Annotated in this window: 51 protein-coding genes (2 of these 51 running past the window's edge); 22 read left to right on the forward strand and 29 right to left on the reverse strand. The window is 57.3% G+C overall.

Annotation, left to right across the window (positions count from 1 at the left end; translation table 11 throughout):
* From FIU93_RS21730 to FIU93_RS21750, 5 genes are all read right to left on the reverse strand, one after another.
* On the reverse strand, positions 1–55 hold the 5' end (the start) of the coding sequence (locus tag FIU93_RS21730) for an ABC transporter ATP-binding protein (RefSeq protein ID WP_022999384.1). Its footprint begins 725 nt before the window's first position; 55 of the gene's 780 nt are visible here — the first part of the coding sequence; its start codon is at positions 53–55; its stop codon lies beyond the left edge, outside the window.
* Positions 52–807, reverse strand: a complete 756-nt coding sequence (locus FIU93_RS21735) for an ABC transporter ATP-binding protein (RefSeq protein ID WP_022999385.1) — start codon at positions 805–807, stop codon at positions 52–54. The genes FIU93_RS21730 and FIU93_RS21735 overlap by 4 nt, the downstream gene beginning before the upstream one ends.
* Positions 808–818: 11 nt before the next feature.
* Positions 819–1,886 carry a branched-chain amino acid ABC transporter permease gene (locus tag FIU93_RS21740; RefSeq protein WP_286133757.1) on the reverse strand — a complete coding sequence of 356 codons (1,068 nt, stop codon included), beginning with the start codon at positions 1,884–1,886 and terminating at the stop codon, positions 819–821.
* A gap of 73 nt (positions 1,887–1,959) precedes the next feature.
* Positions 1,960–2,988, reverse strand: a complete 1,029-nt coding sequence (locus FIU93_RS21745; protein WP_022999387.1) for a branched-chain amino acid ABC transporter permease — start codon at positions 2,986–2,988, stop codon at positions 1,960–1,962.
* Positions 2,989–3,077: 89 nt separating this feature from the next.
* On the reverse strand, positions 3,078–4,424 hold the full coding sequence (locus FIU93_RS21750; protein ID WP_031268785.1) for a substrate-binding protein: 1,347 nt from the start codon (positions 4,422–4,424) through the stop codon (positions 3,078–3,080).
* 484 nt (positions 4,425–4,908) lie between these two features.
* Here FIU93_RS21750 and FIU93_RS21755 point away from each other — a divergent pair, with 484 nt between their 5' ends.
* The 5 genes from FIU93_RS21755 (at position 4,909) to FIU93_RS21775 (ending at position 10,803) form a co-directional block, all read left to right on the forward strand.
* A complete protein-coding gene (locus FIU93_RS21755; RefSeq protein WP_022999389.1) occupies positions 4,909–5,517 on the forward strand; it encodes a pyridoxamine 5'-phosphate oxidase family protein in 609 nt (202 codons plus the stop codon).
* A gap of 225 nt (positions 5,518–5,742) precedes the next feature.
* Entirely contained in the window at positions 5,743–7,785 is a 2,043-nt protein-coding gene (locus FIU93_RS21760; RefSeq protein WP_152506727.1) for a M3 family metallopeptidase, read from the forward strand.
* A gap of 63 nt (positions 7,786–7,848) precedes the next feature.
* A complete protein-coding gene (locus tag FIU93_RS21765) occupies positions 7,849–8,244 on the forward strand; it encodes a DUF423 domain-containing protein (RefSeq protein ID WP_209010196.1) in 396 nt (131 codons plus the stop codon).
* Positions 8,245–8,302: 58 nt separating this feature from the next.
* A complete protein-coding gene (locus FIU93_RS21770; RefSeq protein ID WP_152506728.1) occupies positions 8,303–9,733 on the forward strand; it encodes a cytochrome P450 in 1,431 nt (476 codons plus the stop codon).
* Positions 9,730–10,803 (forward strand): lysophospholipid acyltransferase family protein, encoded by a 1,074-nt coding sequence (locus FIU93_RS21775; protein ID WP_152506729.1) that lies wholly within the window; start codon positions 9,730–9,732, stop codon positions 10,801–10,803. The genes FIU93_RS21770 and FIU93_RS21775 overlap by 4 nt, the downstream gene beginning before the upstream one ends.
* A 1-nt stretch (position 10,804) precedes the next feature.
* Here the strand turns inward: FIU93_RS21775 and fghA are convergent, their stop codons facing one another.
* Together fghA and FIU93_RS21785 are read right to left on the reverse strand one after the other, a co-directional pair.
* Positions 10,805–11,632, reverse strand: a complete 828-nt coding sequence (fghA, locus tag FIU93_RS21780) for an S-formylglutathione hydrolase (RefSeq protein ID WP_152506730.1) — start codon at positions 11,630–11,632, stop codon at positions 10,805–10,807.
* A 151-nt stretch (positions 11,633–11,783) separates the two neighbouring features.
* A complete protein-coding gene (locus FIU93_RS21785; protein WP_055653967.1) occupies positions 11,784–12,896 on the reverse strand; it encodes an S-(hydroxymethyl)glutathione dehydrogenase/class III alcohol dehydrogenase in 1,113 nt (370 codons plus the stop codon).
* Positions 12,897–13,288: 392 nt separating this feature from the next.
* On the opposite strand from FIU93_RS21785, the gene FIU93_RS21790 reads away from it, so the two are divergent.
* The 6 genes from FIU93_RS21790 to FIU93_RS21815 all read left to right on the forward strand — a co-directional run bounded on the left by FIU93_RS21790 (position 13,289) and on the right by FIU93_RS21815 (position 20,659).
* Positions 13,289–14,542: a sarcosine oxidase subunit beta family protein gene (locus FIU93_RS21790; RefSeq protein ID WP_031268788.1), complete on the forward strand. Its 1,254-nt coding sequence runs from the start codon at positions 13,289–13,291 to the stop codon at positions 14,540–14,542.
* A 14-nt stretch (positions 14,543–14,556) separates the two neighbouring features.
* Positions 14,557–14,862, forward strand: coding sequence for a sarcosine oxidase subunit delta (locus FIU93_RS21795; protein ID WP_152506731.1), 306 nt, complete (start codon positions 14,557–14,559; stop codon positions 14,860–14,862).
* The gene (locus FIU93_RS21800) at positions 14,859–17,861 is read left to right on the forward strand and encodes a sarcosine oxidase subunit alpha family protein (protein WP_152506732.1); all 3,003 of its coding nucleotides are present in this window, start codon (positions 14,859–14,861) and stop codon (positions 17,859–17,861) included. The genes FIU93_RS21795 and FIU93_RS21800 overlap by 4 nt, the downstream gene beginning before the upstream one ends.
* Entirely contained in the window at positions 17,854–18,429 is a 576-nt protein-coding gene (locus FIU93_RS21805) for a sarcosine oxidase subunit gamma family protein (RefSeq protein WP_152506733.1), read from the forward strand. The genes FIU93_RS21800 and FIU93_RS21805 overlap by 8 nt, the downstream gene beginning before the upstream one ends.
* Before the next feature lie 79 nt (positions 18,430–18,508).
* The gene (locus FIU93_RS21810) at positions 18,509–19,870 is read left to right on the forward strand and encodes an HD-GYP domain-containing protein (protein WP_152506734.1); all 1,362 of its coding nucleotides are present in this window, start codon (positions 18,509–18,511) and stop codon (positions 19,868–19,870) included.
* 72 nt (positions 19,871–19,942) lie between these two features.
* Positions 19,943–20,659 (forward strand): endonuclease/exonuclease/phosphatase family protein, encoded by a 717-nt coding sequence (locus FIU93_RS21815; RefSeq protein ID WP_055653958.1) that lies wholly within the window; start codon positions 19,943–19,945, stop codon positions 20,657–20,659.
* Positions 20,660–20,671: 12 nt separating this feature from the next.
* Here FIU93_RS21815 and FIU93_RS21820 read toward each other — a convergent pair whose 3' ends face one another.
* The 12 genes from FIU93_RS21820 to FIU93_RS21875 all read right to left on the reverse strand — a co-directional run bounded on the left by FIU93_RS21820 (position 20,672) and on the right by FIU93_RS21875 (position 33,723).
* Entirely contained in the window at positions 20,672–22,162 is a 1,491-nt protein-coding gene (locus FIU93_RS21820; protein ID WP_152506735.1) for an inorganic phosphate transporter, read from the reverse strand.
* A 120-nt stretch (positions 22,163–22,282) separates the two neighbouring features.
* Positions 22,283–22,768: an NUDIX hydrolase gene (locus tag FIU93_RS21825; RefSeq protein WP_152506736.1), complete on the reverse strand. Its 486-nt coding sequence runs from the start codon at positions 22,766–22,768 to the stop codon at positions 22,283–22,285.
* 121 nt (positions 22,769–22,889) lie between these two features.
* Positions 22,890–24,398, reverse strand: coding sequence for an inorganic phosphate transporter (locus FIU93_RS21830; protein ID WP_055653955.1), 1,509 nt, complete (start codon positions 24,396–24,398; stop codon positions 22,890–22,892).
* Between the two features lie 32 nt (positions 24,399–24,430).
* The gene (locus tag FIU93_RS21835) at positions 24,431–24,916 is read right to left on the reverse strand and encodes an NUDIX hydrolase (protein WP_022999405.1); all 486 of its coding nucleotides are present in this window, start codon (positions 24,914–24,916) and stop codon (positions 24,431–24,433) included.
* 113 nt (positions 24,917–25,029) lie between these two features.
* Complete coding sequence (locus FIU93_RS21840; RefSeq protein WP_209010197.1) at positions 25,030–25,830, reverse strand: nitrilase-related carbon-nitrogen hydrolase; 801 nt, start codon at positions 25,828–25,830, stop codon at positions 25,030–25,032.
* Positions 25,831–26,037: 207 nt separating this feature from the next.
* Positions 26,038–26,229: a hypothetical protein gene (locus FIU93_RS21845; protein ID WP_022999407.1), complete on the reverse strand. Its 192-nt coding sequence runs from the start codon at positions 26,227–26,229 to the stop codon at positions 26,038–26,040.
* 85 nt (positions 26,230–26,314) lie between these two features.
* On the reverse strand, positions 26,315–28,132 hold the full coding sequence (gene recJ / locus FIU93_RS21850) for a single-stranded-DNA-specific exonuclease RecJ (protein ID WP_152506737.1): 1,818 nt from the start codon (positions 28,130–28,132) through the stop codon (positions 26,315–26,317).
* Between the two features lie 10 nt (positions 28,133–28,142).
* On the reverse strand, positions 28,143–29,138 hold the full coding sequence (glpX, locus tag FIU93_RS21855) for a class II fructose-bisphosphatase (RefSeq protein ID WP_022999409.1): 996 nt from the start codon (positions 29,136–29,138) through the stop codon (positions 28,143–28,145).
* 51 nt (positions 29,139–29,189) lie between these two features.
* On the reverse strand, positions 29,190–30,512 hold the full coding sequence (locus FIU93_RS21860) for a homoserine dehydrogenase (RefSeq protein WP_022999410.1): 1,323 nt from the start codon (positions 30,510–30,512) through the stop codon (positions 29,190–29,192).
* Between the two features lie 22 nt (positions 30,513–30,534).
* On the reverse strand, positions 30,535–31,752 hold the full coding sequence (locus FIU93_RS21865) for an LL-diaminopimelate aminotransferase (RefSeq protein WP_022999411.1): 1,218 nt from the start codon (positions 31,750–31,752) through the stop codon (positions 30,535–30,537).
* Between the two features lie 342 nt (positions 31,753–32,094).
* Positions 32,095–33,330, reverse strand: a complete 1,236-nt coding sequence (locus tag FIU93_RS21870) for a GGDEF domain-containing protein (RefSeq protein WP_062488910.1) — start codon at positions 33,328–33,330, stop codon at positions 32,095–32,097.
* Positions 33,331–33,471: 141 nt separating this feature from the next.
* Positions 33,472–33,723, reverse strand: a complete 252-nt coding sequence (locus tag FIU93_RS21875) for a hypothetical protein (RefSeq protein WP_152506738.1) — start codon at positions 33,721–33,723, stop codon at positions 33,472–33,474.
* Between the two features lie 233 nt (positions 33,724–33,956).
* On the opposite strand from FIU93_RS21875, the gene phaC reads away from it, so the two are divergent.
* Both phaC and FIU93_RS21885 read left to right on the forward strand, forming a co-directional pair.
* Positions 33,957–35,762: a class I poly(R)-hydroxyalkanoic acid synthase gene (gene phaC, locus FIU93_RS21880; protein WP_022999414.1), complete on the forward strand. Its 1,806-nt coding sequence runs from the start codon at positions 33,957–33,959 to the stop codon at positions 35,760–35,762.
* A gap of 117 nt (positions 35,763–35,879) precedes the next feature.
* Positions 35,880–36,461 carry a hypothetical protein gene (locus tag FIU93_RS21885; RefSeq protein WP_152506739.1) on the forward strand — a complete coding sequence of 194 codons (582 nt, stop codon included), beginning with the start codon at positions 35,880–35,882 and terminating at the stop codon, positions 36,459–36,461.
* A 29-nt stretch (positions 36,462–36,490) separates the two neighbouring features.
* On the opposite strand, the gene FIU93_RS21890 is transcribed toward FIU93_RS21885, so the two are convergent.
* Positions 36,491–38,812, reverse strand: coding sequence for an EAL domain-containing protein (locus tag FIU93_RS21890; protein WP_152506740.1), 2,322 nt, complete (start codon positions 38,810–38,812; stop codon positions 36,491–36,493).
* Positions 38,813–39,139: 327 nt separating this feature from the next.
* On the opposite strand from FIU93_RS21890, the gene FIU93_RS21895 reads away from it, so the two are divergent.
* On the forward strand, positions 39,140–39,745 hold the full coding sequence (locus tag FIU93_RS21895) for a DUF6653 family protein (protein WP_152506741.1): 606 nt from the start codon (positions 39,140–39,142) through the stop codon (positions 39,743–39,745).
* 35 nt (positions 39,746–39,780) lie between these two features.
* Here the strand turns inward: FIU93_RS21895 and FIU93_RS21900 are convergent, their stop codons facing one another.
* Positions 39,781–40,425, reverse strand: a complete 645-nt coding sequence (locus tag FIU93_RS21900) for a hypothetical protein (RefSeq protein WP_152506742.1) — start codon at positions 40,423–40,425, stop codon at positions 39,781–39,783.
* A gap of 18 nt (positions 40,426–40,443) precedes the next feature.
* Positions 40,444–41,406, reverse strand: coding sequence for an agmatinase (gene speB, locus FIU93_RS21905; protein ID WP_152506743.1), 963 nt, complete (start codon positions 41,404–41,406; stop codon positions 40,444–40,446).
* A 286-nt stretch (positions 41,407–41,692) separates the two neighbouring features.
* Here speB and FIU93_RS21910 point away from each other — a divergent pair, with 286 nt between their 5' ends.
* The 3 genes from FIU93_RS21910 (at position 41,693) to guaD (ending at position 44,407) form a co-directional block, all read left to right on the forward strand.
* Entirely contained in the window at positions 41,693–42,640 is a 948-nt protein-coding gene (locus FIU93_RS21910; protein ID WP_022999420.1) for a cation diffusion facilitator family transporter, read from the forward strand.
* Between the two features lie 103 nt (positions 42,641–42,743).
* Entirely contained in the window at positions 42,744–42,929 is a 186-nt protein-coding gene (locus FIU93_RS21915; protein WP_152506744.1) for a hypothetical protein, read from the forward strand.
* A 182-nt stretch (positions 42,930–43,111) separates the two neighbouring features.
* A complete protein-coding gene (guaD, locus tag FIU93_RS21920; RefSeq protein ID WP_152507666.1) occupies positions 43,112–44,407 on the forward strand; it encodes a guanine deaminase in 1,296 nt (431 codons plus the stop codon).
* A 44-nt stretch (positions 44,408–44,451) separates the two neighbouring features.
* Here the strand turns inward: guaD and FIU93_RS21925 are convergent, their stop codons facing one another.
* The gene (locus tag FIU93_RS21925) at positions 44,452–45,675 is read right to left on the reverse strand and encodes an MFS transporter (RefSeq protein ID WP_152506745.1); all 1,224 of its coding nucleotides are present in this window, start codon (positions 45,673–45,675) and stop codon (positions 44,452–44,454) included.
* Between the two features lie 70 nt (positions 45,676–45,745).
* Between FIU93_RS21925 and FIU93_RS21930 the strand changes: the two genes are divergently transcribed.
* A complete protein-coding gene (locus tag FIU93_RS21930) occupies positions 45,746–46,192 on the forward strand; it encodes a helix-turn-helix domain-containing protein (protein ID WP_051990147.1) in 447 nt (148 codons plus the stop codon).
* Between the two features lie 8 nt (positions 46,193–46,200).
* Here the strand turns inward: FIU93_RS21930 and FIU93_RS21935 are convergent, their stop codons facing one another.
* The 3 genes from FIU93_RS21935 to rplM all read right to left on the reverse strand — a co-directional run bounded on the left by FIU93_RS21935 (position 46,201) and on the right by rplM (position 48,698).
* Complete coding sequence (locus tag FIU93_RS21935; protein WP_209010198.1) at positions 46,201–47,616, reverse strand: MATE family efflux transporter; 1,416 nt, start codon at positions 47,614–47,616, stop codon at positions 46,201–46,203.
* 135 nt (positions 47,617–47,751) lie between these two features.
* Positions 47,752–48,228 (reverse strand): 30S ribosomal protein S9, encoded by a 477-nt coding sequence (gene rpsI / locus FIU93_RS21940; protein ID WP_022999426.1) that lies wholly within the window; start codon positions 48,226–48,228, stop codon positions 47,752–47,754.
* A gap of 2 nt (positions 48,229–48,230) precedes the next feature.
* Positions 48,231–48,698, reverse strand: a complete 468-nt coding sequence (rplM, locus tag FIU93_RS21945) for a 50S ribosomal protein L13 (RefSeq protein WP_006935155.1) — start codon at positions 48,696–48,698, stop codon at positions 48,231–48,233.
* Between the two features lie 326 nt (positions 48,699–49,024).
* On the opposite strand from rplM, the gene FIU93_RS21950 reads away from it, so the two are divergent.
* Positions 49,025–50,233, forward strand: coding sequence for a GGDEF domain-containing protein (locus FIU93_RS21950; RefSeq protein WP_173017378.1), 1,209 nt, complete (start codon positions 49,025–49,027; stop codon positions 50,231–50,233).
* 26 nt (positions 50,234–50,259) lie between these two features.
* Here FIU93_RS21950 and FIU93_RS21955 read toward each other — a convergent pair whose 3' ends face one another.
* Positions 50,260–50,685: a PaaI family thioesterase gene (locus tag FIU93_RS21955; protein ID WP_173017379.1), complete on the reverse strand. Its 426-nt coding sequence runs from the start codon at positions 50,683–50,685 to the stop codon at positions 50,260–50,262.
* Between the two features lie 155 nt (positions 50,686–50,840).
* Between FIU93_RS21955 and FIU93_RS21960 the strand changes: the two genes are divergently transcribed.
* Positions 50,841–51,839 carry a hypothetical protein gene (locus FIU93_RS21960; protein ID WP_152506747.1) on the forward strand — a complete coding sequence of 333 codons (999 nt, stop codon included), beginning with the start codon at positions 50,841–50,843 and terminating at the stop codon, positions 51,837–51,839.
* A 40-nt stretch (positions 51,840–51,879) separates the two neighbouring features.
* Here FIU93_RS21960 and FIU93_RS21965 read toward each other — a convergent pair whose 3' ends face one another.
* The gene (locus FIU93_RS21965) at positions 51,880–53,223 is read right to left on the reverse strand and encodes a ferredoxin reductase family protein (protein ID WP_152506748.1); all 1,344 of its coding nucleotides are present in this window, start codon (positions 53,221–53,223) and stop codon (positions 51,880–51,882) included.
* Positions 53,224–53,453: 230 nt separating this feature from the next.
* Positions 53,454–54,482 carry a betaine--homocysteine S-methyltransferase gene (gene bmt / locus FIU93_RS21970; protein WP_152506749.1) on the reverse strand — a complete coding sequence of 343 codons (1,029 nt, stop codon included), beginning with the start codon at positions 54,480–54,482 and terminating at the stop codon, positions 53,454–53,456.
* 348 nt (positions 54,483–54,830) lie between these two features.
* Here bmt and FIU93_RS21975 point away from each other — a divergent pair, with 348 nt between their 5' ends.
* Positions 54,831–56,369, forward strand: coding sequence for a trimethylamine methyltransferase family protein (locus FIU93_RS21975; RefSeq protein ID WP_022999432.1), 1,539 nt, complete (start codon positions 54,831–54,833; stop codon positions 56,367–56,369).
* Between the two features lie 369 nt (positions 56,370–56,738).
* Positions 56,739–57,671, forward strand: the 5' portion of a protein-coding gene (locus FIU93_RS21980; protein ID WP_209010199.1) for a type I polyketide synthase. The gene runs 6,675 nt beyond the window's last position; the window shows 933 of its 7,608 coding nt (coding positions 1–933); the start codon lies at positions 56,739–56,741; its stop codon lies off the right edge, out of view.

Here is a 57,671-nt window from a genome sequence, read left to right on the forward strand (position 1 = left end):
GCGGCGGGACGCCGGGAGCGGACCGGCCGCTGAACTGATCGTCAAGTAGGGTCACAGATGCGCTCCTCCGAGATAAGCTTCCTGTACGCGCGGGTCGCCCTTTATCTCTTCGGGCTTGCCTTCCGCGATGATCGTTCCCTGTGCGAGCACGGTGACCTTGTCGGCAAGCGAGAACACGACATGCATGTCATGTTCGATGACCACCTTGGTGATACCGCGTCCGGCAATCCGTTTCAGAAGATCGATCGTGTTGTTGGTATCGGCGCGGGACATGCCCGCGGTCGGTTCATCGAGAAGCAGCAGCTTCGGATCCTGCGAGAGGCACATGGCCAGCTCGAGCCGGCGCTTGTCACCACGTGACAGGGAACCGGAAATAACGTCTTTTTTCTCCGCAAGGCCGACGTCTTCCAGCATGTGAAGTGCCTTGTCCTGGATTTCCGCATCCCTATCGAGCCGCTTGAACGGACGCAGTGAGAACTGTCCGTCGCGCTTTGCCATGGTGGGGATAATGACGTTTTCCAGCAGGGTGAGTTCTGCGAAAATTTCAGGGGTCTGGAACACCCGAGAAACGCCGACCTGATTGATCTCGTAGGGCTTCATGCCTGTGAGCGAGATATCACCGAACTTCACCGTGCCGGTATCCGGGATCAACCGGCCGATCATGCAGTTCAGGAAGGTCGACTTACCCGCTCCGTTAGGCCCGATGATCGCGTGAACAGTGCCCTGCTCCACCGAGAAGTTGACATTGTTGAGGGCTCTCAGACCGCCGAACGACTTGTTGACGCCCTCTACACGTAGGATTTCCATATTCTTGTTCCTTACTCTGCAGGGGCAGTTGCACGGTTCGGTTCGGACTTGCCGGATGACCGCTTGAACAGCTTACCGATCCGGGACACGCCTTCCATGATGCCACCAGGCAGGAAGATAACGATCAGCATGAAGAGAACACCGAGCGTAAGATGCCAGCCTTCACCGACGAACAGGCCGGCAACGGAGATGACGGGGCCTTCGATAAAGTCCGGAAGGAAACCGAAAATCTCATGCAGGGTCTGCTCGTTGAAGGCAGAGAAGATGTTCTCGAAATACTTGATCAGAGCCGCACCGAAGATCGGGCCGAGCAAGGTGCCTGCGCCGCCGAGAATGGTCATGAGAACGACCTCTCCCGATGCAGTCCATTGCATGCGCTCAGCACCTGCCAGCGGATCGGTGATGCACATCAAAGCACCGGCCAGACCTGCGTACATGCCCGAGATCACGAACGCCGCCAGTGTGTAGGGACGCGGATTGAGGCCGGTATAGGTCATACGGTTCTGGTTGGTCTTGACGGCGCGCAACATGATGCCGAAAGGCGACCGGAAGATCCGCTGTGCAACGAAGAAGCCGATCAGAAGGATGACCGCACAGAAGTAGAACCCGCCCCACCCGGTCATTTCAATGCCGAACAGGTTCGCGATCAGCGGGCCTTCCTGACCACCATTGCCATCGAACAGACGCGGGTCGCTGCGCAGAACACGCAAGCCGGTCTCCCCGTTGGTGATTGGCGTCAGAACCGAATAGGCCAGGTTATAGGACATCTGAGCGAAAGCGAGCGTCAGGATCGAGAAATAGATGCCCGACCGGCGCAGCGACACATAGCCGATGGCAAGTGCGAAGATGCCGGAGGCGATGATTGCCATGATCGCGGCGGGGATCGGGTTCATGCCAAGCAGCTTGAACGTCCAGACTGCGGTGTAGGAACCGACACCCAGAAACGCGGCATGGCCGAATGACAGGTATCCAGTCAGACCGAACAGAATGTTGAAACCGGTCGCAAAGAGACCAAAGATTGCAAACTTCTGCAGAAGGTCGGGATAACCGGCACCAATCGGCTCAAGCCAGATCGGCATCGTAAGCACCGCGACAGCAAAGATCGCAAAGAAGATGTAGTCGCGTGCAGGAGATGTTTTTGTAGACATTTTTTTAGTTCTCCATGACGCCCTTGCGGCCCATCAGCCCGCGCGGACGCACGAGAAGGATGACCACAGCAACGAGATAGATGATGATCTGGTCGATGCCTGGAAGAATGGCCTTGATTTCATTCATCGATGCGAAGGACTGCAGGATGCCGAGCAGGAAACCTGCCGCAACGGCTCCAGGCAGCGACCCCATGCCGCCAACAACGACCACGACGAAGCTGAGCACGAGGAAGTCCATGCCCATGTGATAGTCGGGTGGCAGGATCGGCGTGTACATGACCCCGGCAAGACCGGCGACCACTGCGGCGATCGCGAAAACGATGGTGAAACGGCGCTCGATGTTGATGCCCAGCAGCCCGACCGTATGACGGTCTGCCATGCCGGCCCGAACAACCATGCCGAAGGTGGTGAATTGCAGGAAGGCGAAGACGGCTGCGATGATGGCGCCTGCGAAGGCAAGGTAGACCATGCGCCAGTACGGATAGACGATCACGCCAGGATCCAAGCCGAGGGCAGCTCCGATGTCGGCTGCTCCGCGTACGGCATCTGGCGCGGTTTGCGGGATCGGGTTGGCGCCGAAGATCGACTTGATGATTTCCTGAAGAACGATGGCGAGGCCGAAGGTGACGAGGATCTGATCGGCGTGCGCCCGGTTGTAGAAGTGCTTGATCAGGCCGCGTTCCATGATGAAACCGAAAAGCAGCATGACCGGAATGGCAAGCAGGATGGAAACCGGCACCGAATAGTTGAGCACCCAGTGACCGAAGTCTCCGAGGTATGCCTCGATGTAGGGTGTCCGGATTTCGAGGGGAGTTCCCCACGCCGTCGTCTTGGTCGGATCCGTCGTCACGATCTCCAGGCTGAGAAGCTTGTTGAACGACACCGCGCAGAACGCACCCAGCATGAACAAGGCACCATGCGCGAAGTTGACGACCCCAAGGGTCCCGAAAATCAGGGTCAGTCCCAAGGCGATCAGCGCGTAAGCTCCGCCCTTGTCCAACCCGTTCAGCAGTTGAAGAATAATCACATCCATGGTCTTGCCGCTATTTGCTGCGTCACTTGCGTCCTGATAAGCAGCAGCCGCCGGCGGAGATCCTCCGGCGGCTGCCGACGTTCAAGAGCTTATGCGCCGTTGTTGCACGCGCCGAGTTCGCCACCCAGCATGTCTGCCGGGTATTCGACCTGCGAACGCGGAGTGACTTCCACCACTTCGAGAAGGTCGAACTGGGAGCTCGGGTTTTCTTTACCCTTCACGACCAGAACGTCCTTGAAGCACTGGTGGTCATCTGCACGATAGAGGGTCGGACCATTGCCCATGCCGTCGAACTCGAAGCCTTCGAGAGCTGCGGCGATCGCGCAAGGATCGAACGTGCCTGCCCGCTGTGCAGCATCGGCATAAAGCAGGGTCTGGACGTAGCAGGTGTGCGCAGCCTGGCTCGGCGGGAAGCCGTATTCCTGACCGAAGGACTTGACGAAAGCCTTGGAGCCTTCGTCCTGCAGCGACCAGTGCCAGTTGGTGGAGCCGAAGATACCCTTCACGTTTTCACCGGCACCCTGTGCCATCAGACGAGAATACAGCGGAACCACGATCACGAAGTCCTTGCCGTTGACCTGCTTGTCGCGCAGACCGAACTGAACAGCCTGGGTCAGGGAGTTCACCATGTCCTTGCCATAGTGGTTCAGAACAAGAACGTCAGCACCGGAGTTCAGAACCGGCGTGATGTACTGCGAGAAGTCACCAGCGCCAAGCGGCGTACGAACAGCAGCTGTTGTCTCCCAGCCCATGCCTTCGGTGTACTTCTTGATGGATTCTTCCTGAGACCAGCCCCAGGTGTAGTCGGCGGTAAGGTGATAGGCCTTGCGATCGGTGCCGTAGTTGTTCTTCAGAACCGGAGCCAGCGCAGCGCCGGACATTTCGGTGTTGAAGAAGTGACGGAAACCGTTCTTGCGCTTGTCCTTGCCGGTGGTGTCGTTGGAGTGGGTCAGACCCGCCATGAAGATGACGCCGGCTTCCTGGCAGAGCGACTGCACGGCGATCGCCACACCGGAGGACGAACCACCGGTAATCATGATAGCGCCGTCTTTTTCGATCATGCGCTTTGCGGATGCACGGGCTGCATCAGACTTGGTCTGCGTGTCACCGGTCACGAAGGCGACCTTCTTGCCGTTGACGCCGTTGCCCTTGAGTTCCTTCGACGAGAAGGTGTTCAACAGACCGCCGTCGCCTTCACCGTTCAGGTGCTTGACGGCAAGCTGATAGGCGCGCAGTTCGTCTGCCCCTTCGTCGGCATATGCGCCGGTCTGCGGAACGTTGAAGCCCAGAACGACTTCAGCGCCTGTCGGTTCGTTGAGATAACCGGCAGACCATGCGCGGCTGGTGAAAATGGTCGGCGTTGCCAATGCGGCACCGCCCAATGCGCCAGCGCGCAAAATGGAACGACGATTGAGGGGTTTACGAATTAAGCTCATACTTTCCTCCCAGAAAGGCGTCGCGTACCCACCTCGGGCACGCCTGCAATAGCTGTACAGCTGCAAGCAATTCCGGCTTGTTCCCCGTCCGGGATCCCGGCTCCTCCGCACCAAAACTGCAAGCTGCAACGACTGTAAAAAAATCATCTGCAAAACAGCAATACGACTATCGGATCGCTCACCCTCACCAACTCATTATACTTTCGAAGTAATCACGGCTAATCTTCGAATTTTCTCGCGATTTTTATTGCATTGCGTCATTTTGTTTCTTTTTGATTTTCAGCCACTTACTTCTCACGCATACCGCAACGCGAAATTACCTTGACGTAAAGGTTCAAAAATCCGGGATTTCAAAACGTTAGACCAAAGTGCAAGATCGGACGGAGCTCAAAGGACGTCCGCGGCGAAATTGACGGAGACGGATACGGGCGGATAAGCTGCGGCTCTCGCCTTCGTCCCCGTACACCCGCCCGGAATCATTTCAATGAGCATCCTCACTTCCCTTGAGGACCTTCACGCACACTACGGTACTGCCGGAGAAGCGTCCTTGATCAAGGAAATCGATCATCTGAGCCCTGCGTATCGCAGGATTGTCGAGGCTTCCAACTTCTGCACACTTGCAACCTGTGGACCAGAAGGGCTCGACTGCTCTCCGCGCGGCGACGACGGCATGGTTGTCAGGATACAGGATGACCAGACGCTGCTGATGCCCGACCGGCGGGGCAACAACAGGATCGACTCGCTGCGCAATATTGTTCGCGACCCGCGTGTCTCGCTCATGTTCATGATTCCCGGCTGGAACAACGTTCTGAGGATCAACGGCAAGGCAGTACTTTCCGTCGAGCAGGACCTTATTGCCAGCTTCGAGAAAGAAGGCCATTTGCCTCGTTCGGTGATCGTGGTCACGATCGGCTCGGTCTACTTCCAGTGTGCACGCGCCATCATGCGTGCCGGCCTCTGGGAAACCGAGAACAGGACCGGCAAGGGCGACTTGCCGTCACCAGGTGAAATCATGAAGGAAATCAAGGCAAGTTTCGATGGTGAAACCTATGACCGCGAATGGCCGGAGCGTGCCAAGACTTCGATGTGGTAAGCGGTCTCCAAGGGATGCCAATGACATCGAACGACCGATACAAGACATCATGAGGCAAGCGATTGCCGTTGCCTTCCTTACCCACCAAACAGTAACACCGGTTGCCATATCGCGTTCTGCGGCCTGACCGGCTTCAAGGCGCTATTTAGCCGCAGAGTGCTTGGAACCGATCCCAATCTGCGCCATATGTCGCTGACATCCTTCAAGATACCTTCCGAGGCACAAATGACCGTCAATCCGCTTCTTTCCGACTGGACCACGCCGTTCGACCTGCCTCCCTTCGAAACGATCTCTCCCGAGCATTTCGAGGAAGCATTCGACGCCGCCATGGCGGAAGCCAAGGCGGACACTGACAGGATCGCCGATCATGAGGTGGCGCCGACTTTTGAAAACACGATTGTTGCCCTGGAGACGTCAGGAAAGACGCTCACCAAGGTTGCAAGGACGTTTTTCAACCTGACCGGTGCCCATACCAATGAGGCCCTGCAAAAGATCGAGCGCGACGTTGCACCGAAGCTTGCCAAACATTCCTCGGATATGCTGCTGAATTCCAAGCTATACGGCCGGATTGCTGCATTGTGGGAACAAAGGGATTCGCTTGAACTCAATTCCGAAGACGCACGCGTGCTCGAGCGGTATCAGAAAATGTTCCAGCGGGCCGGTGCAGGCCTTGACGATGCCGGCAAGGCGCGGATGGCTGACATTTCGCAAAGACTTGCCACCCTCGGCACCAGCTTTTCCCAGAACGTACTCAAGGATGAGTCGGATTATCAGCTTGTTCTGGAAACCGAGGAAGACCGTGCCGGCCTGCCTGACTTCCTGCTGACGTCGGCTGCCGAAGCTGCAAACGAACGAGGGCTTGACGGAAAGCACGTCATCACGCTTTCCCGTTCCTCAATCGAACCTTTCCTTCAATTTTCCACGAACCGGCGTTTGCGTGAAGAAGCCTTCAAGGCATGGTCCGCCCGTGGAGAAAACGGCGGCCAGACCGACAACCGGGCAATCATCAGCGAAACCCTCAAACTGCGGGACGAGAAAGCCCGGATGCTCGGTTTCAAGAACTTTGCGGAGTTCAAGCTCGACGACACGATGGCCAAGACGCCTGACAACGTCAGAGGCCTGCTTGTGAAGGTCTGGGAACCGGCGGTCGCTCAGGCGCGGGAAGAAGAAGCCAAGCTGGCGGATATGGCGCGCAATGCCGGCGAAAACCATTCTATCGAGGCATGGGACTGGCGCTTTTATTCCGAAAAAGTCCGCAAGGCCGAACACGATCTGGATGAAACGGAGCTGAAGCCTTACCTGCAGCTTGAAAACATCATCCAGGCTGCCTTTGACACGGCAACACGTCTCTTCGGGCTTACTTTCAAAGAACTCAAGGGCATGCCAGTCTACCATCCGGATGTCCGGGTGTTTGAAGTACTCGGCAAGGATGGCAATCACGTCGGTCTCTTTCTGGGAGACTATTTCGCACGGTCGTCAAAAAGATCCGGTGCCTGGATGAGTGCATTCCGGTCGCAACACAGGCTGGAAGGCGACGTAACGCCGATCATCGTTAATGTGATGAATTTCTCCAAAGGTGCCAAGGGTGAAGCCACACTGCTGACGTTCGATGATGCCCGGACCCTGTTCCACGAGTTTGGCCATGGCCTGCACGGTCTTCTTTCGAATGTGACCTACCCCATGATCTCGGGCACCAGCGTCTCGCGTGACTTCGTCGAGTTGCCCTCTCAGCTGTATGAGCACTGGTTGTCTCAACCCGAAGTGCTTTCAAAATACGCCGTTCACTACAAGACCGGCGAACCGATGCCCGAGGCACTTCTCGACAAGCTGCTTGCTGCCGCCAATTTCAATCAGGGATTTGCGACGGTAGAGTATACGGCTTCCGCACTGATCGATCTCGAACTCCATCAATTGGAAGATCCGGCAGAACTAGATGTTGCAGCCTTCGAAAAGGAAGAACTCGGCAAGATCGGCATGCCGCAAGCCATCACGATGCGTCACCGTATCCCGCATTTCCAGCATGTCTTTTCGGGCGACGGCTACGCGGCTGGATATTACAGCTACATGTGGTCGGAAGTGATGGATGCGGACGCGTTTGAGGCATTTGAAGAGAAGGGCGACGTATTTGATCCGGAAACGGCTGGAAAACTGTTGACCTACATCTATTCAGCCGGTGGCCGGCAGGACCCGGAAGCCGCGTATCTCGCATTCCGGGGACGTGCGCCACGGATCGATGCTCTTCTTGAAAAGCGCGGCTTTGCTGCCTGATCCGACCCCTTCTCCAGGCCTGCCGGCTTGCGCCGGCGGGTCAAACGTTTCCAGGACAACCGGATGACCCACATGCAGCCTCAGGCGACCCCGACCGCTCCTCTTCTCAGAACGGGCATGGCCATGGCCGGTGTCTCAGGTGCAGCCGGCGTCGTAAGTCTGGCATTGTCCGCGCACGCCAGCGCGTCAAGCCTGATCGAAACCGCTGCACACATGCTTTTGTTTCACGCGCCTGTGTTCCTGGGCATCGGCCTTCTCGCCCAATTGCGGAGAGTGCCGCTCCTTCCCGTCGCTTTGATATTCCTTGCCGTAGGACTGTCCCTGTTCTGTGGTGACCTGTTGATGCGGGCTTTTCTGGAAAGGCGCTTGTTTGCGATGTCGGCGCCAATCGGAGGCATGATGGTGATCCTCGGATGGCTGATGCTCGCGCTCTGTGCTTTACGTGTTCGGCCCAAGTGACTAAAAGCCATCTGACAGGTTATTCCGGTAAAACCAAAACCAATTCGGATTATTTTTAGTGACTGTTTCCGCACAAATTTCAGGCGACACCCAAAAGGCCGAACCGACAGCCACCAAGGCTGAAGACTTCGTGCCGCCCTACCCGTTCCGCTATGAAAAGATGCCGCCGGTCTGGAGCCTGATCGGCATGGCCAAGCGCAATTTTCTATCTATTTGGGGCGTTGATGATTTTCAAAGCCGCCTCAGAAGCAAAAAGATCTTCACTCGTGAACTGGTGATCTGCAACCGGCCAGACGTGGTTCGTGAAGCATTCCAGACCAATCACGAGGTCTTGCAGCGCAAAAGCCCGCAAATGCGTCATGCCTTGCAGCCTCTTCTCGGCGACGGTCTTTTTATCAGTGATACCGAAACCTGGGCGAAACGCCGCAAGGTGGTAGCACCGATCATCCACGGCTCGCGCGTCAAAGGATTCGCGCCGATCATGATCGAAACCATCGAGGAACAGCGAGCCGACTGGGCATCGCAGGGCGAAGGCGCTGAGGTCGATGCGCTCGCCGATATGGCACACCTGACAGCAGAGATCATTTGCCGGACCATTTTTGGGCGCCAGCTGGGCAAGGATCATGCTGCAGAAGTCGTTCAGGGTTTTTCGGATTATCAGCGCCATATCGACCAGGTCGACATCCTCTCCCTCTTCGGACTGCCCGAATGGCTGCCACGTTTTCGTGGTCGTGCGATCAAGAAACCTGTCGAGCGCATCATGACGGTGCTCGACAAGATCATCGCCAACTACGAAGCGCAGAAGGAAAAAGGCGAAGCATCCGTCATTGGTGGTTTGCTGGAAGCGAGAGACGAGAACGGCGAACCACTGAGCCGTGAGGCAATCATCAGCGAAGCTGCCGTGATTTTCATGGCCGGCCATGAAACAACCGCCAACACACTGGCCTGGGCCTGGTTCCTGCTGTCCCAATGCGACAAGAGCAGGGCTAAATTGCAGGCCGAACTCGACACGGTCCTCGCCGGCCGGTCACCGACATTCCAGGACGTTCCCAACCTGCCCTACACCAAGGCTGTCATCGAGGAAACCTTGCGGCTGTATCCGCCGGTCCCTATCCTTGCGCGAGAGGCAATGGCGGACACAAGCATCGGCGGCAAGTCAGTGCCAAAAGGTTCGCTGGTCATGGTGGTGCCATGGCTTATGCATCGCAATCCGGTGCTATGGTCGAAACCGGACGTCTTTGATCCCGGCCGTTTTCTCAATCCGAAATCGAAAAAACCCAATAAATACGGGTATGTCCCCTTCAGCATCGGCCCGCGCATTTGCGCCGGACTGCAATTCGGCATGACAGAAGCAATTCTCAGCCTGGCCATTCTCGCCCAGGATTTCGAACTCAAGCTGAAAGACGGTACGGACGTCCAGCCGGTAGCGCGGTTGACCTTGCGCCCTGGTGAAAACCTGCCAATGACGCTGCACCTGCGCCATTCATGACCAAACAGACGCGGCTGGAAGATATTCCCTTCGCTGAAACTCTTGCAGTAGAGCCCGCCGCTCCTCGTCTACGGGATCTCTTTTCTCAACAGGAGGCAGAGCGGGAGGCAGCTCGGCTTCACTGGTTCGTTCACGTCAAGGACGGTGTGCTGAACACCCTTTTTCATCATTCGCTGAAGCTGTGCCCACCAGCATTCGCATCGGCTGTCGGCAATTTGCTCGTGCCGGTAATGCGCTGGTCATATCGAGACAAACTGTTTCCGCAGCGCATCAGCCGTAATTTTGAAACGCTGACCGTCAACCGCTGGAACACCGACAAGGGCCAGAAAGCGGGACTGAAACGATGGTGGCACAACATCGGCCGAACGATGTCCGAGTTCTGCATCGTCAACAAGTTATGGAAAAGTGCTCGTATTGAAGTTGAAGGGCTGGAACATCTGAAAGTGGCGCAGGCCAAAGGCGCACCAGTGATCTTCACATCCATGCATCTTGGCACCTGGGAAGCACTTTTCGTGGCGATTCACGAGGGTCTCGCCGGACCGAGCATCGGTCCATTTCAACCGGAACCAAACCGGTTCAAGAATCGCATTGTTCATGCCATCCGCAAGGAGCGAAACCAGTATCTTTTCCCGCCGGGGCAAAGAAGCGCGTATCGGCTACACCGGCTGATGAACAACGGGCAGTATTCCATGACCATTTTCGTGGACGAAGTTCGCGACAAGCAGGTCCATCTGCCCAGTTTCGGTCGACCATTGCCGAAAAAAGGAAATGCGATCGTCGCAGTGAAGATCGCCAATTCCTGCGGCGGCACAATTATCCCGACATATCTTGTGCGACTGGGACCGGCCCGTTTCAGGATGGTCCTTCTGCCGCCTCTGGAAAGACCTGAAGAAACCACCGGCTATGATCTACACGAAGCAGTCCGGGCCATGAACGATGTGTTCGAACCGATCGTGCTCGAACACATCGAAGAATGGTACATGTTGGGCGAATTGAGATTGCCCAGGAAATTCGCCCAAAGCGCCTACGCGAAAGCCTTGAGCGAAAAGAACCAAGTCCGAAAGTGGTAGATTAACCCTTCAGTCGCTCGGCATGCCAGGCGACGTGGTCTCGCGCGAACGTTGACACGAAATAATAGGAATGGTCGTAGCCTGCCTGCAATCGGTAGGTATGAGCCGTCTTCGTTTCGGTCAATGCATCGATGAGCGCAGCGGGTTTGAGCAGTTCGTAGAATTGATCGCCTGCACCCTGATCAATCAGAACATCACCGGCCCAGCCCTTTTCCTTGACCAGAACCGTCGCGTCATGCGCTGTCCAGAGTGTCTCATCAGCTCCGAGATAGGCCCCAAGCTGTTTGCGGCCCCAGTCGGAAGCTGTGGGGTTTGCGATCGGCGCAAAGGCTGACAATGACTGGTAATGCCCGGGATATTTCATTGCCAGCGTCAACGCGCCGTGCCCGCCCATGGAATGCCCGGTGATCCCGTGATGCACGGAAACTGGGAAGTTCTCGGTCACCAGATCGCGCAATTCGCTGGCAATGTAGGTCTCCATCTGGAAATGCGGCGCCCATGGAATCTCTGTCGCGTTGACATAGAATCCCGCCCCCTGCCCCAGATCATAAGCCTCATCATTGGCAACGCCCTCGCCACGCGGGCTGGTGTCCGGAAAGACGACGGCAATACCAAACTCTGCTGCATGGGCCTGCAGCCCGGCTTTGGTCATGGCGTTTTCATGGGTGCAGGTCAGACCCGACAAATACCAAAGACATGGCACGGGGCCGTCCTTGGCCTGCGGCGGAATGTAGACCGCAAAAGTCATTTCACAACCACAGGCTTCCGACATGTGGCTATAGACACCTTGGGTGCCGCCAAAGGACTTGTTTTCGGAAAGGGTTTTCATTGTCAGTCAATTCCAATCTCTGAATAGCCGCCTATCCAAAAGGATTTCTCCGGCCTTGCCTTGCCAGACCGGAGAGACGCAGCATGCGCGTCCCCACTTTCGCAGGGACGACGCCTTGGCAATATGTCGGCGGGTTACGCCTGACGTTCGATCAGTAAACCACCACCGAGCGGATCGATTCACCGGAGTGCATCAGATCGAACCCCTTGTTGATGTCTTCGAGAGGCATCGTGTGGGTGATCATCGGATCGATCTCGATCTTGCCGTCCATGTACCAGTCAACGATCTTCGGAACGTCCGTGCGGCCACGCGCGCCACCAAATGCAGTGCCTTTCCAGACGCGGCCGGTCACAAGCTGGAACGGACGGGTCGAGATCTCAGCACCAGCCGGAGCAACACCGATGATGATGCTCTCGCCCCAGCCCTTGTGGGCTGATTCAAGCGCCGTACGCATGACATTCACGTTGCCGGTCGCATCGAAGGTGTAGTCGGCCCCACCTTTGGTGAGGTTCACAAGATACGGAACAAGGTCGCCGTCCACTTCACTCGGATTGACGAAATCGGTCATGCCGAAACGCTCGGCCATCTCTTTCTTTTCCGGGTTCAGGTCAACGCCGACAATCTGGTCGGCACCGGCAAGACGCAGACCCTGGAGAACGTTCAGACCGATGCCGCCGAGGCCGAAGACAATCGCACGCGAACCGATTTCAACCTTTGCGGTGTTGATCACCGCACCGATGCCGGTCGTAACACCACAGCCGATGTAGCAGACCTTGTCGAATGGCGCGTCCGGACGGATCTTCGCCAGAGCGATTTCCGGTACGACCGTGTAGTTGGAGAACGTCGATGTGCCCATGTAGTGCAGGATCGGCTCACCATCGAGGGTCGAGAATCGGGACGAGCCGTCCGGCATCAGGCCCTGCCCCTGTGTCGCGCGGATCGACTGGCAGAGGTTTGTTTTCGGATTGAGGCAATATTCGCAGGTCCGGCACTCCGGCGTGTAGAGCGGAATGACATGGTCGCCCGGCTTCAGGGTAGTCACACCCGGGCCAACCTCGACAACGACACCTGCCCCTTCGTGACCCAGAATCGCGGGAAACAGACCTTCCGGATCCGCACCCGACAGGGTGAATTCATCGGTATGACAGATGCCGGTTGCCTTGATTTCCACCAGCACTTCAAAAGCGCGCGGGCCTTCAAGCCTTACAGTGGTGACTTCAAGCGGTTTTCCGGCCCCAACGGCCACAGCGGCGCGAACTTCCATGAAGGATCTCCTGATGTGTGTTTCCCGGGGAGAGTTAACGTCCATATCTGCAAATGCAAGAACCGATGCGGCATCCGCTGTCGGGATTGCGCTATTCGACGAAATCTACCCTGCCCGACACCTTGCAGGAAGCGCTGAAATCCATTGTTTCTCCGAGGGTTTGGTTAGTCTGGCACAATTCATCGCAGGCCGTAAGACACCCATGTCGCATTCAGACAAGCATGCGACTGAAACCTTATACGCAACCTCGACCCCAATCGCGAATATGCCTCCCAATGGACGAGACTCCGGCCGTGTCGCTAAAGTCGTCGTTCAATTGCGTATTGACCCTGACGGCCGGCCGAGCGGATTTATCCGATTTGCTTGCCGGCAACGTGCGGAGCCGCTGCTTCATGAAGCGATATTCCTTTCTGGAACTGGCGAAAAACGCCTTTTCCGCGCACCAGAACTGGGGCCGCCAGTGGCGCGCTCCGGAACCCAAGGCCGAATATGACGTCGTGATTGTCGGCGCCGGCGGGCACGGTCTGGCAACTGCCTATTACCTTGCCAAGGAACACGGCATCCGCAACGTCGCGGTCATCGAAAAAGGTTGGCTCGGCGGTGGCAACACTGGTCGCAATACGACCATCGTGCGCTCCAACTATCTGTGGGAGGAAAGCGCCGGGCTCTACAATCACGCAATGGGCTTGTGGCAGAACCTGTCCCAGGAACTGAACTACAACGTCATGTATTCTGCACGTGGCGTGATGATGCTCGCGCACACGGTTCACGACGTTCAGGTGGCACAACGCCATATTCACGCCAACCGTCTGGCAGGCGTTCAGAATGAGTGGCTGACGCCGGAAGAGGCAAAGGAATATTGCCCGCCTCTGAACATTTCAAAGAACATCCGTTATCCGGTCATGGGCGCAGCCTTGCAGCGCGTCGGCGGTACCGCCCGTCACGATGCGGTCGCCTGGGGCTATGCCCGTGGTGCCGATGCCCTGGGTGTCGACATTATCCAGAACTGCGCCGTCACCGGCATCCGCCGCGGCCAGAATGGGGCCGTCGAGGGTGTGGAAACGGTCAAAGGTTTCATCAAGGCCAAGAAGGTCGGTGTCGTCGCAGCCGGTCACACGTCTGTCGTCATGGACATGGCCGGCGTCCGGCTGCCGCTGGAATCCTTCCCCCTGCAGGCACTGGTCTCCGAACCCGTGAAACCTGCCTTCCCGTGCGTGGTCATGTCAAACACGATCCATGCCTACATTTCGCAGTCCGACAAGGGTGAGCTTGTGATCGGTGCGGGCACTGACCAGTTCGTGTCCTATTCGCAGGCTGGCGGCATTCACATCACCAACCACACAATCGACGCGATCTGCGAACTTTTCCCGCATTTCCGGCGCATGCGCATGCTTCGCAACTGGGGTGGTATCGTCGACACGACGCCTGACCGTTCGCCCATCCTGTCGAAAACCCCGGTTCAGGGGCTCTACGTCAACTGTGGCTGGGGCACAGGCGGCTTCAAGGCGACGCCCGGATCCGGCCATGTCTTCGCGCATACGATTGCCAAGGATGAGCCGCATCCGATCAACGCACCTTTCACCATCGACCGGTTCCGGACCGGCCGCCTCATCGATGAAGCCGCTGCAGCGGCCGTGGCCCACTAGGGGAGATCAAAAGAATGCTGCTGATTTATTGCCCCTACTGCCAGGTCGAGCGTGCAGAAACGGAATTTGCCTGCCGCGGTGAAGCCCATATCGCGCGACCGGCCGATCCGAGCCAGGCCACGGACGAGGACTGGGTGGAGTTTTTGTACATGCGCGACAATACCAAGGGTGTAGCCGCCGAGCGTTGGCGCCATATCCACGGCTGCGGACGGTTCTTCAACGCTGTCCGCGATACCGTCAGCGACAAATTCCTGAAAATCTACAAGACCGGCGAACCGAAACCGGATCTTGAAGCGCTTGCCAAGGAGGCCGGCAGATGAGCCAGCCATTCCGTACTGAAAAAGGCGGCCGGATCGACCGCGCCGAGCAACTCACCTTCACCTTTGACGGCGAGGAAATGCAAGGCCACAAGGGCGATACCCTTGCCTCTGCGCTGCTTGCCAATGGTGTTCACCTGGTCGGTCGTTCGTTCAAGTATCACCGTCCGCGCGGCATTCTGACTGCCGGTTCGGAAGAACCGAATGCGCTGGTCGGAGTTTACCGCAACGGCGATCAGACGCCGAACCTGCGCGCTACACAGGTTGAGCTTTATCAGGGGCTTGAAGCCGTTTCACAGAACCGTTTTCCCTCGCTCGGGTTTGACATCGGCGCCGTGAACGATCTGCTTTCGCCGCTGTTTCCGGCCGGGTTCTACTACAAGACCTTCATGTGGCCGCATGCCTTCTGGGACAAGGTCTACGAGCCGATCATCCGTTCGGCGGCCGGCCTCGGCAAACCGCCGAAAAACCCGGATCACGACTTCTACGGCAACATCTACGCCCACTGCGACGTTCTTGTCGTCGGCTCCGGGCCAACCGGACTTGCAGCGGCTCTGGCTGCGGCAGAGACCGGTGCCAAGGTGATGCTGGTCGACGAGCAGGCTGAATTCGGCGGTTCGCTGCTTTCTGAAGTCAGCGCAAGCATCGACGGAAAGGATCCTGCGGAGTTCGTTTCGGAAACCATCGCCAAGCTTGCCGCGATGGACAATGTCACTCTCCTGCCGCGGACAACAGCCTTCGGTTATTTTGCGCATAACTTCATTTCGCTGGCAGAGCGCATCACCGAACATTTGCCCAACCCGGATCCCAAACTGCCGCGTGAACGACTGTGGCAGGTGCGCGCCAAGGAAGTGGTGATTGCAGCCGGTGCGATCGAACGTCCGATGGTGTTTCCGGAGAATGACCGACCTGGCATTCTGCTTGCGGAAGCTGGAAGAACCTACCTCAACCGCTATGGCGTCAAAGTCGGCCACAAGGTTCTGGTGGCAACAGCCTGCGACAGTGCGTGGCAAGCGGCATTCGACCTTGCAGACCATGGTGTCGACGTAGCTGCCATCGTGGACATGCGCGAAACGCCGCCTGAAAGCCTGGTTGCAATCGCTGAAGCCAGGGGCATTCGTGTCGAGGCAGGATGCGTTGTAACAGGAACTCTCGGTCGCAAGCGTGTCAAAGGCGCCTTGCTCGGCCGGATGATGACATCGGGACAGGTTGCCTCCGGTGGCCAGATTGCGTGCGAAGCGCTGTTGATGTCAGGCGGCTGGACGCCGACCGTCAGCCTGTATTCCCAGTCTCGCGGCAAGGTCGTCTGGGACGCGGACAAGGGGGCCTATGTTCCCGGTATTTCCGTTCAGAAGGAACGTTCGGCAGGCGGCTCCAAAGGCCTCTATGGCCTGCAGGCAACGCTTCACGACGGCTATGCGGCCGGTGAAGAAGCAGCCAGGGCCGCAACCGGCAAGTCCGCAAAACTGACCTACGTCACGGCAACGGGTGGAGAAGCCGGATCAGGCGGCATCCTCGGCGCCCTGCCCCACGATCGGAACGCTTCACGGGTCAAGGCGTTCGTCGATTATCAGAACGACGTTACCGCCAAGGACGTCAAGCTGGCGGTGCGCGAAGGCATGCAGTCCATCGAGCATATCAAGCGCTACACCACCACCGGCATGGCCACCGACCAGGGTCGTCTTTCGAACATGAACGCCCTGGAGATCGCATCAGGGGCCTTGCAGAAGCCGGTGACAGATGTCGGGCTCACCACATTCCGCCAGCCCTACACTCCAACGACATTCGGTCTCTTTGCCGGTGTATCGCGTGGCGACTTCTTCGACCCGGTTCGCAAGACACCTTCCCATGACTGGGTGGTGGAGAACGGTGGCGTCTATGAGGACGTTGGCCAGTGGAAGCGCACTTGGTACTTCCCGAAGAACGGTGAAGACATGCATGCGGCGGTTGCTCGCGAATGCAAGACCGTCCGCGAAAGTGTCGGGCTGTTCGATGCCTCCACGCTCGGCAAGATCGAAATTGTCGGACCGGATGCGGCCGAATTCCTGGAGCGGATGTACACCAACCCGTGGAAGAAGCTGGCGCCCGGCCGCTGCCGCTATGGCCTGCTGCTCAATGACGCCGGTTTCATCACCGACGACGGTGTTATCGGACGCCTTGCGGAAGACCGTTTCCATGTAACCACCACGACCGGCGGCGCGCCGAGTGTGTTTGCGACCATGGAAGACTACCTGCAAACAGAATGGCCGGACCTCGATGTCTGGATCACGTCGACCACCGAACAGTTTGCGGTCGCCGCGGTTCAGGGACCGAAGGCTCGGGAGGTGATTGCGCCCTTTATCGAAGGTGTCGATCTTTCCGCCGATGCCTTCCCGCACATGAGCGTCAAGGAAGCGACCTTCTGCGGCGTTCCCTGCCGGCTTTTCCGGATTTCCTTCACCGGCGAACTCGGCTTCGAAATCAACGTTCCCCGTCGTCATGGCAAGATGATGTGGGAAACGCTCGCCAAGGAAATCGAGAAGCACAACGGCACCGTATACGGAACGGAATCCATGCACGTTCTGCGCGCCGAGAAGGGTTACATCATCGTCGGTCAGGACACGGACGGTACCGTTACCCCGCAGGATGCCGGCATGAGCTGGGCGATCGGCAAGAACAAGTTCGACTTCGTCGGCAAGCGTGGCCTGGCCCGTACTGACCTTGTTGCTGACGGTCGGAAGCAATTCGTGGGCCTTCTGACGAAGGACCCGAAAGTGAAGCTGGAAGAAGGTGCCCAGATCACGACTGCCGAGAATCCCGCCACCGGCACGCCTGCGGAAGGTCATGTTACCTCGTCCTACTACAGTCCGGCGCTCGACCGTACGATTGCCCTCGCGATCGTGAAGAACGGCCACGCATTGGAAGGCAAAACGCTCTATGTGCCGATGCCGACCGGAAGCATTCCGGTCGAGGTGACGAGCACGGTGTTCTATGACAAGGAAGGAGCACGGATCAATGTCTGAACTTCTGGCAAGCGATCTGATCACGCCGGACGCGGGTGAAACACCGCTTCTGAGCCTACCGTCGGTCTCCATCCTGAAAGCCGCGCCCATGACGCGTCTTTCCCTGCGTTGCCGTGAAGCTGCGCAAAAGGAAGCCGGCACGGCATTTGGTGCCTCACTGCCGCTTTCTCCCTTGTCGAACTCCACTTCCGCCAAGCGGGCAGCGCTCTGGATGGGGCCGGACGAGTGGACATTGCTTGCACCTGAAGAAGACCTCAGGGCGGTGTTCGACGGCATCGAGGATAAGCTCTCAACGCATCCTCACGCCCTGGTTGATATCTCTGACCGATCGGAAGCGATCATCGTCAGTGGCGACAAGGCTGCCTGGTTGCTCAATACCGGTGTCTTCATCGATTTCTCGCTTGAGGTCTTTCCGGTCGGCACTGTGACAAGGACGCTGTTTCACAAATCGCCAGTGATGATCTGGCGGACAGGTGCGGACACCTTTGTGGTGGAAGCCTGGGTTTCCTTCATGGACTACGTGGCAGGTCTGCTTGTCCAATCGGCTACAGAGCTGGAAGCAGCCTGACCGGGGTCGGTGAAAACACCTGATTTTAACGAAGCTTTGCGAGCCTTGCGGAACACATCGTTGCGCGAGGCTCGCTTTTATGTCCGAACAGGTTTCCAGAAAACTCCGGCTGGCGGAGCTGCTCGGCGCACTCAGCCACGCATTGGACATCACTGAAGGCCAGCCGCGCGGGCACTGCGTTCGCTGTTGCTGGATCGGCATTCATATCGGACGGCAAGTCGGGCTGACAGAAGCGCAACTCAGCGATCTCTATTACACGCTGCTTTTGAAGGACCTTGGCTGTTCAAGCAATGCAGCGAGGATCTGCGAGCTTTATCTCACCGACGACCTGACCTTCAAACACGACTTCAAGACGATCAGCGACAGCCTGCCTGCGGCCCTGCGCTTCGTGCTTTCCCACACCGGGTTGAAACACGGCTTTGCGGAACGTGTGCGCGCCATCGTCAACATTCTTCAAAATGGCGGCGACATTGCCAACGAGATGATCGAAACACGCTGCACACGCGGCGGCGACATTGCCCGCCAGATGCATTTCTCGGAAACTGTCGTATCCGGAATTTACAGTCTGGATGAACATTGGGACGGCAAAGGACGGCCGCACGGCATCGCAGGTTCCACCATCCCGGTATTTTCCCAGATCGCCTTGCTGGCACAGGTCATGGATGTCTTTCAGATCAATGCAGGCGTACAGGGGGCCTTGCAGGAATTGAAGGAACGGGCTGGCAGCTGGTTCGACCCCGCCTTGGTGGCCGCAGCAGAAACCGTCGCAAGTAATCCCCAGTTCTGGAACACCTTGAAGTCGGAAAACCTCGACAAGATCGTCTACGGTCTTGAACCAGCGCAGAACATTCGTTTTGCAGATGAGGAGCAGCTCGACGACATAGCCCACGGCTTTGCGCTCGTGATCGATTCCAAAAGTCCCTACACCGCCGGACACAGCGAGCGCGTAACGCTTTACACCGACATGATCGCAGAAGAGTTGGGTTACGGAATGCGTGACCGGCAGCTGCTGAGACGGGCGGCTCTCCTGCACGACATCGGCAAACTCGGCGTCAGCAACTCAGTCCTCGACAAACCCGGAAAGCTTGATGACCTGGAGTGGGAACAAATCCGCATGCATCCCGTTTACTCCGACGAGATCCTCTCCAGGATCGATACGTTCAAGGACCTGTCGCCGATCGCGAGAGGGCATCATGAAAAACTGGACGGCCGCGGATATCCGGACGGGCTGACCACAAGCAGGATTTCGATGGAAACGCGTATTGTCACGACGGCGGATATTTTCGACGCATTGACCGCAGAACGGCCTTATCGTGGACCGATGCCGTTGCCCAAGGCACTCGGCATCATGGAAAGTGAAGCCGGCACAGCCCTGGATGCAAAATGCCTTGCTGCGCTCAAACGGGCGACGGAGCGCATGGAGCAGACCAAGGCTGCCTAAATTGGTCGCAAAGGCGGCCAAATCAACCTATTCCCCTTGCAACTCTTAACGTGAGGCCTTCACTCTGCGCCCATGCTGAAAATCGGTTCTTACAACATACAAAAATCAATAGGCGTCGATGCGCGCAGGCGGCCTGACCGGACGCTCAAGGTTATCCAGGAACTGGACTGCGACATCCTGGCCCTGCAGGAAGCAGACAAGCGCTTCGGACCACGGGAAAGCACCCTCGACAGAGACACGATTCTTCAGGAAACGGATTACCGCCCCGTTCCGTTCGCGACGGGCGACAAGAGCCTGGGCTGGCACGGCAACGCTATTCTTGTTCGAAACTCGATCGGTATTCTCGACCATCGCCGGCTAGATCTGCCGACGCTGGAACCACGTGGTGCGGTTGCTGTCGACCTTGAAGTTGCCGGTGAGAAAATCCGTGTGGCAGCCATGCACCTGAGCCTGATCGGTCACTTTCGTAAAAAGCAGATAACCTCGCTGATGCATCAGCTGCATGAGCATCTGGATTACCTGCCGACAGTGCTGATCGGAGACCTGAACGAATGGCGAGACACGGCGGGCAGCATCAAGCTGTTTGAAGAACGCTATGAGGTGACGACGCCGGGACGGAGCTTTCCCAGTCCCCTTCCCGTCGGCAGCCTGGACCGGATCATAACCAGCCCGGAATTCGTCGTCAGGCAGGCAGGCGTCCATAAATCGAAGACGGCGCGCGTTGCTTCGGACCATTTGCCGGTCTGGGCCAACCTCACCCTGGAGCCGGCCGGACATCTACCCGGTTAGAAATCGCCTTTATCAGGCAATCAGCTTGACCATGACGAAGTAAAGCCCGGCGGACAGGACGGCAGCAGCCGGAACGGTGACGACCCAGGCAGCGACGATGGTCATGAAATGCGCCCGGCGTACCAAGTGACGGCGTGCCTGCTCCTCGCGATTGCGGACAGGTCGCACCACGTTGCCATTGCCTTGTTTCTGGTTCACGAAATCCAGGCGGCGCTTTGAGCGTTCCGTATACCACTCCCGGAAGAACCCAACACCGAAGACAGCTCCCACGGCGATGTGCGTGGAACTCACGGGCAATCCGAAACCCGAGGCAACAATCACAGTGATGGCAGCTGACAGCGAAACGCAGTAGGCCCGCATCGGGTTGAGCTTGGTAATCTGCTGGCCGACCATTTCGATCAGGCGCGGGCCGAACAACAAAAGACCGAATGAAATGCCGAAAGCACCGACTGCCATGACCCAGAGCGGAATGCTCACCTTGGCTGCGACGTCTCCGAGTTCCGCCGTGTGAACGATGGCGGCAAGTGGTCCCACAGCATTTGCAACGTCGTTCGCTCCGTGGGCGAAGGACAAAAGAGCCGCCGAACAGACAAGCGGCACGGAAAACAGGATGCGGAGAGACTGGTTGCGATTTTCCAGCCCTTCAGACTGACGCCTGATCAGCGGTCGCACGATCGCCCAGACCCCAAGCCCGACAACAACACCAAGCAACAATGACATCGGCATATCGATATGCACGATCTTCTTCAGGCCCTTGAGTGCCAGGTAGCTGGCAAAGGTTCCCGACATGACACCGATCAGAACCGGAACCCATTTGCGGGCAGCGGCGATTTTGTCGTCCTGATAGATGATGAAGGTCTTGATGAAGGCCAGGAAACCTGCAGCAACCAGACCGCCGAGGAACGGCGAGATGACCCAGCTTGCTGCGATACCGCCCATTGTCGCCCAATTGACCGCGCTGAAGCCTGCCGCCGCAATGCCAGCTCCCATGACGCCGCCAACGATGGAATGCGTTGTCGAAACCGGCGCACCGATCCAGGTGGCAAGGTTGATCCAGAGTGCGGAGGACACCAGTGCCGCCATCATCGCTGCCATGAAGACATTGGCATCGGCTACCGAAGCGGGATCAATGATGCCTTTGGAGATGGTGCTGACGACATCACCACCTGCGATCAAGGCCCCTGCACTTTCAAAGACGGCCGCAATGACCAGCGCCGTCAGCAGTGTCATGGCCCGCGAACCGACGGCGGGGCCAACATTGTTGGCAACATCGTTGGCACCGATATTGAGTGCCATATAGGCGCCGATGGCTGCCGCAGCGACGATGATGACCGTTCCCGGTGCTCCCGACATGGAGGCGCCGGCGCCAAGGGCGCACAAGACGATAAAGACCAGCGCGATACCCGGCGCAATCAAGCCACGTCCAAGAGACCCGGCGGCCTCTTCCATGTAGCTCAGCTTGTCGAGATCCTTGTCGAGGGTCGGCTTTTTCAAATTCGGCATGGGCGTTCCAGTCGGGAAGTCCTTTGAAGGCAAGTCTTGCAAGCCAAGCGTCATCTGGCGCCTGCCTTAAACAATCGTCCGAAAAGGTCAACCAAAACGGCCCTCATTGGCCAAAATTTCTTAGTTGGGTAAATTTTCCAGTTTGCGAAGCACCTTCACGAGGCCCGGATCGCCGGCAAGCCGCATGGCTTCCTGTATCGGAAGCCACCGGACATCGCGCTCGTCCTTGTCGGGAAAACTGCTTGTCGTGCTTTCAACGTCGACAAGGAACACAAGAACTTCCGTCCTGAGCTGCAAACCGCCTTCGCCACCTTTGTGCGACCGAAAGCTGGCAAAGGGTTTCTTCTGCGCATTTCCGATAACGCCTGCCTCTTCGAAAGCCTCTACCGCCGCGGTGTGGTGTGCTTTCAACGACATGATCGGCCAGCCTTTGGGAAGAATCCAGCGATGCGTGGATTTGGTCGTCACAAGCAGAACTTCCCGCTCCCTGTTGCGCAAACGATGGCACAACGCTGCGATCTGCAATCTCGAAGGGCGCCGGAACAACAGAAGCAGGTTCTGAAACCAGGAAGTCCGGGTGTCGATTGCTGAATAAAGCTGCGCCATGGTGCCCTTTCCGAAATGTTGATGACACTCGAAAGATAAGGCCGGAACTCAGGCTTGTCCAGAAAATGCGCACTGTGTGCTGCTTGTTATCCGTCAAACTTGTTAGAGCAGAACGGAATTCTCATGAGAGGACAAGCTTGAGCGCCGTGAATAGGCCGGCGGCCAGCAAGGCTGAGGCGGGAACAGTGACAACCCAGGCTGCGATGATGGTGATCAGACTTGATCGACGCACCAGGAGGCGTCTGCGACGCTCTTCCCTGTTTTTCATCATCTTGCGCGGTTTCATGACCCCGCCTTCCGCAACATATTTGTTGCGATACCATTCCCGGTAAAAACCCACACCGAACAGCGCACCAACCGCAATATGGGTGGACGATACCGGCAACCCCGCACCAGAAGCCGTCAGCACGGTCGCGGCGGTTGCCAGGGTGATGCAAAAGGCACGTACGGGGCTAAGTTTGGTGATCTTCTTGCCGACTACAGTGACAAGCCGTCTGCCGAACAGCAGAAGGCCGGCGGAGATCCCGCATGCGCCGACTGCGCTCACCCAGATCGGCACTTCGGGATTGAGCGCCCCCAGATACCAAAATACGAGATCCGGAAAATCATTCGATTGGCTGAGAACGATGGCTGCCAGCGGCCCGATGGCGTTTGCAACGTCGTTGGCGCCATGGGCAAATGACAGCAAACCTGCCGCGACCATGAGCGGTACTGCAAAAAGGTTGCGCAAGGCGCGCGCACTGTTTTCCAGCGTAAGCGTTTGGGCGTGGATTACCCGGCAATAGATCCGCCAGACAACGAAGCCGACGGTGAGCGACAGCACGATGGCCAGCCATTCAGGAACAGAGATGAGCCGATCGGACGTTTTCAGCAGAATGTAGCCGGTGAAGGTCGCCCCCATGAGGCCCAGCAGTATCGGCAACCAATATCTGGCAGCTTTCAGCCGGTCCGGCGTATAGACGACCCTTGAATTGATAAAGGCCATGATCCCGGCCCCGACAAGACCGCCGAGCACCGGAGACAGAACCCAGGAAGCAGCAATTGTCGAAATGGTTGTCCAGTTGATGGCTGCAAAGCCGCTTGCCGCGATCCCGGCGCCGACAACACCGCCAATGATCGAATGGGTGGTCGAAACAGGTGCGCCGATCACAGTCGCGAAATTGATCCACAAAGCTGAGGCAGCCATGGCGGTCAGCATTGCCAGCATGAATTCCGAACTGTTTCGGACATCGCTGGGGCTCAGGATATCTCCGGAAACGGTCGAGACGACATCCGCTCCGGCAAGCAATGCGCCCGCGCTTTCGCAAACGGCCGCAATCAGCAAGGCGCCGGTGAGGCTGACGACGCGCGCGCCCACGGCAGGACCGACATTGTTGGCAACGTCGTTGGCGCCGATATTGAGCGCCATGTAGCCGCCAATTGCACTGGCGGCCACAAGGATGAGCATGTTGGAAAAACCGCTGGAAGACACCTGGAATGCGGCCACGCAGGCGCAGATCACGAGGAACACCAGGGCAAGACCCGGTCCGACAAGACGCCGGCCCATAGCCTCCGCCGCCTCACTGACAAAGCTGATCTTGTCGAGATCCTTGTCCAGAGCCTTCTTTTTCAGGTCCTTGTTGGTGAGCACCCGAACACGCCTCGCTATCCCTCAGGAAATGTCTAACAGATTTGCGATTTGTGCTGCCGCAAAAACCGTCTCAGCGCCGGCTCTTCGGCGGCCTCGATTGCCTTCGAGAAGGGCAGCCAGACCCTTTTGCGTTGCCCGAGTTCAGGAAAGTCTTTCAACTGTTTTTCAAAACGGATCTTGAAGACAATCACCTTGGTACGGATCTTCAATCCGTCCGCAAGGCCCTTGTAGGACCGAAAGCTGCCAATGGCCCGCGGGTCGGCCGTGCCGACAATTCCCGCTTCCTCATAGGCTTCGATCAACGCCGTCTCAAACGCGGGCTTGTCCTTTTCAGGCCAGCCTTTCGGCAAGATCAAGCGGCCGGTCTCGCGGGTCGAGACCAGGAGAATTTCTGGCTCCGCCTCGCCCGGACGCACGCAAAGAGCCGCGATCTGCAGACGGAGCGGTTTGACAAACAAACCTGCAATACCGTGCAGCCACGATGCATCCCGCGCTGTCAGTGCCTTAGCGAATCCCATCTCCACACCTGTTGTTCTGGAACAGCAGGTGTATAGGGAGTTCCCTTAGGGACGTCTAGAGAAAAGTGCACTCGGTGCGCGCACATTTTTATTACAAATATTACAAGTCCGCTTCAGGCCGCCGAAACGGAAACGTGATCGGCTGTCCAGGCTCCCGGCCAAACTTCCGCCTTGCCGGACTTCAGGTCTCGAAGTTCGTTGAGGGGGACCGAAACGACAAGAAACGGTTCTTCCCCGTTGCTTCCGGAGGTCGCGGCTACCTCTGCGGCAACACCTGTAAAACCGAATTCCTCTTCGCACGGCAGATACAGCGCCGCCCCGGAAACGTTGGTGTCGTTCTGCGTTGTGCCCTTTGATGTGCCGACAAGACCGCATACGGCGACCGCGCACATGAGCTCAACAGCACGTGCCTTGGCACAGCCGAAGACACGGTGATAGCCGGAGAGTTTTTCCGTCATTGAAGGCACGAGCAGAAGATCGAGATCCAGCTTCGCCAGCAGGCTGCTGAGCGCCGGCATTTCGACATCCAGGCAGATCAGGATCGCCATCTTCAATCCGTCGAGCTCGAACGTCTTCAGATCAGCTCCAGGCACCAGATGCCAGATCTCCGGATCCTGCTCAAACGGTGTGAGGCACAATTTGTCCTGACGGATCTCGCGCCCGTCGGCTGTCAGCAGAACGGCTGTGTTGGTGAAACCCTCAGGCGCCTGAACAGGCATCGATCCAGCCAACAGCGACACACCATACCTGGCAGGTAGCGGAGCAAGTATCGCGAGCAAGTCGGTGCCCACGTCCGCCAGGAACGCCATTTCCTGGTCAGGCAGCAGACCTTCGGGTTTGAACGCCAGGCAGCATTCCACAAGATATTCAGGAAGCATCAGGAGCTTTGCGCCCTCTCCCGCGGCGCGCTGCATTCCCTCTTCTATCTGTGCAGCAAAAGCTGCCACCGAAGCTGGAGCGCGGCTCAGGTTAAAGGACCAAAGTGCAATGGGATAATCTGTCATGGTGCCCGACGTCTCGATAACTAAGACGCAAGACTTAAAGGCAGCACGCAGAGCGTTTCAAGCCCTTGTCTGTCTTTCGTTCACCTGAACGTGGCTCGTCCGGTATTTCCGGAAGGTTCAATCGATGAACAGTCCGAGAAATGCTACCAGAACCATCAGAAATCCTGTTCCGACAAGGGCTGCTTTCGGCTCTTGCGGCAGGGCGGTGAGTTTTGCTGAACGTCTGACTTCCCGAATCCCTTTCAGGGCCCGGTCCGTACGCCTGTCTATTTCTTCGAAATAGGGCGAAAGCTCATTCTGAGCACGCATGCCTGATCCTCACGATTCCTTCGTGGGTTCAAACCTTATGCCCGGAGACTTAGCGTTTGGTTAATTCACGTTTACCTGCACCGCATCAAAGGCGGGTTTTCTGCGGATCCGCGACATCAAGGATGCGCAGTTGCACCTTGGGTGTCCCCTGCCAGGTGTCGATTGACAGCGTACCTGCCACATGCAGCGACTGTCCCCGGCCCTGCAAAAGCATCTGACCGTGCGGTTTGTCGTCCGCCTTGAAGCAGATTGCCTTTAACGCAGTCCCGTCACCAGAAGTAATCGAGGCTCGGACATGTCCCTTACCGACCACATCGGCGAAGGAAATCCGGTGGGCGGGAAAGGCAAACACCGGTTCAGCATGACCGGCACCATAGGGCCCCGCCTTTTCCAGCAATTCCAGAAGATCGAGATTTGCGCCCGTTGCCGTCAGCGCGGCGTCAATCTTAAGTTCCCGGTTTGCACTTGCCGCCTCGACGTCGTCCTTCAGCACATCGTTGAAAAACGCTTCCAGGTCGGCGGTCTTCTCCCGCAGAACCGTAAGCCCTGCCGCCATGGCGTGCCCACCACCCTTTTCGAGCAAACCTTCGTCAACCGCTCTGCGAACGGCCTTGCCAAGGTCAACACCGGGGATGGAGCGCCCCGAACCAGTCCCCTTGCCGGTTTCATCAAAGGCGACCGCAAAGGAAGGCCTGCGGTGAGCTTCCTTGAGCCGAGAGGCAATCAGTCCAACAATCCCGGGGTGCCAATCATCGGAACCGGTCAGGAGAACCGCCGGATCACGTGCCTGGATCGCCATTGCGGCTTCTGCGCCGGCCTGTTCCAGCATAACTGCTTCCATGGCCTGACGTTCGGTATTGAGCTGGTCCAGCCGCTCGGCGATTGCCCGCGCTTCGTGCGGGTCTTCCGTCGTCAGAAGGCGCGCGCCCAGTGCAGCGTCGCCAATCCGGCCGCCCGCGTTGATCCGCGGGCCTATCAAGAAACCCAGATGATAAGGCGCCGGCTTTCCGCTCACGCGCGCTGTGTCCGCAAGCGCAGTCAGCCCGGAATTGCGGCGTTGGTGCATCACCGCAAGGCCACGTGTCACATAGGCCCTGTTCAGGCCCTGCAACGGAACGACGTCGCACACGGTACCAAGCGCCACCAGATCGAGCAGCGCCATGAGATCCGGCTCCTGCCTGCCCTGGAAAACCCCGCGGCGTCGCAACTCGCGGTTCAGGCCGACAAGAAACAGGAAGGTGACGCCGACAGCTGCCAGATGCCCCTGCCCCGACAGATCATCCTGCCGGTTGGGGTTGACGAGCGCCTCAACTGCCGGAAGCGTTTCGCCAACCTGGTGGTGATCGATGACCACGACGTCGAGATCGAGTTGCCGGGCAGTTTCAAAAGCTTCAAAAGACGTGCTGCCGCAGTCGAGCGTCACCAGCAGATCAGCCCCGCCATGGCGAAGATGTTCGATGGCCGGACCGTTCGGTCCGTATCCTTCGATGATCCGATCCGGAATATGGATCACAGGGTCAAGGCCGAGCCACTGCAGGTATTTGGCGAATATCGCAGACGATGTCGCCCCGTCGACATCATAGTCGCCGAAGATCGCAATCTTTCGACCAGCCTGGACCGCATCCGCGACCCTTGCCACGGCGGCGTCCATATCGACCAGACCGGAAGGATCGGGCATCAGCAGCTTGAGTGACGGTTCCAGGAAGCCGGTTGCCTCGTCGGCCTGAACGCCGCGCGCAGCCATGACACGCGCCAGCACGTCCGGCAGTCCGTGAACCTGCGAAATCGCCATCGCGGTTCGCAGGTCAGCGCCACTCAGGCGCTCGCGCCAGGCGTTGTCGTTTGCGGAACGGGCGACCCCAAGTACGAGTCGCCTGTCGTCTTCCCCGGATTGTCCCAGCATTCAGCCGCGCTTAGTCCAGATGAAACTTCTCAAGATCCGTGTGCTGGGCCTTGATGTAGCGCACCGTCCCAGTGGAGGACCGCATGACAACGGTGTGCGTGGTGATGTGATGACGGCCGAAGCGGACGCCCTGCAGGAAGTTGCCGTCGGTTACCCCCGTTGCGGCAAAAAGCACGTCCGGGCCGGCCATTTCTTCAAGCGTGTACTTCTTCTTGATGTCCTCGATGCCCATGCGATGCGCACGCTCGACCTGCTCGTCGCGCGTGATCACAAGGCGAGACTGCATCTGGCCACCGATACAACGAAGTGCGGCAGCTGCAAGCACACCCTCCGGGGCACCGCCGATACCTGCGTAGATATCTATGCCGGTTTCGTCCGGATCGGTCGTGTGAATAACGCCGGCGACGTCACCATCTCCGATCAGGCGGATTGCGGCACCGGTCGCCCGGATTTCTTCAATCAGGCGGGCGTGGCGCGGACGGTCGAGCACGCAGGCCGTGACTTCACTGACCTTGACGCCTTTTTCCTTGGCAACAGCAGCAATATTTTCGGCAATCGGTGCGTCCAGATCGATCAATCCGGCCTTGTAACCCGGCCCGATGGCAATCTTGTCCATATAGCTGTCCGGAGCGTTCAGAAGATCGCCTGCCGGCGCCAATGCGATAACCGCCAGGGAGTTCGGCAGGTTCTTGGCGCAGATGGTCGTGCCTTCCAGCGGGTCGAGAGCGATGTCGACTTTCGGTCCCTGCTTCGTGCCGACGTTTTCACCGATGTAGAGCATCGGAGCTTCGTCGCGTTCCCCCTCACCGATAACCACGGTACCGTCGATAGGCAGGCGGTTCAGTTCGCGCCGCATTGCGTCCACTGCCGCCTGGTCTGCGGCCATTTCGTCGCCGTGACCGCGCAACCGGGCTGCCGACACAGCCGCTCTTTCACTGACGCGGGCCAGCTCGAGCGTCAGAATACGGTCCAGGCCGCTCGACGGTTGTTTATCAGTATTGGACATCAACATCTCCAGTCTCTCCCTCCGCAGGACGCCTCGGCGGGCACTCACTCGTCAGTTTAGTTTTTCAATGCGGATCATCTGAGGCTGTTCGGAAACTACCCCCTTGGACATGATCACGTCCAATGCCTCTTTGATTGCCACTTCAGTCGTTTCATACGTGATGAGGATGACAGGTTGAGGCAGGTCCGCATCAAATTTCACAGGAACGTCCTTATTTGCATGACGTTTCTGGACAATCGATTCCAGTGAAATGCCGGCATCGCCCATGCATCTGGCGATTTCGGCGAAAGCACCCGGCCGATCGAATACGGACAGGCGGATGTAATATCCGCCTTCATGAAGCCGCATGCGGGCACGTTGATAGCTGTTAAGCTCTGCAGCGGGCATGCCAAGGACGGGCGTTTCGTCGCCCCGGGCAATATCGGCGAGATCGGCCACGACGGATGACGCCGTAGCATTGCCGCCGGCACCCGGTCCGACGAGCACGATTTCACCAACGAAGTCACCGTCGACAGCCACAGCATTCAGGACGCCGTCGATCCGAGCAATCGCAGAGGACTTCGGCACCATGGTCGGATGAACACGTTGCTCGATGCCCGTATCAGTGCGTTGGGCAACGCCCAGCAGCTTGATGCGAAAACCGAGTTCGTCCGCAGCCTGAATATCGGCGGTCGTGATCGAGGTGATGCCCTCGACGTAGATGTCGTCGCTCGAGATTTCCGTGCCAAAGGCAAGACTGGTGAGGATGGCAAGTTTGTGGGCGGTGTCATTACCTTCGATGTCGAAGGTCGGATCCGCCTCCGCATAGCCGAGGCGCTGTGCATCCGACAGACAATCCTGAAAGCTGATGCCTTCTGCCTCCATCCGGGTCAGGATGTAATTGCAGGTGCCGTTCAGGATACCGTAGATGCGGCTGATGTCGTTGCTGGCCATGGATTCGCGCAGCGTCTTGACGATCGGAATGCCTCCTGCAACGGCTGCCTCGTAGTTGAGGCAGGCGTCGTTGGCCTCCGCCAGCACTGCCAGCTCAACGCCATGGCGCGCAAGCAGCGCCTTGTTTGCTGTCACGACATGAATGCCACGCGCCAGAGCAGCACGCACGCTTTCCTCAGCGGGGCCGTTGTCGCCGCCGATCAGTTCGACAAAAATATCGACATCTGCCGTCCGGGCCATTTCCACCGGATCGGTGAACCATTCGAATGCCGAGACATCGATGCCCCGATCACGGGTTCGATCACGCGCACTGACCGCTGTCACGGTCACTGCTCGCCCGGTTTTCGTTGCAATCTGTCCGCCGTGTTTTGAAAGGAGCTGCACCACGGCCGCCCCCACGGTGCCAAGGCCAGCGATGCCTACCTTCAATGCGTCTGCCATACGGAAATGAGTCCAGTTCTTATCAACCTTTGGTCCCGAGCGGGATGACGTTGTGCAGCTTTTGATCCGCAGTTTCAAGGAAGCGGCGGATATTTCTGGCGGCCTGACGCAGTCTTTGTTCGTTTTCCACCAGTCCGATGCGGACGTACTCGTCTCCGTGTTCACCGAAACCGATACCTGGTGCGACGGCCACTTCCGCCTTTTCCAGTAGCAGCTTGGAGTATTCCAGACTGCCGAGCGCCCGGAACTTCTCGGGGATCGGTGCCCAGCAGAACATGCTGGCTTCCGGTGCCGGAATATCCCAGCCGGCCCTGCCGAAACTGTCGACCACTACATCGCGGCGCTTCTTGTAGATTTCGCGGGTTTCACGGATGCAGTCATCCGATCCGTTCAAGGCCGCGGTTGCCGCAACCTGAATGGGTGTGAAGGCCCCGTAATCGAGATAGGATTTCACTCGCGACAACGCAGCAATCAGCCGCTCGTTGCCGACAGCAAAGCCCATGCGCCAACCCGGCATGGAGAAGGTCTTCGAAAGTGATGTGAATTCGACGGTGACATCCATGGCACCCGGCACCTGCAGAACCGATGGCGGCGGTGTCGCACCGAAATAGATTTCGGAGTAAGCCAGGTCAGACAGGATGAAGATGTTGTGCTTGCGAGCGAATGCGACCACGTCCTTGTAGAAGTCGAGATCCGCGCAATAGGACGTCGGGTTCGCCGGATAGCAAAGAATGATTGCGATCGGCTTCGGCACGGAGTGGATCACCGCGCGTTCAAGCGCATCGAAGAACGCTGGGCCCGGTTCCGCCGGAATGTTGCGGATCGAGGCACCAGCCATCAAGAAGCCGAAGGTGTGAATCGGATAGCTGGGATTGGGGCTCAGAATCACATCCCCGGGTGCGGAGATGGCCTGCGCCATGTTGGCGAAGCCTTCCTTGGAGCCGAGTGTCGCGATCACCTGGGTATCGGGATCCAGTTTCACGCCAAACCGGCGACCGTAATAAGCCGCTTGTGCCTTGCGCAGGCCTCCGATGCCCTTGGATGCGGAATAACGGTGCGTGCGTGGGTCCTGCACGACTTCGGTCAGCTTGTCGACAATGTGCTTCGGTGTCGGCAGGTCAGGGTTGCCCATGCCAAGATCGATAATGTCCGCCCCCGCCGCGCGCGCCTTCGCCTTCAAACGGTTCACCTGTTCGAACACATACGGCGGCAGCCGCTTGATCTTATGGAATTCCTCCATGACGCGAATCCTTGCGAGTTGACAGTATCAGCTGCGCTCCCTTGCCGGGCGCGGCGACGGCGCAGCGGGGCTCTTTTAGCAGTCCGGATAAAAATACGCACCCGTCTTTGCGTCGCTAGCCGACTAAATTTGTAGCGTTTTTTAGAACATGATTGCTTTGGCAGTAGTCCTCGCCTGCCAGAGCTCCACTAACGGCTTAAATGTCCTACAAATCGCGGTGTGCAGGAGCAAAAATCTGGCGAGGAGTGAATGGCAAGGGAGCAGTAAGCGGACCGCCTTCCGGAGCCGGATCCATCAATCCATTGTGCCGGGCGTGTCGCGGCGATCAAAGAAAGGAAGAGGTCAGGCCGCCTTTTTCCGAAGCACGGAAAAACCGGTTCTTTTTGCGTCCTTGATAAGCCGGCCATTGGGCGCAAGATCCATCGTGACGATTTGTGCGCGGCCCTGTTTCTTTGCCCTGTGCAGGCCACCTTCGGCAGCTTCCATCGCACGCTCCAGCGGCGTCGAAACGCTGGCACTCACCAGACCGACGCTCGCTGTCACCATCAGCCGGCCGCCAGACGCTTCCTGACATTCCAGCCCGAAACGCCTGCAGATTCTCTGAGCAGTCAAATGGGCGAGTTCCTTGTTGCCCTCCGGCAGGAACACGGCGAATCCGGCGCCGCCTACCCGCCCTGAAATGGCGTTTTCGACCAGTGTATCCTTCAAGATGCGCGCGAATAGCTGCAGGAGCGCATCTCCCATCGCCTGACCGAAACGCTCGTTCACCGATTTGAACTGGTCCATGTCAAACAGGATGAGGCTGTAAATTCCCTTTGGGGAGGAGTTCGAAGCGATCCAGTCCTCGGCATCGTTGAGAAACGCCCGTCGGTTCGGCAGAGCTGTCAGGTCGTCCTGAAGAGCCTGCTCCCTGAAACCGTGCAAGGATCGTTCGATGACCATGGAAGCCGGCAGGACGATCGTCATGATGATCGAAAACAGAACGGTGATCAGGTAGGTGCTCATGAACCCTTCCGTGAACGTCGACTGGAAGGACGGGAACAGCAGTATGTTCTGGTGAAAGGTAAACCACATGAATCCCGCGGTTTCGACCAGCGTTGTCATGCCAAGCATACGTGCTGAATAGAGTTTCTCCCGATTTTCGAAGAACGCCATCCAAACGACCCAGAGACCACTCAGGATGAGCACCGACTGAACATAATTCACCCGGGTGAGGAAGTTGTCCTGAAATTCGGGAAACTGGCATAGAACGAGCCAGGCAAACGCTATCGTTGCGAACACCCAGACATGACCGCTGCGGCCCAGGAACACGGCGAAGCCGCTTCGCCTCAGGCCGGTCCCGAGAATGACCAGGAAATTAGCGGCAACGATACTGAAAAGGTCCGGAATTGTCCCGCGAAATGCCAGGAGAACCGTCCCGCAAGCCGCCAGAAACATTCCTGCAGACCACAGGGCGAGGCTTCTCGAACAGGCAACGCTCCGTCCGGGCCAGAACATGTAAAAAAGGAACAGGATGACGCTACCGGCAAACTCGGCAATCATAATGCAGGTAAACAGTGTCGGTGTATCGAGCGTCATGAAAACAAAGGCCTTGCGATCAAGGCTTGCAGCCTAGACCGCCAGTCGTAAAGGAAAGATTTAATCCGTATATTTATCAATATTTTATCTTCTTTAGCCACCTCACATCATCCGCATATGTATTGGGCATCGTCCCCTGCGTCACTCAGACGCAAGTGTTTCCAGATAGGCCTGCGTCTCTTGCCTCTCCTTCGGATTGATGAGGCCGGAAGACTCGCCGGGATTGACGATTGCACCATAGCCTTTCGGTGCCGGGACGTTGCCTCTCCCCTGCCCGGGTTCGGTTTTCAGCGCATCAAGCAAGGGTGTCCCTGGCCCGACGGCGCATGCCGACAATCCAAAGGCGAGAAGCAGGCACCCACCCAGTGCCAGCACGTTCCGCATGCAGCTCAACCGATCCTCCACCACTTTGTTTCCTCGTCCATCCGATCGTCACAAATTTCCACTAGCCAGAGGGCCTGAACGTGGATTGAAATCCAATCGACGGAGACGTTACCTTGTGTCATAAATAGCCGATAGTTCAAAATATCGGCGAAAAAATAACAAGATAACGCGATTGAACAACAAGGGCTCACAGGCCTTTCGTGGGCTGAATGGGGCAAGACAACCGGAGGAAATCCCTGCCTATGGCTGATGACCGCGACCATCCCATGTTGCAGTATATCATCAACAACCCGGAAGCCTTTGCACAGAATCTTGCAAAGACGCTCGAGCAGGCAGGCAAGGCACTGGCGGCCTATATCGAGCCCCGGGAACAGGGCAAGATCACCCACGATTCGACCGACGAGCTGACTGGTGTCGTAAAGACCCTCGCTCAGGTTGGCGAATACTGGGCTTCCGATCCGCAGCGCGCCGTCGAGGCCCAGTCGCGCTTGTGGAGCGGCTATATCGATCTCTGGAATTCCTCGCTGAAACGGATGATGGGCGAACCGTCTACACCGGCGATCGAAACTCCGGCACGTGACAAGCGCTTTGCCGATCCTGACTGGGAAAAAAACCAGTTCTTCGATTTCATCAAGCAGCTCTACCTGATCACCAGCAAATGGGCGGAGGACATGGTCCACGACGCCCAGGGGCTGGATGAGCACACACGCCACAAGGCCGAATTCTACGTCACCCAGATCGCCAATGCTGTCTCCCCGTCCAATTTCGTGCTTACAAACCCCGAGCTGTTACGTCTGACACTGGAAAGCAACGGCGAAAACCTGGTCAAGGGTATGCGGCACCTGGTCGAGGATCTGAAAACCGGCAAGGGCGAGCTGAAGATCCGCCAGACCGACCCGACAAAATTCAAGCTCGGCGAGAACCTCGGCACCACGCCGGGCAAGGTGATCTCGCAGAACGACGTCTGCCAGGTAATCCAGTATTCGCCATCTACCAACGAGGTCCTGAAGCGTCCTCTCCTGATCGTTCCGCCGTGGATCAACAAGTTCTACATTCTCGACCTCAATCCGGAAAAATCCTTCATCAAGTGGGCGGTCGACCAGGGCCACACGGTGTTTGTCATTTCCTGGGTCAACCCGGACGAACGCCAGGCTCAAAAGAGCTTCGAGCATTATATGAAGGAAGGCATCCTCAATACGCTCGACGTCATCAAGCGGGCAACGCGCCAGGAAGAGGTCAATTCCATCGGTTACTGCGTCGGCGGCACATTGCTGGCGGTCACGCTTGCCTATATGGCAAAGATCGGCGACGACCGCATCAAGACCGCGACCTTCTTCACCACACAGGTCGACTTCACTTTCGCGGGTGACCTGAAGGTGTTCGTCGATGAAGAACAGATCTCGGTCCTTGAAAAGAGGATGGCCGAGCACGGCTACCTGGACGGGTCGAAGATGTCGTCCGCCTTCAACATGCTTCGCTCCAACGATCTGATCTGGTCCTATGTGGTCAACAACTATCTGAAAGGCCAGGACCCCTTCCCGTTTGACCTGCTCTACTGGAATTCGGATTCCACACGCATGCCCGCCGCGAACCATTCGTTCTATCTGCGCAATTGTTATCTGGACAACAAACTGTCCAAGGGCGAAATGGAAATCGCGGGCGAGCACCTGGATCTCTCCAAGGTGACCATTCCGATCTTCAACCTGGCAACGCGCGAAGACCACATCGCACCGCCGAAATCGGTCTTTCTGGGGTCAGGCTGTTTTGGTGGCCCCGTCGATTATGTGCTGGCCGGTTCCGGGCATATTGCCGGTGTGGTCAACCCGCCTGCAAAGAAGAAATACCAGTTCTGGACAGGCGCGGAGGCCAAGGGAACGCTGGAGAACTGGCTCAAGAATGCCGAGGAACACCCTGGGTCCTGGTGGCCTTACTGGGATCAGTGGATCCGTTCGCATGACGACGCCAAGGTCAAGGCCCGCAAACCGGGTGCAAACCGGGTCAAGATCCTTGAGGATGCGCCCGGCTCTTATGTGATGACCAAGGTCTAGTTAACTAGCAGAAGCGCTCCTGCGCGAAGTTCATTTGGTAGCGCGTGCAATGCATAGCTAACGACCATAGTCGGTTCTTCAAAATATATAGAAATCCCGACATCAACGAGAACCGCTTTGCCTTTGTTCAAGTTTTTGACCGCGTTTCTAGCAGCTTGGTTGATTTCCGAACCCTCCGAGGCTTGCGTGTCAGGTCGGGGACCAGAACTGCGAAGTGTGCTGCGTTCAGAGTTTGTGTTCAGAGGCGAATTACTTGCGGCTGGGCCAATCATCGCCCTTGAAGACGGTTACTTTGAGCAAACCTTATCGTTCCGGATAACCTATTCTTTTATTGGATCTTTTTCCGAAGGAGACGTCCGAGTCATTGCGTTTCAATATCCGTTCAATCCAAACAAACGCAGCACAGGCCCGGAGCCCGAGATACAAACTGGCGAAGGATACACCGTCGTTCTGGACAAACTTTGGTTTCCTAGGCCGATGAATGTGAATGCTGCAGCTCCATCCTCAGACGACCCAGGTAAGAGTCGAATTGTGCATCGCTGGCATAAATTTCGCTGTGGTGGAGACGGGCTACGTCTTCGAAAGAACTCTCACGATCACGCGAAAGCAATCTGGTCGGTATTCACCGGCAGCCGGCATACGCCAGAAATTCGTGCGGACATTCTAACCGAATTTTTGGGCATTAACGGGCGATTTTGACACTCAGATTCTGTAGGCCTTGAAATTTCCTACCCGAAATGTGCGTCCAGAGGCGTCAATGTCATGGCCAGCAGCTTGCCGAACTTGCGGGCGGCCATCGGGCGACCGAAATGATAGCCCTGGACGACTTCACAACGGCAGCTGGCAAGAAAAGCCTGCTGCTTTGCGGTTTCCACGCCCTCAGCCACGACACAAAGGCCTAGCTCCCGCCCAAGGGAAATGATGGCCTTTGCGATACACCGGTCGCTTTCGTCGAAATCCAGATCACTGATGAAGCTGCGGTCGATCTTAAGCCTTGTCAGCGGAAAGCTTTTCAGCGCGGCGAGACTTGAATACCCGGTGCCGAAATCATCTATGGCGAGCTTCACGCCCAGCCGGCGGAAATCGTCCATCAGTCCAACAGCCTGATCCGCATTCTTGATCAGCAGGCTTTCGGTCAGCTCCAGCTCAAGGTAGGTCGCGGCAAGTCCGCTTTCCTCGAGTGCATCGCGAACATCCGAAATCAAACCGTCGTCCCGGAACTGACGGGCGGAAACATTGACGCCAACCGTAATCGGCATCAGGCCACTTTCCTGCCATTCCTTGTTCTGCCGGCAGGCTTCGCGTGTCACCCATCTGCCCAGAGGCACGATCAGGCCACTTTCTTCCGCCAGGGTGATGAACTCGCCTGGCATCATTCGACCAAGTGCCGGATGTTGCCAGCGCACCAGCGCTTCCGCACCTACGATACGGCCGCTAACCAGATTGTACTGCGGCTGGTATTCCAGGAAAAACTCGCCGTTCTCGATGCCGGTCCGCATTTCCTCCAGAAGTGTCAGCTTGTTGACCGAACGTTCCGGACGGGTCTGCTCGTAGACCTTGAAGCTGTCACGTCCTGCGGACTTTGCTTCGAACATCGCCTTGTCGGCATTCCGTAAAAGCTGTGCTGCACTGTCTGCATCCTGCGGATAACAGGCAGCACCAATGCTGCAGGTAACATGGAACGACAGGTCATCGATCTGGATCGTTTTGGTGATCTCGTCCCGCAGCCTTGCCATGAATTCGTTGAGGGCGGCTTTCTCTGCCGTGTCACGGTCGACAATCAGGACAAATTCGTCGCCCCCGAAGCGGATGGCCTGATGAGCACCGTCGTGGACGGCCATGATCCGTTCCGCGACAATCATCAGCACCTGGTCGCCAATCGCATGTCCGAAGCTGTCGTTGACGAACTTGAAATTATCGAGATCAACAAAAACGACGGCAACAGGCACGCCGGTCCTGTCACTTTCGGACACCTTTTCTTCCAGCTTGGTCTTGAACTCCTGCCGGTTGGGCAGGCCTGTCAGGACGTCATGATTGGCCAGATAACGGATCTTGCGTTCGGCTCGGTCACGCTCGACCGCTACGGACGCAAGCCGGGCAGCTTCCAGTGCAAGCTTCAGCTCATGATCCGTCGGGCTGCGCGTTGACTTGGTGTAGAGCCCAAACGTGCCTAGAACCTTGCTGTCCTTGCCGAAAAACGGCACCGACCAGCAGGACCGCAATTCGAAAGGAGCAACAAGGTCGCGTACATCCTCCCATAGTCGGTCCTTCTGGATATCTTCGACGATGACACTCTCGCGGCGGAACACAGCGGTTCCGCATGAACCCATTTTCGGACTCACAGGTATGCCATCGGTGATGTCCAGGTAGTCTTGCGGCAGGTTGGGACCGACAGTCGCCAGAAGATGCTCGCCTGTGTCATCCACAAGCATGATCGACCCCATCACTCCATCGAGTTGGTCTTCAATGGTCAATACGAGTGTCGTCAACACCTCGTTCAAGGGTCTGCCCGCAGCAATTTCCTGAAGGACCTTGTTCTGCCCCTGCTGCAGCAGTAACGCCCGTTTGCGCTCGGTGATGTCCCGTGAGAGGCCAACAATGCCGACGACTTCACCCTTACTGTTTGTGACCGGGTACTTGGACGAAGAGAACCATTTCCGCTTGCCGTTCGCCAAAATTGACGGCTCCTCGAAATCGATACGCGGAATATTCGAGGCCATGATCTCCTGCTCGATGGCATGGAACTTGGACCCGGTCTCTTCCGGATGCAGCTCCAGATCGGTCTTGCCGATCAATTGCGAAGCATCATCGAGACCGACATCAAGCGCGACCTGCAAGTTCGCCATGACGAAGCGCGAGCTGCGGTCCTTCACATAGAGATAATCGGAAACCTCGTTAAGCAGTGTATGAAGCCAGTCGCCGCTGAGGCGAAGTTCGTCACTTCTTGACAGCTTCGTGATGTGGTTAAGCCGATCCAGCTCGGAGGCCAGGGACGAGACTATTTCGCTATTTTCCGCGTCCCCATCATCCTGGCTTGTTTGTAAGACCATGCTCCAGTCCAATTGATTGGAATTATCACTCTCAAGTATTTGGCTATTTTTGCCGATTTCAAACTAAAAAACAATGAACTGAACAGAATGCAGGCCTTTTTACTCATTAGTGTTTTGTTATTCATCGAACGAACTAGCCCATCCGGGCAAACACATTGAAACTACACCAAAATCTCCAGGAGACATCGATTCAAATACTTAGTGATACCGATCTCTGACCTAGGTACTTTTCACGATCTTTACTGTTGCTTGCGACAGAATGTTGTTTGCCAAGTCCCCGTTTCGCCGGGTAAGATTGCCGAATATCCGAAAGGCCGGCTTCAGCATATGCAAACCACGCAACGTCACCCGAGCCCCCTTGCCCGTCCGGCATTGAAAGATGCCAATGGCCTGAGAGCTCCCGTTCTTCTGCCCAAAGCAGCGACCGGCAAGCCAGCGCCTGCCCTGGCAACTTTCATGAAGATACTCGCACCTGGCATGTTGACCGGTGCCTTGTGGACGCAAGCCTGGCTTGGTGTCTGGGGCGCACTTCTGCTCGCTTTTGCGGTACTGGCAGGCGTGATCGCTGTCCCCAGGCTTGTTGGGGAAACCGGCAAAGCCTCCAGTTGGGCCAAACGAGTGAGCTTTGGAGAAAAGATCTGGCTCAACAGATTGTTCCTCCCCGTTCCCGCCACCGACAGTGCCCGGATAACAACGCTTTATCTCGTTTTCTGGATGGGTGGGCTGATTGCGTTGCTCGGCGGCTTCCTGTCATCGCCAATCCTGTCGCTGACAGGTCTGGCCGTTGCGTATGCGGCCCAATTCGTCAGCTTCGGCAAGTTGATCCAGCTTTACCAGACCATGAAGGACAAAACCCCGCTGTACCGGTTCTGGACTGCTGTTCCGCACAACGACAACCTTCCCGGGAAGGCAGCGCGTAGCAAACACGGCTGATTTCCTTTGAATGTCTCCTTGAAGCGGGTCGCTGTTCAGTCGGCTGTGCTCAACTCCAGACTCACGATGGCGACCAGACCAAGTGCGGCAAGCGCAACTTGCTGCTCCTGACCCGCGATCTTGCTGCTCAAATCCGGCTCGTGAATGTCGAGCACCCAATCCCTGCCAGTCACGAATCTCTTCAAACCTGACAGCAAACCGGCTTTCTTGCCTTCTGCCTGATCCCGATGTTTGCGGACCAGCGTCCCCACTGGATTGCCGTCTGCCAACAGCACCAGAGCTTCCGTGTCGCCACCAAGCATCGTGCGGACGGTTTGTTTGGCAACACTGTCAGGGTTGGCAAGGCTGAACTGAACATTGCTTCCAGGCACTTCCAGTTGCCAGCCCTGCTTCAAAGGTCCTCGTCCCCCGATTTGTCCGATGCTGACGTCGGCATCGGTCCTCAGTTCCCAGCTGCCAGTACCGGACCTGGATCTGCACTCGAGTGCCCAGGCAGTCTGTGGGCCGATGCGGATGCTTGTGACGCCTCTCATGTGCGGCTTGTCCAGTTCGAACACCATGGCAGGTGCTTCCTCCAGACTTTGCCCGGTGCCAAACACCTTGAACTGCCTGGCGACACCGGGCGGCAACGGCATGCTGCCCGGCGTTTTGACAAATCGGAAGCTGAGGTTCGTTTCCATGTTGCCCCTGTTCTGGCCTCAGCCTGCCTGTTTCCGCTTTTCAGCAAGCAGGCCAATATAGGTCAGCGCGACGCTAGCGCCGGCAATCGAGGTGATATCGGCATGGTCATAAGCCGGTGCGACTTCGACGACATCACCGCCGACGAAGTTCAATGACCCCAGCCCACGCAGGACCGACAATGCCTCGCGAGAGGACAGGCCGCCGGAAACAGGCGTACCGGTACCGGGCGCAAACGCCGGGTCAAGGCAATCGATGTCGAATGTCATATAGGCCGGGCCATTGCCCACCCGGGCCTTGATCCTGTCGACCACGCCGCCGATACCCAATTCGTCCATCTCATAGCCAAGAATGATTTCCAGCCCGCAAGTTTCGGGAGCATGGGTACGGATGCCGATCTGGATCGAACGGTCTGGGTCGATAAGGCCTTCTCGCACGGCGCGTCCAGTGAAGGTGCCGTGGTCGATCCGGTCGCCTTCATCGTTCCAGGTGTCCTGATGGGCATCGAATTGCACCAGGGCGAGCGGGCCATGTTTGGCCACATGCGCCTTGAGAAGCGGATAGGTGACGAAATGATCGCCACCGATGGAAAACAGATGCGCCCCGGAAGCCAGAATATCAGAGGCCTGAGACTGGATGTGTCCGGGAATATCAGCGTTGCGGCCATAGTCGAAAACACAGTCGCCGTAGTCCACGCAGGCAAGAACCTCGAAAGGGTCCATTTCGAACGGATATTGCGGGTCGCCGTCGAAAATGGCGGATGCGCGGCGCACCCCCTGAGGACCGAACCGAGCCCCCGGACGGTTGGAAACAGAGGCATCAAACGGGATGCCCCAAACCGCCAGGTCAATCCCGGTCAGATCGCGGCTATAGCGGCGGCGCATGAAGGACAGCGCGCCTGCATAGGTCGGTTCATGCGAACCGCCCTTGACCGATTTACCCAGAAATGCGTTGTCGGTTTCCCGCGGCAATTCTGCTGACATGACAATTTCCTTGAAGTCTGGTGTGGCAGGATTTTTGCGCCGCTCCGGATCAAGCGGCACGGACTGCCGGGTGTGTCATTTACCGGACACCCGAGGACGGTCTTTCAGGTTTTACCAGCGATGGATCGTCCCGCCAATCCCGAGCCGCAAGGCCCGCTACAGAGTGTTGAACCAGAACTTGTCCCCCGTCTCTTTGGTGCTGTTCCTGTTCCGCTTCTTGTCAACCGTGGGGATATGTCGAAAGATCAGGTCGCCTACCTCTCCCTGCAAAGGAAGGATCACAGCCATGAGCGACAGCGGCCATCACGACCATGCCGGCGGCGGTGCGCAGCGCCATTCTCACGACCATGATCATGGTCAAGGGCATGACCATGATCACACCCCTGAAGTGACGGACAAGAACGCCCGCGCTGTTGCGTGGGCAGGTCTTTTGATTGCTGCCTTCATGTTTGCGGAGCTGATCGGTGGCTGGCTTTCAGGGTCTCTGGCGCTGATGGCAGACGCCGTCCACATGGTTACGGATGCCGCATCACTGGGTTTGGCCTGGTGGGCCTTTCAGCAATCAAAGAAACCTGCAGATGCCCGGCTAACATATGGCCGCGACCGGTTGCCGGTATTGATTGCCTTCGCCAATTCCATATTCCTGCTGGTGGTGACAGGCTGGATCTGCGTGGAAGCTGCCGGGCGCTTCATGGAGCCGGAGACCGTGCTTGCAGGCCCGATGTTCATCATTGCCGTAATCGGCCTTCTGGTGAATATCGGCGCCTTTTTCATTCTGCAGCGTGGCGGTGACGGATCGCTCAACATGCGCTCTGCGATCCTGCACGTGCTCGGCGATCTACTCGGCTCCGTTGCGGCGATCGCGGCCGCTATCGTCATCTATTTCACGGGTTGGTACCCGATTGACCCGATCCTGTCGGTTTTCGTCGCTGTGCTGATTGTTCGTTCTGCGGTCGCGGTAATGCGCCAGTCCGCGCATATCCTGCTGGAAGGCGCACCGGCAGACATCGACAGGGACACCCTGAAAACCGATCTGTTGCATGAAGTCCCTGGCCTTGCCGACGTTTATCACATTCATCTCTGGTCGCTGGCCGAAGGCAAGGTGAATGCCACCATGCATGCCATCTTGAAACCGGAAGACAGTCCGGATGCCGTTTTGCAGCAAATCCGAGAGCGGTTGAAGACAAGGCATGGCATCGGCCACGTGACGATCGAGGTAACTGAAGGCTCCTGAGTCTCTGAGATTTCTGAGCACACCCTTCCCGATCATTGCCGCTGTTTTGAAGTCCCCAACCGTTTACGCGAGATTATCTCTTGCCGGTTAGCCTGAAGTCAGGATGGCTGGCTATGACAGAAATTCGGCGCAGGACCCGGCACCAACGGCCTGGAACGCCAGAAACGAAAACACTGCACCTCTGGAAGGTGCGGCCACCATTTTCACGTTTTATGCCTGTCTTGCCATTCTCGCCACACTGGCAGCCCTGGGTGGAGCGCTATTTTCCCTGACAGGATCCGGGCAATAAAGTCGGCTTGCCTCACACACAGATTTTGTCCTCCGGATTATTTCCCGTCTTTCTTCGGATTGCGCGGCGATCCACGGGATACCGACACGGGACCGTTGTCGCCTTGCGCCTCCAGGACTAAAACGAGGAACAAACTGGCAATTGCCGGTCCACCTCCATGAGGAATTCCTGCCGTGGCAGACATGACCCCGAAGATCCTGCGCGGCAGGCTGCTTTCTTTCTCCACCGCCCCCAAAGGGCCGGATGACACGGACGCTTACAGCTATATCGAGGACGGTGCCCTTCTGCTTCGTGGCGGCAAGATTGCTGCTTGCGGCGAGTTTGCGGACGTTGCTGCTTCCGCAGATGAAGGAACGGCCATCATCGATCATCGGCCACATCTGATCCTGCCCGGCTTCATCGATACCCATATCCATTTCCCCCAAGCACAGGTGATTGCGTCCTGGGCGGACCAACTGCTGGACTGGCTGAAGGACTATACGTTCCCGGCAGAAATGAAGTTTGCGGACAAGGCTCATGGGGAACGGATCGCCAAGGCCTTTTATGACGCGCTGGTTGCCCACGGCACCACGACGGCCTCCGCCTATTGTTCCAGCCACCCCGCCTCGGTCGACGCCTATTTCGAAGAGGCGGAACGGCGCGGCATGTTGATGCTGGGTGGCAAGACGATGATGGACAGGAACGCGCCTGCCGATCTGTGCGACACCGCTCAAAGCGCCTATGACGACAGCAAGGCTTTGCTGAAAAAATGGAATGGACGCGGACGGACGCATTATGTCGTCACCCCGCGCTTTGCAATCACGTCGACACCCGGGCAGCTTGAAGCTGCCGGAACATTGTTGAGGGAATATCCGGACTGCCATTTGCAGACCCACATCAACGAAAACCACAACGAAATCGCCTACACGCTCGAACTCTACCCGGAAGCGGTAGACTATCTTGGCGTTTACGAAGGGTTTGGCCTGCTCGGCCGCAAGACCTTGCTCGGTCACTGCATCCATATGAACGACCGGGAACTGGGTGTCATGCGGGAAACCGGCTCCGTTGCCGTTTTCTGTCCGACGTCCAATCTCTTCCTCGGCAGCGGTCTCTTCAACAAGGCCGGACTGGAGCAGGCTGGCGTTCGCACGGCCATCGCCACCGACGTTGGCGGTGGCACAAACTATTCCATGTTGCGCACGCTCGACGAAGGCTACAAGGTTCTGCAGCTCCAGCGCCAGCGCCTCCACCCGCTCGCCTGTTTCCACTGGATAACGCTCGGCAACGCCGAAGCGCTTTCACTGCAAGACAGGATCGGCACACTGGAGCCGGGCACAGATGCAGACCTTGTAGTCCTGAATGCGCGTGCGACCCAACCGATGGCCTTGCGGATGGAGACTGCAGAAAGTCTGTCGGAAGAGCTTTTCGTGCTGCAAACCCTTGGCGATGATCGTGCTGTCGTTGAAACCTATGCAGCGGGTAAAGCCTTGAAGTCCTGACACCTTGGCCGGGGCACACCTAAATGCCCCGGCTTTTGGCCGCCTCAGCCAGCGTGCCTTGGCCTGAACGGGCGAAACAGCAACAAGCTGAACCCCGCAACGGCAAACAGGACCAACGCCAGCGCTGTTCCCCGGTAGACAGTGGCAAAACCGAAGTCCTGAATGGGCATTGTCAGGACCAGCGGCGAAACGACCTGGCCCAGAAACATTGCTGTCGTCACGATGCCCGAAACGCTGCCACGCCGTTCTTCCGGTGCGACTTGCAACGCAAGCAGCAGAAACGACGGCTGCACGAGAGAATAACCCGCCCCGACCAGCGCAGCACCGCCGAGGATGAGCGGCCAGAGAGCGTCTATCGAAAGAATGGCGAATCCCAGCCCCATCAACACAAAGCCGATGCCGAAAGACGCAGACAGGCCGACAAGGGAGCTGATCCTTTTGTAGGCAATCGCAACCAGGCCTCCGGTCAGTGTCAATGCACCTAGCCCCATTGCCGTTCCAGAAGCGCTATCGATGCCGTTTTCATCCAGATAATACGGCAACTGGCTGGGCATCAGGAAAAAGAACATGATGGTGACCATGGTCAGCAGGCCAACAGCCAGTGCGGGCACAAGCCATCCTTTTTGCGGGGCAAGGTCTGCATTTGCGGCTGTGCTGGCCGCACTCTCGCGGCGAGTGTTTCTTTCCTGTTGCAGGATCGGCAGCAACAGCGGCACCAGCAGAACGGGCAACATATAGACCAGGAACGGCAAACGTGGAGACAGGCCTGCAAGCCAACCGGCAAAGCCGATGAACAGGAAGCCACTGAAATTGATCGCCGCCGTCTGCCATCCCATGAAGGCACTTCGGCGCTGACCGGAAAACAGGTCCCCAACCAGCGCAACCTGCGCAGTCATCGTCATGGCGACCGCAACACCCAGCAAAAGACGGCTCACCAGGATCGACTGCAGGTCCGGCAGGTAGGCTCCAGCGCTGCCGGCAAAGGCAAAAAGAAGAACGCCAGCCAGCAGCAGCGGACCTCTTCCGAACCTGTCTGCCGCCAGTCCGGCGAACGGTGCGATCAGAACAACGGACAGCGACGGCGCTGCGACCAGGAAGCGGGTCAGATAGGCCGCCGCGGGTTCATCCGGAAAGCTTGCCTCGAGCGCCGGAAGCGCCGGGCTGATGGTCGCATTTGCCATGATTTTCAAGGTTGCCGTCATCAGCAGCGCGATTGCTGCTGTTTCCAGCCAGAGCGGTCGACCTGTTGATCGAGGTTGAGAAGACATAGTGGTTTTTCCTTGCCTTTTGAAAGCCAGGAGCACAGCCTACAAATTCAAGTCGACTTGAGGTCAATAGATGAAATTAATGGATATTTCCGAAGTATCGAAGCAAACGGGCATCGCTGCATCGGCCATTCGCCACTACGAGGAAAAGGGTTTGATCACGTCCGTCGGTCGCCGGGGGCTGAAGCGCCTGTTCGGACCGGAGGTGCTGGATCAGCTTGCCCTGATCACGCTTGGCAAGACGGGCGGCTTTTCGCTGGAAGAGATCAAGTCAATGTTCGGCTCCGACGGCCGCCCCGCCCTCTCACGGCCCGGTCTTCACATGAGAGCAGATGAACTCGACAGACAAATCCACACGCTGGAAGCACTTCGCGACATGATCCGTCACGTCGCCGACTGTCCTGCACCGTCACACATGGAATGCCCGAAGTTCCAGCAGCTGATCCGTATCAGTGGTCGAAGAAGCCGAAGTGAGCGCGTCACACACAAGTTGCCTCCGGTCAAACCGGGTCGAATGTGATTGACCGGCTACCTTCTTGAAAAGAACAGGATGACCTGACGCGCCTGACGCTGAAAGAGCCCCGGTTCTCGCGGCTTCTCATGATGCTCCTCGACGGAGCGAATGACACCACGCACGATGAGGATGGCAGCGACACCGAACAAGACGCCTCCGGCTGCCTGACCGATCAGGACACCAGGCGCCCCATACAGCGCTCCCCCGATCCAGACGAAGGGAATCGTACCGACCGTGTGCCTTCCCCAGTTGAGCATGGTTGAATAGAACGGCCGGCCCAGATTGTTGAAGCAGGCGTTCGCAACAAAGATGGCGCCATTGAAAAAGAAGGCCAGCGCCAAGGGACCGCAGAAAAGGAAAATCAGGGTCAGGGCAACACCTTCGGCCTCGAACAGATGCGCGATCGGTTCACGAAGCATGAACAGAACCAGCGCGGCCAGGCCGACCACAAGTGCCGTAAACAAAAGCGCTTCGCGCAGCGTGTCACGCACCCTGTCAAACCGTCCCGCCCCATAGTTCTGCCCCACGATGGGCCCCACGGCTCCGGACAGCGCAAAGATGGTTGCAAAGGCCAATGGCGACATTCTCGCGACAACCGCCATGCCTGCGACGGCCTCTTCACCGAATTCGGCCATTGATCGGGTTACCCAGGCCTGCCCCACCGGTGTTGCGAGTTGGGTGAGAATTGCTGGACAGGCAATCGCGGCAATTGGCGACATGTCCCTGAACAAGGCCTTCGGGCGCGGCAATGTCAGGCCGCCGTGGTAGCGAAAGATCGGTACCAGCGCGAATACGGCAATGGCGACGCGGGATGCTGCGCTGGCTATTGCTGCCCCTGTCAGTTCCAGGTCGAAGCCGAAGATCAAAATCGGATCAAGCACTGCATTCACCAGCCCGCCGACAATGGTCGACATCATCGCCCACCGGGCATCGCCATGCGCTCTCAGAACGGCTCCACCTGCCATGCCGAGCAACAGGAGAGGCAACGTCGGAACGATGATTGCCAGGTAATGAACTGCGAGATCATGGGTCTGACCGGTTGCGCCGATCAACGTGACAAGCGGCCCAAGAGAAATCCAAACGGCCAGTGCAAAGACCGCGCTGAAAAGGACCCCCGTCGTAAGAGCGTTGGAAGCCTGTTGCCGTGCCTCCTCTTTGTCCCCTGCCCCCAATGCCCTGGCCACCAGCGCACCGGCGGCAATGGCAACGCCGATGTTGAACGAGGTGGTGAAGAAAAGGATCGCGCCGGCGTATCCGACCGCCGCCGCCAGTTCCGCCTTGCCCAGCATGGAAATGAAGATCATGTCGACAAAGTCGACAGCAAAGATCGCCATCAGACCGATAGACGCGGTCAGGGACATCACGGTCACATGGCGAAACAGACTTCCAGACAGAAATTTTGCCTGGGTTGCGGTTGCCTGATCTTTCACATTCGAACTCAGCGGATTGTCCTCCTCATGGGTGGCTGCAAACGTGCCAAAGCCCTAGCAGGCATTGATGCCAACAAAAAACCCGCCGGATCGCTCCGGCGGGTTTTTCGAACTGGTAACTTCCAGATCCAGCGATTAACGCTTGGAGAACTGGAACGACCGGCGTGCCTTGCGCTTACCGAACTTCTTACGTTCGACAACGCGGCTGTCGCGGGTCAGGAAGCCGTTCTTCTTCAGAACCGCACGCAGTTCCGGCTCATAGTGGGTCAGAGCCTTGGACAGGCCGTGACGCACAGCGCCAGCCTGACCGGACAGACCACCACCGGTAACCGTTGCGATAACGTCGTACTGGCCCGCACGGTCGGTCAGCATGATCGGCTGCTGAAGGATCATCTGAAGAACCGGGCGAGCGAAATACTCGGTGTAGTCCTTCTTGTTGATCACGATCTTGCCGGTGCCCGGCTTGATCCAGACGCGGGCAATAGCGTCTTTACGCTTGCCGGTTGCATATGCACGGCCATTGGCGTCCAGCTTCTGGACATGGACCGGAGCTTCGGGGGCAGCGGTTTCGACCGCACCGCCCAGTTCTTCCAGGGATTGCAGCTCAGCCATCGTTAAGCCCTCTTGCCATCATTCTTTGCGTTGAGGCCCTTGACGTCGACGAGTTCCGGCGACTGAGCTTCATGCGGGTGGGTCGGACCAGCGTAGACCTTGAGGTTCTTCAGCTGCTTGTTGGACAGAGGACCGCCCGGCATCATGCGCTGAACGGCTTTTTCCAGGACGCGCTCCGGGAAACGACCTTCGAGGATTGCACGTGCGGTGCGCTCCTTGATGCCGCCCGGGTGGCCGGTGTGCCAGTAGTACTTCTTGTTGTCGTACTTGCGGCCGGTGAACACAACCTTGTCGGCATTGATGACGATGACGTTGTCACCGGTGTCAATGTGAGGCGTGAAGGTCGGCAGATGCTTGCCACGCAGGTGATTGGCGATGAATGCGGCGAGACGGCCGACAACCATTCCTTCTGCGTCGATCAAGATCCACTTTTTCTCGACCTCAGCCGGCTTGGCAGAGAAGGTCTTCATGAGATTGATCCGTACTGGTCGGTTAAAGAAAAGGCCCGCGCGGCCTGTAACAAGCCAGCGAACGGACCGAAATTTCGTTCGGGGGCGCTTATACGCTCACGCAGAATAAGCGTCAAGCACGATATTTTCACCACCTCTCTTATTTTCTTATATTTTTCAATAAGTTAAAAAAACGGTATTATAATACCGTAAATTAGATCCGGCAAATGCGCGCCAAATACGGCTGGTTAAGGCGAAACCCCGGAAATTCTGTAGTCGATTTTACGCCAGCTTAAAGCTGAACCGCCATGATGGGCGGCAAAGAAACAAACTTAAAAGCTGTGCACATGACGTTTGCCAAAGTCAGGACGACACTGACGAAACCCCTGAGTGCCGCCATTCTTGCCGGTTTGATCCTGCTTGCCGGTATCGCTTCGGCGGTGCACTTTCTGCTGGACTGGCAGGTTCACAGATCGATAACGCAAAATGCCGAAGTCAAGGCCATGAAATGGTCTGAAAATTTCTTCCGCACCATTCCGAATGCAGAAAAGATGTTCAACACCGATACGGTTGTGCCCGAGGACCTTGCTCGATTGGCCGATTCCTTTGCAATGATCGACACCATACACTTCGAGCTATTCGATGCCGAGGGTCACCGGACATTCCTTTCAACAGATGGACGCGTTGAAGAAATCACGTCTTTCAGCCAGACCGCACTGGAAACGTTCCAGACCGGAGTACCTCAATTCTTCCTCCATCACGACGACACAGAGGAAGAAAACGAACAGCACGAAGCCATAATAGAATCCTATGTGCCAGCCGTGACGCCTGACGGCCGACTGCTGGGCACGATAGAAGTCTACGTCGATGTCGGCCCGCTGAATGATGCGCTTGAAGAAGCGTTTCAACAAATCAGCTGGGTACTGATCATCGGAACGACCGTGCTGCTCGCGATACCTGCTTCTGCCTACGTTTATCGAACGAACCAGCTCAGGAAAAAAGACCAGCGGCTTCTGGATCTTACGAGATACGACCAGTTGACCGGTGTATTTAACCGGAACTCCATTTCAGAAATCCTGAAGGAGAAATTCGCGACACCAGCCAGTTCGGCAGGCATGGGTGTCCTTTTCGTGGACGTCGACTTCTTCAAGCAAGTCAACGACCAGTTCGGCCATGTGTGCGGTGACCGTCTGTTGAAACATATTGCCCGCATTCTTCAAGCCAGCACGCGTAACAAGGACGACATCGTCGGCCGGTTCGGCGGCGACGAATTCGTGGTCATCGCTTCCAACATATCGCAGGAAAATTTTCGCAAACTCTATGGTCGTGTCATGGAAGGGGCAAAAGCACCCTGTGTCTATGAAGACAAGTCGTATGTTCCAAGCCTGAGCGTCGGGGCCTATCTGACCACAGATCAGGACACCGAAAAAACCGCCATCCACCGGGCGGATCTGGCGGTTTACGCTGCCAAGAGACGTGGACGCGGACAGGTCGTCGAATACACGACCGACCTGGAAGACTTGTTTGCGCAGGATGACGGCAGGCAATCAGCCTGACATCGAGGCCGCCAGTCCGGATACTATCAGCGGGGAGGAACGGAATAGGTCGCCGTGGCATGAGCCGCGAGTTCTTCCTGTCCCTCAGCTGCAATTTCGCAATCGACAACGGCAAGACGCTTGCCGAGTTTCAACAGGCGGCACGTGGCAAGAAGATCTCCCGCCTCAGGTTTCCTCAGAAAGTTGATGTTGAGATTTGTGGTCACGGCAAGCGCAACCGGGCCAATATGAGCCAGGATCACGACGTAAGCGGCCAGGTCGGCAAGCGCCATCATGGAAGGACCGGAGACTGTGCCCCCCGGGCGCAGGTGCAGCTCGTTGGCGGAAAGGCGCAGGACCGCTTTCCCGGGTGAGACGCTGTCGATCGCATAAACACGACCACCTGCATGGATTTGCGGAAATTCCTTGTCCAGCATTTCCATGATTTCGGCCTCAGTCATAACCGGTGTCATGTAGCCTCCCCTACCACTTTCTTTTTCAATCCATAATCTGATTTCATCTTACGTTCACGTCAATTCGTTTCTTGGGCAAAAGCGGATCCAGACACACAAGGGCCTCACTTCAGTCCTCTGTCAGGTTTTCGTTTTTGAATAGTGAGGGTCTTCAATTGATCAGACTGATTGCAGCCTTGCGCAAAGTATTTTCCGTTCGCAGCCTTCGCCCCTTGCCATCGCTTGTTGCGGCTGCCTCGATAATGACGTTCCCCGGTATCGCCGTGGCCGACGTCAAACATTACCTCTACACCAGTGCAGGTGCGTTTTCCGAGACACGTGAGCTATTGCACAATCCAGCGATTTCGGGCGTTCAGATCCTCTACAACTGGCGAATGCTCGAACCGGAAAAAGGTCGTTATGACTTTTCCGCAATCGAGTGGGACCTCGCCGTAGCCCAAAAATACGACAAGGCGTTTTTTCTCCAACTTCAGGACCGCTTCTTCTGGGAAGGTGCTCGCTTTGTGCCGGACTATTTGCTGAAGGATCCGCTCTATGCAGGCGGCCTTGCCCGGCAGGTGGACGACAGTGAAGCCGAAACCCCGACACCAGAAGGCTGGATAGCCGTTCAATGGAATGAAGCGGTTCGCTCCCGTTACCAGGCTCTATTGACCGCCCTTGCGGACCAGTTCGATGGCCGCATCGAAGGCCTCAACCTGCCGGAAAGCTCGATCGACGTTGACAGACGCAAGGACGAGACGGGCTTCAGTTGCGACGCCTATTTCAACGCGACATTGGAAAACATGGTCCATGCGCGCAAAGCGTTCCAGGCATCCCATGTCGTTCAATACGTCAACTTCTGGCCATGCGAGTGGGAAAACAGTGAAGGCTACATGCAGCGCAGTTTCGAAAAAGCAGCCGAACTCGGAATCAGTCTGGGCGGTCCCGATATCGTTCCGCACCGAAAGGCACAGATGAAGAATTCCTACCCCTTCTTTCACCAATTCCGGGACAAATTGCCGGTCATCGCGATGGCAATCCAGGAGCCCACTTTGGAGTATATCAATCCGGAAACGGGCAAGACCTTTACCCGTTCGGAATTTATCAATTTCGCGACCGACTATCTTGGCGTTGACATCATCTTCTGGAGTGCAACAGCTCCCTGGCTGCGATAAGCCCTTCCCGCACGAAGCGGGCTTTCGCAGGTCGGAGGCCCTATTCTGCTGGCTGTGTCTTTTCGGCGCGGCGTTTTTCGATTGCGTAAATTCCCCGATCCCAAAGCCAGACCGCCAGTCTGCCCAGGCCAATACCGGTTCGCATCTGAAACTCCTCGAAGTGAAAACGGCTGGCTCTCAAGCCCTTCAACACGAGGCTGCTCTTCAGTGTCTTGCGAAGGGACGCAGGCCCGCAAAAGAAGACATGGGCATTGCGTAAGTCGCCCTTCAGGTCTTCGACAATCCGTTCGGGCGTCAACCTGACGCCTTCAAGCGAATTGACGATCATCAGCTCAAGCTTGCCGGTTTCTTCGGCCAAATGCTGAAGGTCAGCCACATATGGAATGTCGCCACGCTCGCGCACACAATAGTAGAGCTTTATCGGCCCGCTCTCCCGGTGTTTCAGGCTCTGCGCAAACGCAAGGAAGGGAGTTATTCCGACACCGGCGGCAATCCAGACCTGAGGATCCCGTCCAGACGGCATCGAGAAATTGCCATAAGGACCGGAAACCGTAGCCTCCATACCTACCTTCAGCTCGCGGTACAGGCGGCTGGTGTAGTCGCCGAGATCCTTTATCGTGAAACGCAGCGACCTGTCATCGCGTGGCGCGGCACTGAGTGTAAACGGATGTTCCTCCGTCAAGCCTCCTCCCGTTACCGAAAGGAAGGCGAACTGTCCGGCCACATGTTTCAGCCCTCGCCCCCTGGGCTCCAGGAGCACTTCCGTCAGGCCATTGGTGTGACGAACGGAGGCAACCTTGTAGGCGTGGCCACGTGGTGCCAACGGCCGCAGAACAGACATCCAGACATAGGAAACAAGGCCGAGCACACAGAACGCAGAAACGTAAAGCCCTAGCGGGTCTGCGTTCGCAAACGGCTTTTCAATGAAGAAGTAATGGAATGCTCCCATGAAAAAGAAGACGCCGATCAGCCGGTGGCTCCACTTCCACAAGTGGTAGGGAATGAAGGTGATGACGGATGCCAGCACCAGGATCAGAAGACCGTAAAGGCTAACCTCACCGATGTCTTCAGCAGCGTCGGCCAGCGGCCCACCACGCAAACCGTCCATATCCGCATCGATGATGTCGTGCAGTCCCAGGCCCACCATCGCGATGATGCCGAGCCATTTGTGCAAAACGTAGATCCGGTCGAGCGGCCCGAACACCAATTCCAGCCCCGGTATGCGCGTCGCCAGGAATTGGTTGATCCCCATCACGATCAATGCAGCGGTTCCAAGATACTGGCTGAAAAGCGCCACCGGATCTCGCGACGCAGCCAACGGGGTGAACCAGAAAAGAGGGATCAGGGCAGCCAGAGCAATCAGTGCAAGTCCAACAGGGCGCAAAACATGTGTCCGTTTCTGGCTTCAGGCTCGAAGCGGTTCCGTTAGCTTGCGGATCGGACGGCGCGCAGTTCCTGCTCATGCATCATCGCGACTTGCCGACCTTCCGCAAAACGATCGGGATGCGTTAGAGGGCTTACGTGACAGCTGCAACACTGTTGCAGGACTTTCTCCGAAAAAAGGCGCCTATTGGCGCCTTTTTAAAACCCTGACTTGTGGCTTGAGCGCAAGATCTAGCTGCGCCTGCGACCCCTGCGCCGACCGGAGCCCGAACCGTCGTTTTCTGCGCGGGCGGCATCAGCTTCCTTGTTCGGAGGCGAAACAAGCGGACCGATTTCGGCAATCACCTCGTTCAGTGTCGGCCGGGCACCCGCCTGGTGGGCATCCAAGGCTGCGCGCATTGCAGCCAGATGGATCGGCGACGTGCCGCAGCAGCCACCGACAATCCGCGCACCTGCATCAAGGGCCATGTGTGCGTATTTTGCCATCAGCTCCGGCGTTCCGGTGTAGACCACTTCATCGCCCTTGATCTGAGGGATGCCGCAGTTGGCTTTCGCCACGATTATCGCATCAGGATAGGCTTCGGTGATGTCCATGATCGCTGCCAGCAGATCCGACGCACCGACACCGCAATTGGACCCGATCGCGACGGGCGTGCAGGCAAACTGGCTCTGAAGGTCGCCAAGACCCTTGGGGGAAAGACCCATCATCGTCTTGCCGGCTGTATCGAAACTGGCAGTAATGACCAATGGCAAGTCGAAATTCTGCGCTGCTTCAGCGGCAGCCTTCATTTCTTCGACGGCTGACATGGTTTCGACCCACAAAATGTCGGCACCACCTTCAACAAGGCCTTCCATCTGTTCCTTGAAGGCTGCAACACCCTCTTCATAGCTGAGTGCGCCAAGAGGTTGAAAAAGTTCGCCGGTCGGTCCGACGGAACCTCCGATCAGAACGGTCCGTCCGGAAGCTTCGGCCACATCGCGCGCCAGCTTGACGGCGGCAATGTTGAGTTCCCTGACGCGATCCTCCGCCTTGTGCAACTTCAACCGATGACGATTGCAGCCGAAGGTATTGGTCAGAATGATGTCGGATCCCGCATCGACAAACGACTTGTGAAGCGCAGTGATCTTTTCCGGTTCATCCGTGTTCCATAATTCCGGAGCGTCACCGGAAACGAGACCCATTTCGAACAGGTTCGTTCCGGTTGCGCCATCGGCAAGCAACGCCCCCTTCTGGGCAAGGAGCTCTTCCAGCTTGGACATTCAGCAGTCTTTCGTCTTGTTGGTGTCGTCTTCGCCCGTTTTCAGGCCTGTTTCTGCAATAGCAGACCGCACCGGGAAATCCATGTGCGCAAATTATCTTCTACGAAGCCCTGGCCTGCGCGGTTAGGCGTAAAGGCGGTATTTCTGTACGGCAAGGTGACCTCGACCTTCGCTTGGTCGCCAATTCCGAAACCACTTTTCACTGTGCGAAGTCAATGGACTTTCCGGCGAAAATGAAGCAACAAAGCGCCATGACGCTTTTACGGTATTGTGCGACGGTTATGGAGCCGGGTTGTCAGGGCTCCTGATAAAGACTACGCGCAACCAAAATCATCTTGGGAGCATAAGATGTCAGACGCCGCCCCTTCTGGCCGTCGAGGAAGAAGCGCCCGCCGCGAGCGCCGGCAAGCCGGACCTGCCGGCCTGGCCATTCCCTACATTTCGCGCAACATTCCGAACTTCGATATTTTGAGCGATGAAGGCGCGGAACGGATCGAAGCCAATACCGACCGCATTCTCGCTGAAATCGGACTTGAATTCCGTGACGACCCCGAAGTTATCGGTATCTGGAAAGAAGCCGGTGCGGAAGTCGACGGCGAACGTGTCCGCTTTCCAAAGGGCATGCTTCAGGAGCTGGTAAAGACGGCCCCTTCCCAATTTACCCAGCATGCCCGCAACCCTGCGCGCAACGTTGAAATCGGCGGCAACAATCTTGTGTTTGCTCCGGTCTACGGCCCCCCTTTCGTCACCGATCTCGACAAGGGCCGGCGGTACGGCACGATCGAGGACTTCCGCAACTTCGTGAAGCTCGCCTACATGTCACCGTGGATGCATCATTCCGGCGGCACCGTCTGTGAGCCTGTCGACCTTCCGGTCAACAAGCGGCACTTCGATATGGTCTATTCCCATATCAAATATTCCGACAAGCCGTTCATGGGGTCGGTCACCGCACCGGAACGCGCCGAAGATTCCGTGAAGATGGCGCAGATCACCTTCGGTGAGGACTTCGTCGATCAGAACTGCGTCATGATCCAGCTGATCAACGCCAATTCGCCTCTGGTTTTCGACGCCACCATGCTTGGTGCTCTCAAGGTTTATGCCAAGCACAATCAGGCTTGTATCGTTTCGCCGTTTATCCTGGCAGGTGCCATGAGCCCGGTAACCGTTGCCGGCACGCTGTCGCAAGTGCTGGCAGAGGCTCTGGCCGGCTGTGCCCTGACCCAGTTGATTCGTCCCGGTGCTCCGGTCGTTTTCGGTGCCTTCGTCAGTTCGATCTCCATGCAATCCGGCGCCCCGACTTTCGGCAGCCCGGAAGGCTCCCTGCTTCTCAACGGGGCAGCAAAACTCGCCCGCAGGCTCAACCTGCCGTTCCGTTCAGGTGGCTCGTTCACCGCATCCAAGAGCCCGGATGCGCAATCTGCGCAGGAATCCGCGCAGACCATTCTGGCCACCTTGCAATCAGGTGTGAATTTCTGCCTTCACGCAGCCGGCTGGCTGGAAGGCGGATTGTGCTCTTCCTACGAAAAGTTCGTCATGGATGCCGACCAGCTCGGCATGATGCATGTACTTGCCAAGGGCATCGAAATCTCTGATGAAACTCTGGCGATGGACGCGCTTCAGGAAGTCGGTCCCGGTGGCCATTTCCTCGGCGCGGCGCACACGCAGCGCAATTTCGAGAGCGCTTTCTTCAGGTCCTCGATCGCCGACAATAACTCCTACGAGCAATGGCTCGCAGACGGGCAACTGGATGCCGCACAACGTGCCAATGCCCGCTGGAAGGAACAATTGGCGGGTTACACGGGCCCCGAACTTGACCCGGGCATCGACGAGGCGCTGCTGGCTTTCATGACCGAACGCAAGGCGTCTTTCCCGGACAGCAACGTCTGATCCGCAGCCGAACACCAAAAAACGCCCCGCCCTCGCGCGGGGCGTTTGTTTTTCAAGAGATTTTCAAAATCTGTTCTTGCAACGCATCGACGCTTCTTAACAACACTCAGAAGAAATACGATTTTTTATGTATCTAGCCTTTTCCAGCATTTCTCCATGGGATAAAGGTTGCCAAACCCTGCGTTTGCAAGGTAGCTGGAAACGCTGTTTGGCATGGGATAAGCTTACGCATGGCAGCACTGGGACTGGGTCGCGCCGGTCTGCGATTTATCTCGAGGGAGCATGCGGAAATGACTGTTTATAAACTGTAAGTTTTCTTATGAAAATCAATAGCTTGACTGTACCCAACTAATAAAAACAGGTTGTTCTGTGGCGTCGCTTACATCAAATATCGATATTCTTGGTTATTCTACCCGCCTTCCCGGCGCCAACGATTCTGCCGAATTCTGGTCATTGTTGAAAAACGGCGAATGCGCAGTTACGTCTGTCTCCAAAGACCGCTGGCCGCTGGCCCGCTTCGGACACCCGGTCCAAAGCACGTCTGGAAAGACCTACACCTGGGCTGCCGGGCAGCTGGATGATGTGTGGGGATTTGACCCCTCTTTTTTTGGTGTTTCTCCGCGTGAAGCCGTGCAGATGGATCCGCAGCAGCGATTGCTGCTGCAACTGGTCTGGGAAGCTCTGGAACACGCCAATATCCGCCCCAGTGACCTGGCCGGCTCGAACACCGGCGTTTATGTAGGTGCGTCGTCTCTCGATTACCACCATCGCTTCCTGGTCGATCCGGCCATGGCCGACATGCAGTTCATGACCGGCAACACGCTGTCGATCGTTTCCAACCGCATTTCCTACATTTACGACCTCAGAGGCCCGAGCTTCACGGTCGACACCGCCTGCTCCTCTTCCATCGTCGCATTGCACGAAGCGGTTTCCGCCATCGAGTCCGGCCAGATCGATACCGCGATCGTCTGCGGCGTCAGCCTTCTGCTCAGCCCGTTTGCCTTTGTCGGCTTCTCCCGCGCCACAATGCTGTCGCCGACAGGCCTCTGCCAGGCATTCGACGCCAATGGCGATGGTTACGTGCGCTCCGAAGGCGGCGCAGTAGTCGTTCTGCGTGCTGCGCGTGCTGGCATTCCGGAAGGTGCAAAGAGCCACGGCAAACTGCTTGCAACCGGCATCAATGCCGACGGTCGCACTGTCGGCCTGTCGCTTCCGTCCCCATATGCACAAGCAGACCTTCTGCGAGAAATTTACGAAGGCCTTGAAATCAACCCCACGGATCTTGCCTTCGTCGAGGCCCAC

Origin of the sequence: Labrenzia sp. THAF35 (genome assembly GCF_009363595.1) — a bacterium.
Lineage (GTDB): Bacteria > Pseudomonadota > Alphaproteobacteria > Rhizobiales > Stappiaceae > Roseibium > Roseibium algicola.

Coding starts and splice junctions, on each gene's coding strand:
- FIU93_RS21735 (WP_022999385.1), bottom strand. CDS start 807: ATGGAAATCCTACGTGTAGAGGGCGTCAACAAGTCGTTCGGCGGTCTG.
- FIU93_RS21740 (WP_286133757.1), bottom strand. CDS start 1,886: ATGCCGATCTGGCTTGAGCCGATTGGTGCCGGTTATCCCGACCTTCTG.
- FIU93_RS21745 (WP_022999387.1), bottom strand. CDS start 2,988: ATGGATGTGATTATTCTTCAACTGCTGAACGGGTTGGACAAGGGCGGA.
- FIU93_RS21750 (WP_031268785.1), bottom strand. CDS start 4,424: ATGAGCTTAATTCGTAAACCCCTCAATCGTCGTTCCATTTTGCGCGCT.
- FIU93_RS21755 (WP_022999389.1), top strand. CDS start 4,909: ATGAGCATCCTCACTTCCCTTGAGGACCTTCACGCACACTACGGTACT.
- FIU93_RS21760 (WP_152506727.1), top strand. CDS start 5,743: ATGACCGTCAATCCGCTTCTTTCCGACTGGACCACGCCGTTCGACCTG.
- FIU93_RS21765 (WP_209010196.1), top strand. CDS start 7,849: ATGACCCACATGCAGCCTCAGGCGACCCCGACCGCTCCTCTTCTCAGA.
- FIU93_RS21775 (WP_152506729.1), top strand. CDS start 9,730: ATGACCAAACAGACGCGGCTGGAAGATATTCCCTTCGCTGAAACTCTT.
- fghA (WP_152506730.1), bottom strand. CDS start 11,632: ATGAAAACCCTTTCCGAAAACAAGTCCTTTGGCGGCACCCAAGGTGTC.
- FIU93_RS21785 (WP_055653967.1), bottom strand. CDS start 12,896: ATGGAAGTTCGCGCCGCTGTGGCCGTTGGGGCCGGAAAACCGCTTGAA.
- FIU93_RS21790 (WP_031268788.1), top strand. CDS start 13,289: ATGAAGCGATATTCCTTTCTGGAACTGGCGAAAAACGCCTTTTCCGCG.
- FIU93_RS21795 (WP_152506731.1), top strand. CDS start 14,557: ATGCTGCTGATTTATTGCCCCTACTGCCAGGTCGAGCGTGCAGAAACG.
- FIU93_RS21800 (WP_152506732.1), top strand. CDS start 14,859: ATGAGCCAGCCATTCCGTACTGAAAAAGGCGGCCGGATCGACCGCGCC.
- FIU93_RS21805 (WP_152506733.1), top strand. CDS start 17,854: ATGTCTGAACTTCTGGCAAGCGATCTGATCACGCCGGACGCGGGTGAA.
- FIU93_RS21810 (WP_152506734.1), top strand. CDS start 18,509: ATGTCCGAACAGGTTTCCAGAAAACTCCGGCTGGCGGAGCTGCTCGGC.
- FIU93_RS21815 (WP_055653958.1), top strand. CDS start 19,943: ATGCTGAAAATCGGTTCTTACAACATACAAAAATCAATAGGCGTCGAT.
- FIU93_RS21820 (WP_152506735.1), bottom strand. CDS start 22,162: ATGCCGAATTTGAAAAAGCCGACCCTCGACAAGGATCTCGACAAGCTG.
- FIU93_RS21825 (WP_152506736.1), bottom strand. CDS start 22,768: ATGGCGCAGCTTTATTCAGCAATCGACACCCGGACTTCCTGGTTTCAG.
- FIU93_RS21835 (WP_022999405.1), bottom strand. CDS start 24,916: ATGGGATTCGCTAAGGCACTGACAGCGCGGGATGCATCGTGGCTGCAC.
- FIU93_RS21840 (WP_209010197.1), bottom strand. CDS start 25,830: ATGCAGCGCGCCGCGGGAGAGGGCGCAAAGCTCCTGATGCTTCCTGAA.
- FIU93_RS21845 (WP_022999407.1), bottom strand. CDS start 26,229: ATGCGTGCTCAGAATGAGCTTTCGCCCTATTTCGAAGAAATAGACAGG.
- recJ (WP_152506737.1), bottom strand. CDS start 28,132: ATGCTGGGACAATCCGGGGAAGACGACAGGCGACTCGTACTTGGGGTC.
- glpX (WP_022999409.1), bottom strand. CDS start 29,138: ATGTCCAATACTGATAAACAACCGTCGAGCGGCCTGGACCGTATTCTG.
- FIU93_RS21860 (WP_022999410.1), bottom strand. CDS start 30,512: ATGGCAGACGCATTGAAGGTAGGCATCGCTGGCCTTGGCACCGTGGGG.
- FIU93_RS21865 (WP_022999411.1), bottom strand. CDS start 31,752: ATGGAGGAATTCCATAAGATCAAGCGGCTGCCGCCGTATGTGTTCGAA.
- FIU93_RS21870 (WP_062488910.1), bottom strand. CDS start 33,330: ATGACGCTCGATACACCGACACTGTTTACCTGCATTATGATTGCCGAG.
- phaC (WP_022999414.1), top strand. CDS start 33,957: ATGGCTGATGACCGCGACCATCCCATGTTGCAGTATATCATCAACAAC.
- FIU93_RS21890 (WP_152506740.1), bottom strand. CDS start 38,812: ATGGTCTTACAAACAAGCCAGGATGATGGGGACGCGGAAAATAGCGAA.
- FIU93_RS21895 (WP_152506741.1), top strand. CDS start 39,140: ATGCAAACCACGCAACGTCACCCGAGCCCCCTTGCCCGTCCGGCATTG.
- FIU93_RS21900 (WP_152506742.1), bottom strand. CDS start 40,425: ATGGAAACGAACCTCAGCTTCCGATTTGTCAAAACGCCGGGCAGCATG.
- speB (WP_152506743.1), bottom strand. CDS start 41,406: ATGTCAGCAGAATTGCCGCGGGAAACCGACAACGCATTTCTGGGTAAA.
- FIU93_RS21910 (WP_022999420.1), top strand. CDS start 41,693: ATGAGCGACAGCGGCCATCACGACCATGCCGGCGGCGGTGCGCAGCGC.
- FIU93_RS21915 (WP_152506744.1), top strand. CDS start 42,744: ATGGCTGGCTATGACAGAAATTCGGCGCAGGACCCGGCACCAACGGCC.
- guaD (WP_152507666.1), top strand. CDS start 43,112: ATGACCCCGAAGATCCTGCGCGGCAGGCTGCTTTCTTTCTCCACCGCC.
- FIU93_RS21925 (WP_152506745.1), bottom strand. CDS start 45,675: ATGTCTTCTCAACCTCGATCAACAGGTCGACCGCTCTGGCTGGAAACA.
- FIU93_RS21930 (WP_051990147.1), top strand. CDS start 45,746: ATGAAATTAATGGATATTTCCGAAGTATCGAAGCAAACGGGCATCGCT.
- rpsI (WP_022999426.1), bottom strand. CDS start 48,228: ATGGCTGAGCTGCAATCCCTGGAAGAACTGGGCGGTGCGGTCGAAACC.
- rplM (WP_006935155.1), bottom strand. CDS start 48,698: ATGAAGACCTTCTCTGCCAAGCCGGCTGAGGTCGAGAAAAAGTGGATC.
- FIU93_RS21950 (WP_173017378.1), top strand. CDS start 49,025: ATGACGTTTGCCAAAGTCAGGACGACACTGACGAAACCCCTGAGTGCC.
- FIU93_RS21955 (WP_173017379.1), bottom strand. CDS start 50,685: ATGACACCGGTTATGACTGAGGCCGAAATCATGGAAATGCTGGACAAG.
- bmt (WP_152506749.1), bottom strand. CDS start 54,482: ATGTCCAAGCTGGAAGAGCTCCTTGCCCAGAAGGGGGCGTTGCTTGCC.
- FIU93_RS21975 (WP_022999432.1), top strand. CDS start 54,831: ATGTCAGACGCCGCCCCTTCTGGCCGTCGAGGAAGAAGCGCCCGCCGC.